This is a genomic window from Micromonospora sp. NPDC005161 (assembly GCF_053599855.1).
The window spans coordinates 55,242-111,506 of sequence record NZ_JBSFYQ010000013.1 but is presented as its reverse complement, the minus strand read 5'-3'; the positions used below and the strand labels follow the sequence as shown (position 1 = coordinate 111,506).

The 56,265-nt window shown below is 72.2% G+C and carries 56 protein-coding genes (1 of these 56 cut by a window edge); 21 read left to right on the top strand and 35 right to left on the bottom strand.

What is annotated here, in order from left to right; genetic code table 11:
* Window positions 1-71: 71 nt before the first annotated feature.
* Both ACWD5O_RS15300 and ACWD5O_RS15295 read left to right on the top strand, forming a co-directional pair.
* Entirely contained in the window at window positions 72-839 is a 768-nt protein-coding gene (locus tag ACWD5O_RS15300; protein WP_354965373.1) for an ABC transporter ATP-binding protein, read from the top strand.
* Window positions 839-3,394, top strand: a complete 2,556-nt coding sequence (locus tag ACWD5O_RS15295) for an ABC transporter permease (RefSeq protein ID WP_354965374.1) — start codon at window positions 839-841, stop codon at window positions 3,392-3,394. The genes ACWD5O_RS15300 and ACWD5O_RS15295 overlap by 1 nt, the downstream gene beginning before the upstream one ends.
* A 62-nt stretch (window positions 3,395-3,456) precedes the next feature.
* On the opposite strand, the gene ACWD5O_RS15290 is transcribed toward ACWD5O_RS15295, so the two are convergent.
* Together ACWD5O_RS15290 and ACWD5O_RS15285 are read right to left on the bottom strand one after the other, a co-directional pair.
* Window positions 3,457-4,113, bottom strand: coding sequence for an HAD family hydrolase (locus ACWD5O_RS15290; RefSeq protein ID WP_354965401.1), 657 nt, complete (start codon window positions 4,111-4,113; stop codon window positions 3,457-3,459).
* A 122-nt stretch (window positions 4,114-4,235) separates the two neighbouring features.
* Window positions 4,236-4,979, bottom strand: coding sequence for a neutral zinc metallopeptidase (locus ACWD5O_RS15285; protein ID WP_387322766.1), 744 nt, complete (start codon window positions 4,977-4,979; stop codon window positions 4,236-4,238).
* A gap of 181 nt (window positions 4,980-5,160) precedes the next feature.
* Here ACWD5O_RS15285 and ACWD5O_RS15280 point away from each other — a divergent pair, with 181 nt between their 5' ends.
* Window positions 5,161-5,523, top strand: a complete 363-nt coding sequence (locus ACWD5O_RS15280) for a hypothetical protein (RefSeq protein ID WP_354965376.1) — start codon at window positions 5,161-5,163, stop codon at window positions 5,521-5,523.
* Between the two features lie 5 nt (window positions 5,524-5,528).
* Here the strand turns inward: ACWD5O_RS15280 and ACWD5O_RS15275 are convergent, their stop codons facing one another.
* Window positions 5,529-5,738: a hypothetical protein gene (locus tag ACWD5O_RS15275; protein WP_354965377.1), complete on the bottom strand. Its 210-nt coding sequence runs from the start codon at window positions 5,736-5,738 to the stop codon at window positions 5,529-5,531.
* A gap of 246 nt (window positions 5,739-5,984) precedes the next feature.
* Here ACWD5O_RS15275 and ACWD5O_RS15270 point away from each other — a divergent pair, with 246 nt between their 5' ends.
* Window positions 5,985-6,377: a YciI family protein gene (locus tag ACWD5O_RS15270; protein WP_354965402.1), complete on the top strand. Its 393-nt coding sequence runs from the start codon at window positions 5,985-5,987 to the stop codon at window positions 6,375-6,377.
* 2 nt (window positions 6,378-6,379) lie between these two features.
* Complete coding sequence (locus ACWD5O_RS15265; RefSeq protein WP_387322770.1) at window positions 6,380-7,621, top strand: RNA polymerase sigma factor; 1,242 nt, start codon at window positions 6,380-6,382, stop codon at window positions 7,619-7,621.
* 10 nt (window positions 7,622-7,631) lie between these two features.
* Here the strand turns inward: ACWD5O_RS15265 and ACWD5O_RS15260 are convergent, their stop codons facing one another.
* Window positions 7,632-8,729, bottom strand: coding sequence for a calcium:proton antiporter (locus ACWD5O_RS15260; protein ID WP_450085666.1), 1,098 nt, complete (start codon window positions 8,727-8,729; stop codon window positions 7,632-7,634).
* A 316-nt stretch (window positions 8,730-9,045) separates the two neighbouring features.
* Between ACWD5O_RS15260 and helR the strand changes: the two genes are divergently transcribed.
* Window positions 9,046-11,190, top strand: a complete 2,145-nt coding sequence (gene helR / locus ACWD5O_RS15255; protein WP_387322837.1) for an RNA polymerase recycling motor ATPase HelR — start codon at window positions 9,046-9,048, stop codon at window positions 11,188-11,190.
* Between the two features lie 6 nt (window positions 11,191-11,196).
* Here helR and mug read toward each other — a convergent pair whose 3' ends face one another.
* On the bottom strand, window positions 11,197-11,772 hold the full coding sequence (gene mug, locus ACWD5O_RS15250) for a G/U mismatch-specific DNA glycosylase (protein ID WP_450085665.1): 576 nt from the start codon (window positions 11,770-11,772) through the stop codon (window positions 11,197-11,199).
* A 100-nt stretch (window positions 11,773-11,872) separates the two neighbouring features.
* On the opposite strand from mug, the gene ACWD5O_RS15245 reads away from it, so the two are divergent.
* Complete coding sequence (locus ACWD5O_RS15245) at window positions 11,873-12,616, top strand: SAM-dependent methyltransferase (protein WP_387322772.1); 744 nt, start codon at window positions 11,873-11,875, stop codon at window positions 12,614-12,616.
* A 37-nt stretch (window positions 12,617-12,653) separates the two neighbouring features.
* A complete protein-coding gene (locus ACWD5O_RS15240) occupies window positions 12,654-13,496 on the top strand; it encodes a CPBP family intramembrane glutamic endopeptidase (protein ID WP_450085664.1) in 843 nt (280 codons plus the stop codon).
* Here the strand turns inward: ACWD5O_RS15240 and ACWD5O_RS15235 are convergent.
* From ACWD5O_RS15235 to ACWD5O_RS15220, 4 genes are all read right to left on the bottom strand, one after another.
* A complete protein-coding gene (locus ACWD5O_RS15235) occupies window positions 13,493-13,756 on the bottom strand; it encodes a hypothetical protein (protein WP_121653307.1) in 264 nt (87 codons plus the stop codon). The two genes, ACWD5O_RS15240 and ACWD5O_RS15235, sit on opposite strands and share 4 nt — an antisense overlap.
* Before the next feature lie 173 nt (window positions 13,757-13,929).
* The gene (locus ACWD5O_RS15230) at window positions 13,930-14,502 is read right to left on the bottom strand and encodes a hypothetical protein (protein ID WP_450085663.1); all 573 of its coding nucleotides are present in this window, start codon (window positions 14,500-14,502) and stop codon (window positions 13,930-13,932) included.
* Between the two features lie 127 nt (window positions 14,503-14,629).
* Complete coding sequence (locus ACWD5O_RS15225; protein ID WP_450085662.1) at window positions 14,630-15,211, bottom strand: hypothetical protein; 582 nt, start codon at window positions 15,209-15,211, stop codon at window positions 14,630-14,632.
* A gap of 24 nt (window positions 15,212-15,235) precedes the next feature.
* Window positions 15,236-15,664: a VOC family protein gene (locus tag ACWD5O_RS15220; protein WP_450085661.1), complete on the bottom strand. Its 429-nt coding sequence runs from the start codon at window positions 15,662-15,664 to the stop codon at window positions 15,236-15,238.
* Window positions 15,665-15,784: 120 nt separating this feature from the next.
* On the opposite strand from ACWD5O_RS15220, the gene ACWD5O_RS15215 reads away from it, so the two are divergent.
* Window positions 15,785-16,705: an NAD-dependent epimerase/dehydratase family protein gene (locus ACWD5O_RS15215; protein WP_450085660.1), complete on the top strand. Its 921-nt coding sequence runs from the start codon at window positions 15,785-15,787 to the stop codon at window positions 16,703-16,705.
* Window positions 16,706-16,714: 9 nt separating this feature from the next.
* On the opposite strand, the gene ACWD5O_RS15210 is transcribed toward ACWD5O_RS15215, so the two are convergent.
* Complete coding sequence (locus ACWD5O_RS15210; RefSeq protein ID WP_450085659.1) at window positions 16,715-17,155, bottom strand: VOC family protein; 441 nt, start codon at window positions 17,153-17,155, stop codon at window positions 16,715-16,717.
* 199 nt (window positions 17,156-17,354) lie between these two features.
* Here ACWD5O_RS15210 and ACWD5O_RS15205 point away from each other — a divergent pair, with 199 nt between their 5' ends.
* From ACWD5O_RS15205 to ACWD5O_RS15195, 3 genes are all read left to right on the top strand, one after another.
* Window positions 17,355-18,089 (top strand): methyltransferase, encoded by a 735-nt coding sequence (locus ACWD5O_RS15205; RefSeq protein ID WP_450085658.1) that lies wholly within the window; start codon window positions 17,355-17,357, stop codon window positions 18,087-18,089.
* Window positions 18,090-18,239: 150 nt separating this feature from the next.
* Window positions 18,240-18,818, top strand: a complete 579-nt coding sequence (locus ACWD5O_RS15200; protein ID WP_450085657.1) for a hypothetical protein — start codon at window positions 18,240-18,242, stop codon at window positions 18,816-18,818.
* A 4-nt stretch (window positions 18,819-18,822) separates the two neighbouring features.
* Complete coding sequence (locus ACWD5O_RS15195) at window positions 18,823-19,263, top strand: hypothetical protein (RefSeq protein ID WP_450085656.1); 441 nt, start codon at window positions 18,823-18,825, stop codon at window positions 19,261-19,263.
* 179 nt (window positions 19,264-19,442) lie between these two features.
* On the opposite strand, the gene ACWD5O_RS15190 is transcribed toward ACWD5O_RS15195, so the two are convergent.
* Complete coding sequence (locus ACWD5O_RS15190; protein WP_450085655.1) at window positions 19,443-20,042, bottom strand: hypothetical protein; 600 nt, start codon at window positions 20,040-20,042, stop codon at window positions 19,443-19,445.
* 263 nt (window positions 20,043-20,305) lie between these two features.
* On the opposite strand from ACWD5O_RS15190, the gene ACWD5O_RS15185 reads away from it, so the two are divergent.
* Window positions 20,306-21,142 (top strand): tyrosine-type recombinase/integrase, encoded by an 837-nt coding sequence (locus ACWD5O_RS15185; RefSeq protein WP_450085654.1) that lies wholly within the window; start codon window positions 20,306-20,308, stop codon window positions 21,140-21,142.
* 57 nt (window positions 21,143-21,199) lie between these two features.
* Here the strand turns inward: ACWD5O_RS15185 and metH are convergent, their stop codons facing one another.
* Window positions 21,200-24,700, bottom strand: coding sequence for a methionine synthase (gene metH, locus ACWD5O_RS15180; RefSeq protein WP_450085713.1), 3,501 nt, complete (start codon window positions 24,698-24,700; stop codon window positions 21,200-21,202).
* A 277-nt stretch (window positions 24,701-24,977) separates the two neighbouring features.
* Here metH and ACWD5O_RS15175 point away from each other — a divergent pair, with 277 nt between their 5' ends.
* Window positions 24,978-25,847 carry a PAC2 family protein gene (locus tag ACWD5O_RS15175; protein WP_450085653.1) on the top strand — a complete coding sequence of 290 codons (870 nt, stop codon included), beginning with the start codon at window positions 24,978-24,980 and terminating at the stop codon, window positions 25,845-25,847.
* Between the two features lie 137 nt (window positions 25,848-25,984).
* Window positions 25,985-26,776, top strand: a complete 792-nt coding sequence (locus ACWD5O_RS15170) for a GntR family transcriptional regulator (protein WP_450085652.1) — start codon at window positions 25,985-25,987, stop codon at window positions 26,774-26,776.
* Between the two features lie 232 nt (window positions 26,777-27,008).
* Here ACWD5O_RS15170 and mshC read toward each other — a convergent pair whose 3' ends face one another.
* From mshC to ACWD5O_RS15135, 7 genes are all read right to left on the bottom strand, one after another.
* Window positions 27,009-28,247, bottom strand: coding sequence for a cysteine--1-D-myo-inosityl 2-amino-2-deoxy-alpha-D-glucopyranoside ligase (mshC, locus tag ACWD5O_RS15165; protein ID WP_450085651.1), 1,239 nt, complete (start codon window positions 28,245-28,247; stop codon window positions 27,009-27,011).
* 66 nt (window positions 28,248-28,313) lie between these two features.
* The gene (locus tag ACWD5O_RS15160) at window positions 28,314-29,132 is read right to left on the bottom strand and encodes an SCO1664 family protein (protein ID WP_450006430.1); all 819 of its coding nucleotides are present in this window, start codon (window positions 29,130-29,132) and stop codon (window positions 28,314-28,316) included.
* Window positions 29,129-29,707 (bottom strand): DUF3090 domain-containing protein, encoded by a 579-nt coding sequence (locus ACWD5O_RS15155; protein ID WP_450085650.1) that lies wholly within the window; start codon window positions 29,705-29,707, stop codon window positions 29,129-29,131. The genes ACWD5O_RS15160 and ACWD5O_RS15155 overlap by 4 nt, the downstream gene beginning before the upstream one ends.
* A gap of 139 nt (window positions 29,708-29,846) precedes the next feature.
* Window positions 29,847-30,551, bottom strand: a complete 705-nt coding sequence (locus ACWD5O_RS15150; protein WP_450085649.1) for an MSMEG_4193 family putative phosphomutase — start codon at window positions 30,549-30,551, stop codon at window positions 29,847-29,849.
* A 422-nt stretch (window positions 30,552-30,973) separates the two neighbouring features.
* Entirely contained in the window at window positions 30,974-31,291 is a 318-nt protein-coding gene (locus ACWD5O_RS15145) for a hypothetical protein (protein ID WP_450085648.1), read from the bottom strand.
* A 332-nt stretch (window positions 31,292-31,623) separates the two neighbouring features.
* Window positions 31,624-33,318: a DUF4012 domain-containing protein gene (locus tag ACWD5O_RS15140; protein WP_450085647.1), complete on the bottom strand. Its 1,695-nt coding sequence runs from the start codon at window positions 33,316-33,318 to the stop codon at window positions 31,624-31,626.
* A 192-nt stretch (window positions 33,319-33,510) separates the two neighbouring features.
* Entirely contained in the window at window positions 33,511-34,755 is a 1,245-nt protein-coding gene (locus tag ACWD5O_RS15135) for a glycosyltransferase family 4 protein (RefSeq protein WP_354962175.1), read from the bottom strand.
* 168 nt (window positions 34,756-34,923) lie between these two features.
* Between ACWD5O_RS15135 and ACWD5O_RS15130 the strand changes: the two genes are divergently transcribed.
* A complete protein-coding gene (locus tag ACWD5O_RS15130) occupies window positions 34,924-35,478 on the top strand; it encodes an arsenate reductase/protein-tyrosine-phosphatase family protein (protein ID WP_450085646.1) in 555 nt (184 codons plus the stop codon).
* Here the strand turns inward: ACWD5O_RS15130 and ACWD5O_RS15125 are convergent.
* Entirely contained in the window at window positions 35,459-36,919 is a 1,461-nt protein-coding gene (locus tag ACWD5O_RS15125) for a polysaccharide biosynthesis tyrosine autokinase (RefSeq protein WP_450085645.1), read from the bottom strand. The two genes, ACWD5O_RS15130 and ACWD5O_RS15125, sit on opposite strands and share 20 nt — an antisense overlap.
* Window positions 36,920-37,255: 336 nt before the next feature.
* On the opposite strand from ACWD5O_RS15125, the gene nhaA reads away from it, so the two are divergent.
* On the top strand, window positions 37,256-38,626 hold the full coding sequence (gene nhaA, locus ACWD5O_RS15120) for a Na+/H+ antiporter NhaA (protein WP_450085644.1): 1,371 nt from the start codon (window positions 37,256-37,258) through the stop codon (window positions 38,624-38,626).
* A gap of 79 nt (window positions 38,627-38,705) precedes the next feature.
* Here nhaA and ACWD5O_RS15115 read toward each other — a convergent pair whose 3' ends face one another.
* The 10 genes from ACWD5O_RS15115 to ACWD5O_RS15070 all read right to left on the bottom strand — a co-directional run bounded on the left by ACWD5O_RS15115 (window position 38,706) and on the right by ACWD5O_RS15070 (window position 46,699).
* A complete protein-coding gene (locus ACWD5O_RS15115; RefSeq protein ID WP_354962179.1) occupies window positions 38,706-38,903 on the bottom strand; it encodes a hypothetical protein in 198 nt (65 codons plus the stop codon).
* Window positions 38,900-39,229: a hypothetical protein gene (locus ACWD5O_RS15110; RefSeq protein ID WP_450085643.1), complete on the bottom strand. Its 330-nt coding sequence runs from the start codon at window positions 39,227-39,229 to the stop codon at window positions 38,900-38,902. The genes ACWD5O_RS15115 and ACWD5O_RS15110 overlap by 4 nt, the downstream gene beginning before the upstream one ends.
* Complete coding sequence (locus ACWD5O_RS15105; protein WP_450085642.1) at window positions 39,229-39,591, bottom strand: DUF1622 domain-containing protein; 363 nt, start codon at window positions 39,589-39,591, stop codon at window positions 39,229-39,231. The genes ACWD5O_RS15110 and ACWD5O_RS15105 overlap by 1 nt, the downstream gene beginning before the upstream one ends.
* Window positions 39,592-39,630: 39 nt before the next feature.
* The gene (locus ACWD5O_RS15100) at window positions 39,631-40,218 is read right to left on the bottom strand and encodes a TMEM165/GDT1 family protein (protein WP_450085641.1); all 588 of its coding nucleotides are present in this window, start codon (window positions 40,216-40,218) and stop codon (window positions 39,631-39,633) included.
* A gap of 215 nt (window positions 40,219-40,433) precedes the next feature.
* The gene (egtD, locus tag ACWD5O_RS15095) at window positions 40,434-41,399 is read right to left on the bottom strand and encodes an L-histidine N(alpha)-methyltransferase (protein ID WP_450085640.1); all 966 of its coding nucleotides are present in this window, start codon (window positions 41,397-41,399) and stop codon (window positions 40,434-40,436) included.
* A 51-nt stretch (window positions 41,400-41,450) separates the two neighbouring features.
* On the bottom strand, window positions 41,451-42,197 hold the full coding sequence (gene egtC / locus ACWD5O_RS15090) for an ergothioneine biosynthesis protein EgtC (protein WP_450085639.1): 747 nt from the start codon (window positions 42,195-42,197) through the stop codon (window positions 41,451-41,453).
* A 40-nt stretch (window positions 42,198-42,237) separates the two neighbouring features.
* Window positions 42,238-43,578: an ergothioneine biosynthesis protein EgtB gene (gene egtB, locus ACWD5O_RS15085; RefSeq protein WP_450085712.1), complete on the bottom strand. Its 1,341-nt coding sequence runs from the start codon at window positions 43,576-43,578 to the stop codon at window positions 42,238-42,240.
* Window positions 43,579-43,718: 140 nt separating this feature from the next.
* Entirely contained in the window at window positions 43,719-44,954 is a 1,236-nt protein-coding gene (egtA, locus tag ACWD5O_RS15080) for an ergothioneine biosynthesis glutamate--cysteine ligase EgtA (protein ID WP_354962187.1), read from the bottom strand.
* A gap of 157 nt (window positions 44,955-45,111) precedes the next feature.
* A complete protein-coding gene (locus tag ACWD5O_RS15075) occupies window positions 45,112-45,930 on the bottom strand; it encodes a hypothetical protein (protein WP_450085638.1) in 819 nt (272 codons plus the stop codon).
* 16 nt (window positions 45,931-45,946) lie between these two features.
* Complete coding sequence (locus ACWD5O_RS15070; protein WP_450085637.1) at window positions 45,947-46,699, bottom strand: RNA polymerase sigma factor; 753 nt, start codon at window positions 46,697-46,699, stop codon at window positions 45,947-45,949.
* Window positions 46,700-47,191: 492 nt separating this feature from the next.
* Between ACWD5O_RS15070 and ACWD5O_RS15065 the strand changes: the two genes are divergently transcribed.
* The 3 genes from ACWD5O_RS15065 (at window position 47,192) to ACWD5O_RS15055 (ending at window position 49,957) form a co-directional block, all read left to right on the top strand.
* A complete protein-coding gene (locus ACWD5O_RS15065; protein ID WP_450085636.1) occupies window positions 47,192-48,550 on the top strand; it encodes a protein kinase domain-containing protein in 1,359 nt (452 codons plus the stop codon).
* A 202-nt stretch (window positions 48,551-48,752) separates the two neighbouring features.
* Complete coding sequence (locus ACWD5O_RS15060) at window positions 48,753-49,310, top strand: hypothetical protein (RefSeq protein ID WP_450085711.1); 558 nt, start codon at window positions 48,753-48,755, stop codon at window positions 49,308-49,310.
* Entirely contained in the window at window positions 49,307-49,957 is a 651-nt protein-coding gene (locus ACWD5O_RS15055) for a nucleotide sugar dehydrogenase (protein WP_450085710.1), read from the top strand. The genes ACWD5O_RS15060 and ACWD5O_RS15055 overlap by 4 nt, the downstream gene beginning before the upstream one ends.
* Before the next feature lie 79 nt (window positions 49,958-50,036).
* Here ACWD5O_RS15055 and ACWD5O_RS15050 read toward each other — a convergent pair whose 3' ends face one another.
* The 5 genes from ACWD5O_RS15050 to ACWD5O_RS15030 all read right to left on the bottom strand — a co-directional run bounded on the left by ACWD5O_RS15050 (window position 50,037) and on the right by ACWD5O_RS15030 (window position 56,124).
* Complete coding sequence (locus ACWD5O_RS15050) at window positions 50,037-52,511, bottom strand: ABC transporter permease (protein WP_450085635.1); 2,475 nt, start codon at window positions 52,509-52,511, stop codon at window positions 50,037-50,039.
* Window positions 52,508-53,299, bottom strand: coding sequence for an ABC transporter ATP-binding protein (locus ACWD5O_RS15045; protein WP_354962191.1), 792 nt, complete (start codon window positions 53,297-53,299; stop codon window positions 52,508-52,510). The genes ACWD5O_RS15050 and ACWD5O_RS15045 overlap by 4 nt, the downstream gene beginning before the upstream one ends.
* A 146-nt stretch (window positions 53,300-53,445) precedes the next feature.
* Window positions 53,446-54,111 (bottom strand): response regulator transcription factor, encoded by a 666-nt coding sequence (locus ACWD5O_RS15040; protein ID WP_354962192.1) that lies wholly within the window; start codon window positions 54,109-54,111, stop codon window positions 53,446-53,448.
* On the bottom strand, window positions 54,108-55,328 hold the full coding sequence (locus tag ACWD5O_RS15035) for a sensor histidine kinase (RefSeq protein ID WP_450085634.1): 1,221 nt from the start codon (window positions 55,326-55,328) through the stop codon (window positions 54,108-54,110). The genes ACWD5O_RS15040 and ACWD5O_RS15035 overlap by 4 nt, the downstream gene beginning before the upstream one ends.
* 94 nt (window positions 55,329-55,422) lie before the next feature.
* The gene (locus ACWD5O_RS15030; protein WP_450085633.1) at window positions 55,423-56,124 is read right to left on the bottom strand and encodes a DUF305 domain-containing protein; all 702 of its coding nucleotides are present in this window, start codon (window positions 56,122-56,124) and stop codon (window positions 55,423-55,425) included.
* Between the two features lie 138 nt (window positions 56,125-56,262).
* Here ACWD5O_RS15030 and ACWD5O_RS15025 point away from each other — a divergent pair, with 138 nt between their 5' ends.
* Window positions 56,263-56,265: the start of an LVIVD repeat-containing protein gene (locus tag ACWD5O_RS15025; RefSeq protein ID WP_450085632.1), read on the top strand. 1,443 nt of this gene lie beyond the right edge of the window; 3 of the gene's 1,446 nt are visible here — the first part of the coding sequence; the start codon lies at window positions 56,263-56,265; its stop codon lies off the right edge, out of view.

Below are 56,265 nucleotides of genomic sequence, written 5' to 3'. Positions count from 1 at the left end.
CGATGATGGAAACGGTCGTGCCGGGCCAGCGGGGGCGGCGCGTATTGGCAGAGACGGAAGAGGTAGATGACGTGACCGCGACGGTAGGCCAGCAGGCGCAGGCCGCGGCCAGGGCGAACGACGTGTGGAAGGTGTACGGCAGCGGCGAGGCGCAGGTCATCGCGCTGCGCGGGGTGAGCGCGGAGTTCGAACGCGGCCGGTTCACCGCGATCATGGGCCCGTCGGGTTCCGGCAAGTCGACTCTGATGCACTGCCTGGCCGGCCTGGACTCGGTGACCCGGGGGACGGTGGCGATCGGTGAGACGACCGTCACAGGGCTGGGCGACTCCGGGCTGACGAAGCTGCGCCGGGACAAGGTGGGCTTCATCTTCCAGCAGTTCAACCTGCTGCCCACGCTGACCGCGAAGGAGAACATCCTGCTGCCGCTGTCGATCGCCGGGCGCAAGCCGGACCCGGCCTGGTACGACACGGTGATCGACACGGTCGGTCTGCGGGACCGGCTGGACCACCGGCCGGCGCAGCTCTCCGGCGGGCAGCAGCAGCGGGTGGCGTGCGCGCGGGCGTTGGTGTCCCGCCCCGAGGTGATCTTCGCGGACGAGCCGACCGGCAACCTGGACTCCCGCTCCGGCGCGGAGGTGCTCAACTTCCTGCGCAACTCGGTGCGTGAGCACGGCCAGACGATCGTGATGGTCACCCACGACCCGACCGCCGCCGCGTACGCCGACCGGGTGGTCTTCCTCGCCGACGGGGAGATCGTCTCGGAGCTGATCGAGCCGACCGCCGACACGGTGCTGGACACCATGAAGAAGCTGGACACCCCGACCGAGGTGGGCAACTGATGTTCCGGGCGACACTGAAGAGTCTGCTGGCCCGCAAGGTCCGGCTGATCCTGTCCGGGCTGGCGGTGGTGCTCGGAGTGATGTTCGTCTCCGGCGCCTTCGTGCTCACCGACACCCTGGGCCGCTCCTTCGACTCGGTCTTCGCCGACGGCTTCTCCGACATCGACGTGAACGTCGCGGCGAAGCCGAAGGTGGAGGTCAGCGAGGTCCAGGGCGAGCAGACCGCCAACCCGGTGCCCGCCGCGGTGGTGGACCGGGTGAAGCAGGTGCCGGGGGTGGCCTCGGCGACCGGCATCGTCAACGCCGACGGCGCCCGCGTGATCGGCAGCAACGGCAAGGTGGTCACCTCGTTCGGTCCGCCGCAGTTGGGCGAGAACTGGACCGGGGAGAGCGAACTGCTGCAACTGCGCGAGGGCCGCGGGCCACAGGCCGAGGACGAGATCGTCATCAACAAGTCGCTCGCCACGGCGGCGAAGCTGCAGGTCGGCCAGAAGGTCGGGGTGCTCACCGCGTTCGAGTCGAAGAAGCGCGACTTCACGCTCGTCGGCATCCTCGGTTACAGCGGCGACCGGGACTCGATCGGTGGGGTCAACGAGGTCTTCTTCACCACCCCGGTGGCGCAGCGGTTGATGCTCGGCGCGCCGGACGCGTTCAGCAGCATCACCGTACGCGCCGCCGACGGAGTCTCCGACGAGGCGCTGCGCGACGACGTGGCCCGCACCCTGGGCGCGCAGTACGAGGTGAAGACCGGTGAGCAGGTGGCCGCGGACGCCGCGGCCAGCCTCAAGGAGGGCCTCTCCTTCTTCAACAAGATCCTGCTCGGCTTCGCCGCGGTGGCGCTGCTGGTGGGCACCTTCCTGATCCTGAACACCTTCTCGATCATCGTCGCCCAGCGCACCCGGGAGTTGGCGCTGATGCGGGCCATCGGGGCCAGCGGCCGGCAGATCATCGGCTCGGTGGTGCTGGAGGCCATCGCGGTGGGGCTGATCGCCTCGGTGCTCGGCCTGGCGGCCGGCATCGGCGTGGGCGCGCTGCTGGCGTTCCTGTTCGGCAAGCTGGCCGGTGGGCTCACCCTGGCCGGGATCGGCGTGCCGGCGGCTGCGGTGATCGGCTCGTTCGCCGTCGGACTGGTGATCACCGTGGTGGCGGCGCTGCTGCCGGCGCTGCGGGCGTCCCGGATCCCGCCGATCGCCGCCATGCAGGACGTGGCCACCCCGGACCGGCCATTGACCAAAATCACGGTCGCCGGGTCGGTGGTCACCGGCATCGGCGCGGTGCTGCTCTTCCTCGGGCTCAGCGGCAACGCCAGCGGCCAGACGCTGCCCACCATCCTCGGTGGGGTGCTGTTCGCCTTCATCGGCGTGGCGCTACTGACGCCACTGATCAGCCGGCCGGTGGTGAGCCTGCTCGGGGCGATCTTCTCCTGGTCGGTGCCGGGCAAGCTGGGCCGGCTGAACTCGGGCCGCAACCCGCGCCGTACCGCGATCACCGCCGCCGCCCTGATGGTCGGCATCGCGTTGGTCACCGGCGTCACGGTGATCCTCGACTCGGCCAAGGGCAGCATCAGCGCTCTCGCCGAGGACACCATCAAGGCCGAGCTGGTGATCTCCGGTGTGCAGGGCGGCCCGCGGCCGCCGAGCTTCGACCCGGGGGTGCTGGACCAGGCCAAGGCCCTGCCCGGCGTGCAGATGGTCGACGGCGAGTACGGCGACATGGCGAAGCTCAACGGCGAGAGCACCTGGGTCGCGGCGAGCAGCGACGTCGCGTCGCTGCGGCAGATCTTCGGTGCCAAGCCCACCGCCGGTGACATCGACCGACTCAGCCCGACCCAGATGCTGGTCAGCTCGGACACCGCCGACTCCCGCGGCCTGTCGGTGGGCTCGACGGTGAACGTGCAGCTGACCCGGGGCGAGGCGCGGACGTACACGGTCAGCGGCATCTACGAGTCGTCCCAGCTGACCAACCCGGTGATGCTGCCGGTGACGGCGGCGAAGGACTTCGCCATCCCGCAGCCCATCCAGGGCTTCATCCAGCTGGCCCCCGGCACTCGGGTCGCCGACGTGCAGCCGCAGGTGGAGACGCTGCTCGCGGACAGCCCCGAGGTGTCGGTGGCCGATCGGCAAGCGTTCATCAAGCAGCAGACCGGTCAGCTCGACGCGCTGCTCACGATGATCCAGATTCTGCTGGCGCTGGCCATCGTGATCGCCGTGCTGGGCATCATCAACACCCTGGCGCTGTCGGTGCTGGAGCGGACCCGCGAGCTGGGTCTGCTGCGGGCGATCGGCCTGCGCCGCGGGCAGACCATGGGCATGATCACCGTGGAGGCCGTGGTGATCTCCGTGTTCGGCGCGCTGCTCGGCGTGGTGGTCGGCAGCGGCCTCGGCGCCGCGGTGGTCGAGGCACTCAAGGACGAGGGAATCACCGACCTGATCCTGCCGTGGGGGCAGATGGGTGTCTTCCTCGGTCTCGCCGCGATCATCGGGGTGGTGGCCGCGGTGCTCCCGGCGGTCCGGGCGGCCCGGATCAACGTCCTGGGCGCGATCGCCCACGACTGACCGCTCACCACGGGACCCCGGCGCCGCTCGCGGCGTCGGGGTTCCGTGCCATCAGCCCCCGGTCAGCCGGTCGCGCCGGCCCGGTCGACCAGCAGCGCGGCAAGCAGATCCAGGTCCGCGCCGGTCAGGCTCTCCAACTGGTGTACGCCGGGCATGCTCGGCAACGGCGCCTCCGCGGGTACGGCCAGCACCGCCGCGCCGGCGGCGAGCGCGCTGGCCACCCCGGTCGGCGAGTCCTCGATCGCCACGCAGCGGCCGATCGGCACATCCAGCAGCCGGGCGGCGGTCAGGTACGGCTCCGGGTGCGGCTTGACCGCGACCACCTCGTCGCCGCAGACGACCACGTCGAAGCTGTCCCGGCCGAGGGTGTCCAGGGCGATCTCGACCAGCGGCCGGCCGCTGGAGGTGACCAGCGCGGTGGGGATGCCCGCCGCCCGGACCGCGCGCAGCAGGGCGAACGCGCCCGGACGCCAGCGCAGCCCGCTGCGGAACAGCTCCAGGATCCGGGCGTTGATCCACGCCGCGCTGGCCCCCGGGTCCCGTTCGGGCTGGCCCAGGTCGTCGTGCAGGATGCGCATCGACTCGGCCATGCTGGTGCCGACGATCGTCTGGCGGGCGGCGACGGAGAGTTCACCGCCGTACTCCCGCGCCAGTTCCTGCAGTGCGACGTCCCACAGCTTCTCGCTGTCGACCAGCGTGCCGTCCATGTCGAAGAGCACGGCGGCGGGGTGATGGCTGCTCAGCGGATCCTCCAGGGTCGTGGCCGACACACCGGCGATCCTGCCAGGGCCTGCCGCCGCAGATGGCGGCGGCGGGCGCCGGGGTGACGCGGGCAACCCGGTCAGCCCAGGTCGCAGGCCTTCAGAGAGCGCTCGTAGCCGCGGAAGAACGACTCGGTGCGCTGCTCGGAGGTGCCGTGCGAACCCTCGGCGAACCACGGCTGGTCCGGGTCGTCGCCTACGGCCGCCACCCCCTCTCGGAACTCCTCCAGGTCACCCTCGGCCAGGTTCAGGTCGCCGGAGCGCACCGAGTCGCCGAGGTACGCCCCGGCCATGCAGTCGGCCTGCAACTCCTGCTGGATGGTGAAGCTGTAGTTGATGCCGAGCCGCACCTGGATGCCGTGGGCGTACTCGTGCCCGAGCAGGTAGAACACGAACGCGTCACCGACCTGCCGGAACGCCGCCACCGACCAGGCGATGTCGTAGGCGATGAAGTCGCCCCGTGAGCAGTAGACCGCGTTGTTGCGTGGCAGCGGCTGGCCGCCGCAGGACACCTCACCCGCCCGCTGGTACGAGGTGATCCGCCGGATGGGCTGGAAGCCCTGCCCGGACGCCTTGAACTGGGCCGCCCAGTACGGCTCGGCGACCGCCTGGGCGTCGGCGACGTCCTGCTTGAACTCGGCGACGCTGGTGGTGCTGTCGGCCCGGGTGGTGCTGGGCCCCGGCGAGGCCGCCGACCGGTCCGGCGTCGGGCGCTCACCCTCGGGCTCGGCCAGCCCGCCGCCGGCGCACGCGGCCGACACCAGCGCGGCGATCAGCAGCCCCACCAGTGGACCCCGGGCGTCGCGCCCCGATCGTGCCCCCACGGTGCCTCCCCTGGCGTCGGTGCTGAGCTACGCAGTACCCCGACGATACGGTCACCACGCCCACCACCTCATTCACGTGCGTGGCCGCCGGGTGGTTCACGGTTCAGGCGCGGTTCACGGCGCCGGCGTTCAACCGCCACAATGGGCCGGGGCGGGCCACCGTCCGGTGAGGAGGGTCGTCGTGCACGTGCTGGGCAGCCGCCGGCGCAGCCAGCCAGCCCCGCCGCACATCGTGTGGCGGTCGCTGCGCGACCCGTACGAGGCCGGCAGCCGGCCCTGGCTGGAGCTTCGCGACGACGAGGTGGCGCCCCGGGTGGTGGCGGGCTACGCGCCGGTGCTGCTGATCTGGTCGTCGCTGTGGCCGCACCGGCCCCTCGACCGGATCCGCTTCGACCTGGCTCCCGAGCCGCCCGGCTCGGACTGCGCGCTGCGCTGGACGCTCACCACCGACGGGGAACTGCCGGGCGAGAGCACCCTCGGATACCTGCGACACCGGCTCAACTACCTGATCAACAACCGGCTGCGGCTCTCCTACGGTCAGTAGACCGGTCAGCCCGTGCCCTCGCGACTCCGCTGCCACGTGTCGCCCTGGTCGCCGTGCCGCTCGGCCTCGTACCGCTGCTGCCTGGCCCGGGCGTCCCGCCCGGCGGCATCGTCGTCGGCGGAGCGCAACCGCGCCCGATCACGCCACGCCACCACCCCGAACGCCCCAGCCGCCACCGCGGCAAAGACCCCGACCACCACCCACACCGTCGTCATCCCGCCACGCTAACCATTTCCCACCACCCACCCGCCCCGGCGCCGCCCCGGCCCCCGCCCGGTGACCATGAAGTTATTGCCGGGTGGCACGGCGTGTCGTGACAACAACTTCATGATCGACGCGCGGTGAGAGGTGGGGGTTGGAAATGGGGGGTCGTAGCGTGTCCGGGTGGGGTGGGTGGCTTCGACGTCTCTGGTGAAGCGGCGCCGTCGCGGCGCCGGAACAGGAGGACCACCGTGAAGTACATGATCCTGCTCTACGGCTCGCAGCAGGACTACGACGTGCTGACCGGCCGGGCGACCGACCGGCCGGCCATGTCGGCCGAGCAGATCGCGGCCATGCACAAGCACATGGAGACGTTCCACCAGGCGCTCGCCGAGTCCGGGGAACTGGTCGACGCCCGGGGGCTCAGCGAACCGGTGCACGCCCGCCGCGTGCAGGTGCGTGACGGCGCGCCGGTGGTCACCGACGGTCCGTACCCGGAGACGCAGGAGGTGCTGGCCGGCTACACGATCGTGGAGTGCGCCAGCTTCGACCGGGCCACGGAGATCGCCGCCGGTCTGGTCGACCCGGACTCCCCCGGCGGGTACGTGGACGTGCGGCCGGTGCTGGACGGCGTCGAGGACCTGGCCGGCTGACGATGCCGAAGCCCGTCGAGGACCTGCTGCGCGAACTGGCGCCGCAGGTCCTCGGCGCGCTGGTGCGTCGCTACGGGCACTTCGACACCGCCGAGGACGCCGTCCAGGAGGCGCTGATCGCCGCAGCGAGCGGTTGGCCGCGCGACGGCGTACCGGAGAATCCCCGGGGCTGGCTGATCACCGTCGCGTCCCGCCGGCTGACCGACCTGCTGCGCGGCGAGCAGGCCCGGATGCGGCGGGAGGACGCCGTGGCGCGGCGGGTGCTCCCCGAGCAGTGGCAGGCGCCCGCCGCCGACCGGCCGCCGGCGGACGCCGACGACACGCTCATCCTGCTGTTCCTGTGCTGCCATCCGGCGCTCTCGCCGGCCTCGCAGATCGCGCTCACGCTGCGCGCGGTGGGCGGGTTGAGCACCGCCGAGGTGGCCAGGGCCTTCCTGGTGCCGGAGGCGACGATGACCCGGCGGATCAGTCGGGGCAAACAGCGGATCCGGGCCAGCGGGCTGCGGTTCGCGCCGCCCACCGGCGCGGAGCGCGCCGACCGGCTCGCCGCCGTGCTGCACGTGCTGTACCTGATCTTCACCGAGGGGTACGCGCGGACCGCCGGGCCGGGGCTGCTGCGCGGCGACCTGACCGCCGAGGCGATCCGGCTGACCCGGCTGGTGCACCGGCTGCTGCCGGACGATCCCGAGGTGACCGGGCTGCTCGCGCTGATGCTGCTCACCGACGCCCGCGCCCCGGCCCGAATCGGTCCACACGGCGAGCTGGTGCCGATGGCCGAGCAGGACCGGGACCGGTGGCGGGCCGACCAGATCACCGAGGGCGTCGCACTGATCACCGCGGCGCTGCCGCGCGGGGTCGTCGGGCCGTACCAGCTCCAGGCAGCCATCGCGGCCGTGCACGACGAGGCGACCAGCGCGGAGGCCACCGACTGGGCCCAGATCACCGCCCTGTACGAGGTGCTGCTGGCCATCTCCGACAACCCGGTCGTGGCGCTCAACCACGCCGTGGCGGTGGCGATGAGCCGGGGCGCGCCGGCCGGGCTGGCGCTGCTCGCCGAGCTGGCCGACGACACCCGGCTGGCCGACGATCCCCGCCTCCCGGCCGCCCGCGCCCACCTGTGGGAGCTGACCGGTGAACGGGTCGCGGCGCGGGAGGCGTACCGAACGGCGGCGGCGCGGTCGACGAACCTGGCCCAGCAGCGCTACCTGAACGCCCGCGCGGACCGGCTGGCAGACGGTCGGTGAAGGCGGCGGGTCAGGGGCTGGCGGCCAGGAAGACGAAGGCGGCCAGCAACACCAGGTGTACGCCGCCCTGAAGCACGTTGGCCCGGCCCGGCACCACCGTCAGGACCGCGGTCACCGCGGTGAGCGCGAGCAGCGCGAGCTGGGTGCCACCGAGGCCGAGCAGCAGCGGGCCGTCCAGCCAGATCGAGGCGATCGCTATGGCCGGGATCGTCAGGCCGATGCTGGCCATGGCTGAGCCGAGCGCGAGGTTCAGGCTGATCTGCACCCGGTCGCGGCGGGCGGCGCGGGCTGCGGCCAGGGTCTCGGGCAGCAGCACCAGCAGCGCGATGATGACACCGACGAACGCGTGGGGCAGGTTCGCCGCCGCCACCCCGGCCTCGATCGTCGGGGAGACGGTCTTGGCGTCGCCGACCACGGCGACCAGCGCCACCAGCAGCAGTCCCAGACTGACCAGCGCCGCTCGCGTCGTCGGCGGCTTCGCGTGCTCCTCGGCGTCGATGACCCGGCCCTCGCTGTCGACCGGCAGGAAGTAGTCGCGGTGCCGGCCGGTCTGCACCAGCACGAACAACCCGTACAGCGCCAGCGACGCGACGGCGGCGAACGTGAGCTGGGCCGGGCTGAACTGCGGGCCGGGCCGGGTCGTGAAGGTCGGGATGACCAGGCTCAGGGTGGCCAGGGTGATCACGGTGGCCAGCGCCCCGCCGGTGCCCTCCGGATTGAACACCGCCACCCGCCGCCGCAGCGCCCCGAGCAGCAGGGACAGGCCGAGGATCCCGTTACAGGTGATCATCACGGCGGCGAAGACCGTGTCCCGGGCGAGCGACTGGGTCTTCTCCGGTCCGCTTATCATCAGCGTGACGATCAGGGCGACCTCGATCACCGTGACCGCGACGGCGAGCACCAGGGAGCCGTACGGCTCGCCCACCCGGTGGGCGACCACCTCGGCGTGGTGCACGGCCGCGAGCACCGCGCCACCGAGCAGCGCCGCGACGACCACGACGACGGGTGCGGGTAGGTCCCGCCCCCACGTCAGGATCAATACCAGCACGGCGAGCACGGGTACGGCGACGGTCCAGTCGGTCATTCGGGATCGAAGCAGGGCGGCCATGCCCTAAAGAGTGCCAGGTCAGGTGATCATGTGCCCACCATCGACGCAGCCGTGCCGCGGTGGGGGCACTCTCCACTACGGTCGAAAACCCTGATTTCCGGCGGGCCATCGCATCGCGCGGAAAGTGTCTGTCACAGCGGACGATCAAGGGAAAGGAGGGCGCACCCACTCCCCGCCACTTCTAACGTATAGCGCACCGGGGGGCTTGCGGCAAGACCCGGGTCGTGCCGCAGAATCGCCGACCGAGGCCAGGACCTGCGGAAATCCGAGCAACGGTTGCCCGCGGCCTCAGATCGGAGCCAATGACGTGAGCCCTCTGACCACCAGTGTGTTCGACCTTCCCGACCACCTCTCCCCCAAGGCCGACCCGGCGCTGGTCGGCCGCGACGAGCGGCACTTCGCGGCCCTCGCGGAGAGCCTCGAGGAGTTGTTCGCCGAGCTGTCCGCCCGGCTTGACGCCGCGCGCAAGGCGCCCGGTGGCAAGGGCCGGCAGGCGGTGGACCGCGACATGGAGGTCCGCCGGTTGACCGCTCGCCTGCGCGCACTGCGCCGCTTCGGTCTGGACCTGTGCATCGGACGCGTGGTCGGCGCGGACGACCCGGAGCCCGTGTACGTCGGACGACGCGGCCTCACCGACAGCACGGGTCGTCGGCTGCTGCTCGACTGGCGCTCCCCCGCGGCTGAGCCGTTCTTCGGCGCGACCCACGGCAACCCGATGGGTCTGGCGAGCCGCCGCAGGTATCGCTGGACCCGCGGCCGGATCAGCGATTACTGGGACGAGGTGTTCACCCCGGACGGGTTGGAGGGGCACGCCGCGCTCGACGACCAGTCCGCCTTCATCGCCAGCCTGGGCAGCAGCCGGTCCAGCCAGATGCGGGACGTGCTCGGCACCATCCAGGCCGACCAGGACGCCATCATCCGCGCCGGGTCCCGCGGCGCTCTCGTCGTCGACGGCGGTCCCGGTACGGGGAAGACCGTCGTCGCGCTGCACCGCACCGCCTATCTCCTCTACTCGGATCCTCGCCTCGGTCACCGTCGGGGCGGCGTGCTGTTCGTCGGGCCGCACCAGCCGTACCTGGCCTACGTCGGCGACGTCCTGCCCAGCCTCGGCGAGGAGGACGTGCAGACCTGCACGCTGCGGGACCTCGTGCCCGAGGGCGCCGCGGCAACCGTCGAGACCGACCCGGACGTGGCCCGCCTGAAGTCGTCCGCGAACCTGGTGCACGCGATCGAGGCGGCCGTCCGGTTCTACGAGGAGCCGCCGGCCGAACCGATGACGGTCACGGCCGGCGACGCCGACATCCGGCTCAGCGCCGACGACTGGGCCGAGGCGTTCAGGGCGCCGGGGCCCGGCACCCCGCACAACGAGGCGCGTGACGAGATCTGGGAGGAACTGCTCACGATCCTGCTGGAAAGGTACGACGGCGACGAGCCGGAGGACCTGGTCCGTGGGTCGCTGCTGCGGAACAGGGAACTGCTCGCGACCGTCAACCGCGCCTGGCCGCTGCTCGAGGCGACCGACCTCGTCGGTGACCTGTGGTCGGTGCCCGCCTATCTGCGCAGGTGCGCGCCCTGGCTCAGCCCCGAGGAGATTCGCAAGCTCCAGCGAGGTGACGCCCAGGCCTGGACGGTGTCCGACCTGCCGTACCTGGACGCGGCACGGCAGCGGCTCGGCGACCCGGAGGCGTCCGGGCGCAAGCGTCGGCAGGAGGCCATCGTCGCCGTCGAACGCGAGCGCATGGCCACGGTCGTCGACGAACTGATCGAGGCCCACGCCTATGACGACGGTGAGGGCGTGCTGTCGAGCCTGCGCCAACTGGATCTCCAGGACGCCCTGGTCGACGAGTCCGCCCTGCCCGGCGCCGACCCGGACCAGCTCGCCGGCCCGTTCGCGCACATCGTCGTGGACGAGGCTCAGGAACTGACCGACGCGGAGTGGCAGATGTTGCTGCTTCGCTGCCCGTCCCGGAGCTTCACCATCGTCGGCGACCGCGCCCAGGCGCGGCACGGGTTCACCGAGTCGTGGCAGGAGCGGCTCGAACGGATCGGGCTCGACCGGGTCGACCTGGCCTCCCTGAGCATCAACTACCGGACGCCGAAGGAGGTCATGGCGGAGGCCGAGCCGGTCATCCGGGCCGTGCTGCCCGACGCCAACGTGCCGACGTCCATCCGCGGCAGCGACGTCCCCGTCGTACACGGATCCGCTTGCGACCTGGGCTCGATCCTCGACACCTGGCTCGCCGCGCACGCCGACGGAATCGCCTGCGTCATCGGTGACCCCACCTTCCCGACGACGTCCCGCGTCCGGTCGCTGACCCCGGAGCTGTCGAAGGGGCTCGAGTTCGACCTGGTCGTCCTGGTCGACCCCGAGGCGTTCGGCACCGGCATCGAGGGAGCGGTCGACCGCTATGTGGCGATGACCCGAGCGACCCAGCAACTCGTCGTCCTCACGAGCTCCTGACGGTTCTCACCGGCGGAGCGTCTCCTCGTGCAGCGCCGCGAACTGGGCGGTCAACGCCGGCAGCGGGAAATGCGCGTTCAGGCCGCTGGGGTTGGGCAACACCCAGACCCGGGCTGGGCCCAGTCGATCCGGCTGCGGGCCCAGCCCGGCTCCGGGCCTGGCAAAGGCGATCCGGTACGCGGTCACCCCGAGGATGGCCACCCACCGCGGCCGATGCCGCTCGGTCTTCACCGCCAGCCCCGCCACCCCGGCCACCAGCTCGGCCGGCGGCAGCTCGTCCGCGCGGGCGGTGGCCCGGTTGCTCAGGCTGGTGATCCCCAGGCCCTGCCGCAACAGCTCGTCGCGTTCCCACGGGCGCAGCTCCCGGTCGGTGAAGCCGGAGCGGTGCAGGGCCGGCCAGAAGCGGCTGCCCCGCCGGGCGAAGTGCTCTCCCACCGCGGCGGAGTAGAGGCCCGGGTTGAAGCCGCAGAACAGCACCCGCAGGCCGGGACCGATCACATCCACCAACCCCCGGCCGGCGGCCGCCGCGACCTCCTGCGGGGTCGGCCGCCGCCGGAAATGCCCCGGCTCGCCGGTGTCCACCCCACCGATCCTGCCGTACGGCCCGCCACCCGATCACGGCTTCCGGCGCACGGGGCGGCCCGGCCGCGCACCGTCGATCATGACTTGACACCCTCAACGGATGCAGTCAATCGACCACCTCGCCTCCAGCCGCTACGCCCGGATGCGCTGGAACACTCCGCTGTCGGAGGAGCACGCGTCCCTGCTGCTCCAGCGGCTCGACGTCCGTCCCGGCTCGCGCGTGCTCGACCTCGGCTGCGGCTGGGGTGAGCTGCTGCTCAGGGCGGTCGCCGCGGGCGGTGTCGGCGGCCCGGTCGCGACGAGGGGCGTCGGCGTCGACACCGACGATGCCGCACTGGCCCGAGGGCGGAGGCAGGCCGCCGGCCGGTCACTGAACCGGCATGTCGCGTTCGTGATGGGAGAGGCGGCGGCCTGGCAGGAGCCGGCCGACCGGGTCCTGTGCGTCGGTTCCGCCCACGCCTTCGGCGGCACCGGCGCCGCCCTCGACGCGCTCGCCGCGGTGGTCCGGCCCGGTGGACGGCTGCTGTTCGGCGAGGGGTACTGGGACCGTCCCCCCGGCAGGGAGGCCGAGCAGATCTTCGGGACGGAGGTCACCGACCTGCCAGGCCTCGTCGAGGCCGCACGCGAACGCGGCTGGCGGGTCCTGCACCTGAGCACCGCCGACCAGCGCGAGTGGGACGACTTCGAGTCCACCTGGCTCGCCGGCCGGCAGGAGTGGCTGCTGACGTACCCGGAGGATCCGCGCGCGGCGGAGGTCCGCGCCGAACTCGACGAGCGGCTGCGCCAGTACGTCTCGGTCTATCGCGGAATCCTCGGCCTCGCGTATCTCGTCCTGGGTCGCTGACGGCCCGTCCTTGACCTCGGGGCCTACGGTGAGCGCGGTGAGCGGTCGACCTCGCGAGCCCCGGGCAACCCGCGACGCTCGCCTCGCCCCGCACTGGCGAATCCTCATCGTGTTCGCCGGCACCGTGGCGGTGTGGCTGTTCGTCTACCACGGTGCCCTGCTCGGCCGTGACTACGACCGCCCTACCCATGTCGCCAGGGCCGTCCTCACGACGCTGCTCGTCGTACCCCTGGTGGTTGTCGCCCGCCGCCTGCTGGACCGGCGAGCCTGGACCGGCCTCGGGTTGCCCACGCTGCGCGTCGGCTGGCGGAATCTGCTGCTCGGCATGGCCTGCTGGCTCGTGCCCGCCGCCCTGGGGTTCGCGCTCTGCCTCGGCTTCGGCTGGGTCGAGATCAGCCTGCGCACCTCCGCCGCCGACGCCCTACGGGTGGCGGCGCTCCTGGTCGTGCTCGTCTTGCTCTACGAGGCGCTGCCCGAGGAACTCGTCTTCCGCGGCTACCTGCAACGCAACCTCGCCACCCGGTTGCCGGCCTGGCAGGCCGTCATCGGCCAGGCCGTGTTGTTCACCCTGTTCGGGTTCCTCGTCGGCGCCGCCACCTCCCCCGACCGACTCCTCCTCTTCGTCGTCTTCGCGCTCCTGCTCGGCGCCTTCCGCGTCGCCACCGGTGACATCTGGGCGGGCATCGGTTTCCACCTCGCCTTCCAGACCGTCGCCCAGTTGTTCGGGGAGATCGGAGGCGTCTTCGACGTCACCGGAGCGAACGTCCTGAGTCTCGTCGCCCTGGGTGGCCTGCCGTTCTCGCTCGGCTGGATCGCCATGCGACGGCTCCACCGGGACCGCCTGCGGTGGCAGGCCGTCGACCCGGACCACGCTTCCTAGACGGCCGGATTGCCCGGCGGGGTCCGCTGCAGGCGCATGACGTAGGAGATGACGGCGATGGCGAGCGTCTTCAGCACCGAGATGCCGACGACCGTCCAGTACTCGCTGGTGAACGCGCCATCCCAGCCGGACACCGCCTCGTAGAGGACCGGCAGCACGGCGATCAGCACGTCGGTGATGAGCCCCTGCACGACGGTACGCACGGCCCGGTTGCGGGCGTCGGCCTTCGCGGGCAGGGGTGTGGTGGGGGTGATGGTCATGGGGTGCCTCCTCGGACTTTCCGGAGCCGATGCCCGATGCCGCCGTCATTGGCGTGTCCAGCGTTCCTCGGCGGAGGAAAGGACCGCCACCGCGCAGACGGGACAGGTCGGGCGTCCATGCCAAAAGGAACAAACCTGGCAGGCCTTGGGCCCGCGGTCCGCAGCGGCGCTGGTCAGGAGTCCGCCGGCACCCCGGCTTCGAGTTGGCCGATCATCGGGGCCAGGAGGTCGTTGAGTTCCCGAGCCAGCACCGTGACGGCTCTGCGCGCCGCTGGCGCCACGGAATCGTCCGGCCCGTCCGGGGCCGGCGGCAGATCACCGAGCGGGACCGGCGCGTCCACCTGAAGCACCGCGCGCAGGTGCGGGCTGCGTGTCCGATCCTGCTCCGACGGCGTCGTGTACTGGCCGAACAACTGCGGCCAGTCCCGCCAGCCACGGTCACGCTGCCACTGCTTCGTCCAGGTCAGCTCCGCCGGCCACCGCGAGACGACCGTCACCGCGCAGAGCATGCTCCCGTCCCACGGGCTTCGCGAGCAGGTCGCCGAGATGATCCGCCGGTGCCAGCGGACGAAGCCCGGGGACAGCTCGGCGGCCAACCGCCACGCCGTGGCCGCGAACGCCACCGGCGCGATGTCACCCCAGGTGTCGGCGAACTCGTCGATCCGACCCAGCACCTCAGCCTCGTAGCGGCCGCCGTGCTCGCGGTCGAACTGCTCGTCGAGCCAGAAGGCGCGCGGTTCAGGCATCCCCATCACCACCCAACGTCGTGGCATCCATCAGGTCATCCGCACCCAAGCCGTCGAGCACACCATGACACAGGAGCGCGGTCGGCGTGGGAGTGGCAGCAGAGCCGGGGGCCTGCTGGGGTCGCGTCTAGACGCCCGAACCCGATGCGACAGCTTCCGTGTACGACATCATTAGCGGAGCGCAATCGAGATTCAGCGCGTGCAGGATCGCATGATGCTGCTCCTCTGCCCTGAGCTCGGAACGACTGAGCGCGACGCCCAGCTCCGCCTCGTCGACCGGCGCTACGCCGAGCGCCGCGAACGCAGCCGGATCGGCCCCGTAAGCGCCCGAGGGTGGGGTCGCGTCCGGCGGATAGGGCCGGCCGAGCATGTCGAACAGGATCTCGTTGTCGTCGTCGTCCCAGGTCTCGACAAGATAGGCCTGATCAGAGAGGTACTCGTGGTAGCTGCTGCCGTCGCGGAACAGCATGGCCACCAGCACGTCGGAGTCGAACACGTCGAACGAGGCGGCCACGCTGCCCTGGGCCAGGCTCAGCAGCTGCGCCAGCTTCTCGGTCTCGGCGTGGATGCCGTCCACCTGTGACGGCACCACCGCCCACCGAGACTCGGCGACCGGGATGATCACGGCCATCTGCTGCGACGCGGACACCGCGGCACGGACGTCGGCGAGACTGCCCGTGGCGAGAACGGTCCGATAGCTGCTGCCCACGAGCGGAGATCGTACCGGCAGTGGCTAGCCGACGAAGATGCAGAAGGGATGGCCGGCCAGGTCGGCGTACACGCGCAGTGGCTCGTCCGGGTCGTCGATGCGGTCGTACAACAGCCGGCCACCGAGACGGAGGACGCGTTCGTGCTGGACCTGCAACTCCTCAACCGACTCCACGGTCAGGTCCAGATGCAGCTGCTGGGGCACCTCATGCTTCGGCCACGTCGCTTCCGGCAGGTGCTCCACCTGCTGAAACGCCAACTGGGGTACGCCCTCGGGGCTCCTCAGCACCAGCCAGTCACGACCGCGCTCGTCCGCCTGCCCCGCCGCCGGCGGCTCGTCGCCGGATCGGTAGACCAGGCCCAGCAGGCGTCGATAGAACTCCGCCAGGGCTCGCGCGTCGGTACAGTCGAGCACCACCGAACACAGCCTGGGCACGCTCTCCGGGTCGACCACGCGTGATCACCTCCACCAGCCATTCTGGTCGTACGACAGGGCCAGCGCATCCGGAGCGGGCCCACGCACTCGTCATGCGGGGTCTTGACAACCACCGGGATCCACCGTGGACGATTCAGCGTGCGAATTCTCGTGGTCGGTGGCAGTGGCCTGATCGGTTCCCATGTCGTGGATGTGCTGCGCGAGCGGGGCCATGCGGCGACCACGGTGGCGCGCACGGCCCGCCCGGGCGTCGATCACGCGGTCGATGTCGGCTCCGCGTCGACCGATGACCTACGGCCGCTGCTCGCCGGTCACGACGGCGTCGTGTACGCCACCCGCACGGACGAGCAGCGACCACTGCCCAAGCCGATCTACCCGGTGTTCCGCCGGGACAACGTCGAGCCGGTGGTGCGCCTGTTCACTGCCGCCCGCCAGGAGGGTCTGACCCGCGGCGTCATCATGGGCTCGTACTACACCTACTTTGATCGGCTGCACCCGCAGTTGCGGCTCGCGGCCCACCACACGTACATCCGGTGCCGGGTGGAGCAGGCCCGGGAGGGACGGGCGGCCGCCGGCCCGGATCTACCGGTCGCCGTGCTCGAGTTGCCGTTCGTCTTCGGCCGGGCCGGCGACCGGCTGCCGAACTGGTCCGCTCCGCTGGACCGTTGGGCACGGTCACGCACACCCCTGGCCGTCCCCGTCGGCGGGACCGCCGCGGCCTCGGCGCGCAGCGTGGGCGAGGTGGCGGTGGACGCTCTTGAGCAGTCCCGCGGTGAGGACATTCCGGTCGCTGACGAGAACCTCACGTGGAACGACATGCTCGCGCGCATCGCCGAGGCGGTCGGGCGACGTCGCCGGGTCGCTCGCCTGCCCGCCAGCGTGGTCAAGGCCTCCCTACGGCTCGGCGGCGCGCTGCAGGCCCTGAGCCGCAAGGAGTCGGGCGTCAACCCGACCCACCTCACCGACCTCCTGCTCGCCGAGCTGTTCATCGAGCCGACGACCGGCCGGTCGCTGGATCCGGCGCTCCGCGAAACCTTCGCCGACACGGCGACCGCATAGCATCGGCCGTCAGCTGAGCTGTTGGGCCAGTCCGACGATGATGCCCTCGGGGCCGCGGACGTAGCAGAGTCGATAGCTGTCCTCGTACTGCGCCAGCTCGCCGACGAGTTCGGCGCCGTGGGTGCGCAGGCGGGCAACGACGTCCTCGATGTCGTCGACGGCGAACATGATGCGACGAATGCCCAGCGTGTTCGCCGGCGCGTCCTTCGGCTCGGCGCTGATCGCCTTCGGCGTGTGGAACATCGCCAGCTCGATTCGACCGTGGCCGTCCGGGGTCCGCAGCATGGCGACCTCCTGTCGGACGTCGTCGATCCCGATGACACGCTCCACCCAACGCCCCTCGATCGGCGCCCTGCCCTCCAGCTCCATGCCAAGTTCGACGAAGAACGAAATCGTCGCGTCAAGGTCATCGACAACGATGAGAACGTTGTCCATCCGCTGGATCGTCATGCTGAGTCTCCCTGGTGTGGTACGACCACGGTGGCCGCATCCACCCCTGAGACGGAGCCGCCGTGCCGTTCTCGACATCCTCTGCAGCATCCTGTTCCGGACCTGCCCTCTCGATGATCCAACGGTGGCGGCCCAGTCGGGTGGCGCGAAGGGAAGGAATCGACTATCGGGTCAGGTCGGCGGTGGCTACGGTATCCGGATGACCGACACCAGCCGGCCATCGGCGACCGCTGAGGCGGGCTACCAGCCGACGGTCACCGCAGCACATGCCAAGCAGATCCACCGGTGGCACGAGGACGCCTATCAATCGCTGCGAGCGGAGGCCGGGGCGGGGCAGACGTTCGACTACCTGGGGTTGACACTGCACGTGCCACCGGAGGTTATGCCGATCACCCCGGTGTCCGATCTCCTCGGTGAAGCCGTGCTGGCCGAGGTAGAGACCGGTGACCGGGTGTTGGACATGGGCACGGGCAGCGGCGTGAACGCCATCCTCGCGGCGTCCAGGGCGACCGATGTGGTCGCGGTCGACATCAACCCGCGAGCCGTCGAGGCCGCCCGACACAACGCGGCACGCAATGGCGTGTCGGAGCGAATCGACGTACGACAGAGCGATGTGTTCAGCGCGGTCGACGGTGACTTTGATCTGATCATCTTCGATCCACCGTTCCGGTGGTTCGCCCCGCGTGACCTGTTGGAGATGGCTGCCACCGACGCCAACTACGGCGCGCTGACCACGTTCGTCCGCGCTGCCGGCCGGCATCTCCGCGCCAACGGCCGCATGCTGATCTTCTTCGGCACCTCAGGTGACCTCGGTTATCTGCGGCAGTTGCTCGCCGAGGAGGGCTTTACGCCCGAGGTTGTCGCGACCCGGGACGTGGTGAAGGACGGGATGCGGGTGGACTACTACACGTACCGAGTGACCCGAACCGCCTAAACGTCTCACCGGAAAGCTGTGTTGCTGCGCCCTCGTGCACGCCTGTTCTCACTCAGCCGGGCTCGCCTGGCCGCCCCGGTCAGACGGCCTTGGCGCAGGTGCCGGAATCGGGTCCAGGGTACTGGCAGCCACTGGACCCAGGATCCGGAAGTGGGGCCACCCCCTCTGCTCGCCGACGACGGCCAACCGGCCGGACCACCACCGATCACCACAGGCACCATCCAGGCCGGCGCCCCGATCGAGGTCGAACGGCTCGTCAACGCCACCGGTCTGATCGGCCTCGCCGGCCGGCAACACCCCATCGGCTACCACTTCGCCGGCAGGCGCGTCACCGTCCGACTCGACCGCGGCCTCATGCAGATCACCGCCGACGGCGTCCTGCTGCGCAGCCTGCCCAACCCGCTGACACCGGCCGAAGTCGCCCGCATCCGCGACGCCCGCCCCGCCGGACCACCACCAACACCGGCACCCGAACCCGTGCGGGTCGAACGCCGCGTCAGCTGCCGAGGATCCCTGGTCATCGCCGGTCAACGCATCCACGTCGGCATCGCCCACGCCGGAGCAACCCTCACCGTCGAAGCCGCCGACACCACCTTCCGCGTCCACGACGGCGACCAACTCCTCACCGAAGTCCCCCGCACCACCACCAAGCCCATCGCCCGGTTCAAGGCCCGCAAGCCAGAACCAGCCCGACGCACCCCTACAGCACAACCCCCTGTGGAAGTCTGAGCCCATGCAGGCCCCCTCCCCACCTCAGGAAACAATCACGGCCGCCAACAGCCCGGACTGGTCAACCCGGGCCGTCGCAGGACAACAACTCGCCGCCTGGGCCCACCAAGACGCCATCGCCGACATCCTCCAGCGGCTCCTCCTCGACCGCGGCGACACCGCCGTCGTCGAAGCGACCTGCCTGACCCTGCTACGCCGCAACGACATTCACGGCACCAGACTCGTCGCACGAGCAACCACCACAGCTACGGATCTCCTGACCACCGGCCTCGACCACCTCGACCACCTCCACGCCGCCGTCGTGAACTACCTCCTCCCCGACTGGCTCGGCCAGCTCACCGGCACCGTGGACGACTTCCTCATCCTCTGCAACGCCCTAGCCCAAGACCCCGAGCCCACCACAGCAACCGGGGCCAGAGAACTCGCCAGCTGGGCCCGCCCGTAGTCCCGACGACCGAGCAGTACCGCCACCCTGTCCAGTAACAAGATCGTCTAGCCGGACGTGTCACCCACCTCCCGAGACTGATCTGTCACGGACGTCATGAGACCCGACAACTGTCCGGTCTCGGGACCTGCGTGACACATCGTTATCAGGACCTGCGTGACAGCCAGTCGTGGCAACGGTCAGGCGGTCTCCCGAAGCGCTTGGGGGAACGTGGCCTCGGTGATGGTCGCTGTACCGGCCATTGGCATCTGCTCGTGCATCGTGATCACATCGCCGGCTGTCAGACGTCGCCACCGTTCCGGGCTCAACGGTGCTAGACGAACAGCACCGCGCTCGCCGGGTTTGAGGTCCGGCTCGCGCTCGACCCAGATCCGCGCGACGTACAGATCCGGGTTGCCCGCAGCTGTCACGTCCCCGATGTCCCACAGCGGTCGAAGGCGCCCATCGCCTGGTATGGGCATGTGCCGGCCACCTGAAGCAGTGGACTCGACGAGCTGAAGGTCCGCGCGGATAACGCCGTGAAGCACTTCAAACCGACGCCAGTGACACCATCGCTCGGCTCTGTCGAGCTGCATCCAATGAGCGGCCTGGGCGCAGAGGTCCCAGAACGAGGTTTCGGCGGGGTGGACATCGCCAAGCTCCATGAGGATGTCCAGTGCCGCTTCCCAGTCATGGTGTCCGAGGTACTCATTCGCATCGGCCACCGTCCAGCCAGTGCCGCTCGTTGCTGACGCAGGGACGCGAGAGGCGGCCTGGCGAAGAAGGTCGGGGACATCCATGCCGTGATTCTCCAGCAAGGCCCGACGGTCCTGTCTCCGCGCAAGAAGCGGCCCGGTTCGAGATCGTCTAGCCGGATGTGTCACTCACGTCCCGAGACTGATCTGTCACGCAGGTTCTGAGACCCGACAACTTCGCCGCAGCCCGGCCGTTCTCGCCCGGTCGGCCCACTGTCCACGGGATGGCGAGCAGGCTGGTTCGCTCCGTACCCTGGCGACATGGCCGCCCTCGTCGACACCGCTCGGGAAGTTGCGCGGCGCGCGGGTTGCAGGAGAAGGGACTGTCTGCCGGCTACCGCCGGGTCCTGTTCAGCGACGTGTCGATGATCCTGAACGCCGCCGTGGACGACAAAAAGATCGTCAGCAATCCGTTCTCAGCCAACAGCATCCAACGCCCCAGGCACGTCGCCACCAAGGTCCAGCCTTGGTCAGTCGACCGGCTCACCGCGTTTCCCGCGAAGTTGCCAGACCGTTACCGAGTCGCCGTCGACCTAGGCGCGGGCTGCGGACTGCGGCAGGGCGAAATTTTCGCCGTAAGCCCAGACGACCTGGACCCGACCCGGCCAACCCTCCGAGTCGTCCGTCAGGTCAAGCTCGTGCGCGGCGCGCTCATCTTCGCCCCGCCCAAAGGCGGCAAGACGCGAGAGGTACCCGTCCCCTCCTCAGTAGCTCGCCGCCTGGTCGACCACGCCAAGCAGTACGCGCCCGTAGAGGTCACCTTGCCTTGGGGAACCCTGACCGGCGAGCCCACGACTGCCACGCTCTACTTGACGACCGCTGACGGCCTGCCACTCAGCCGCTCGAAGTTCAACCCCGGCATCTGGAAGCCGGCGATCCGCGCGACGGGCATCCCCGACGACCGCCGCAACGGGATGCACGTCCTTCGGCACACCTACGCCTCGGTTCTCCTGGACGCCGGGGAGAGCATCAAGGCGCTCTCGACCTACCTCGGCCACGCCGACCCGGGATTCACCCTGCGGACCTACACGCATCTCCTGCCGACCAGCGAGGACCGCACGCGCCGAGCCATCGACACCGCGTTCGGCGAGGACCAGGCCGCCGGCGATGGGCCGGGAGCCGTTGACGGCCCGAACACGGCATGATCAAGGTTCAACGGCCCTTTGGACTACCCGAAGTGCAGGTCAGGGCACCTGCACTCGTTACTTGGCGTTGAAGTAGCTCGCCTCCGGGTGGTGGACCACGATGGCGTCGGTGGCCTGCTCGGGCATCAGCTGGAACTCCTCGGACAGCTCCACGCCGATCCGCTCCGACCCGAGCAGCTGCACGATCTTCGCCCGGTCCTCCAGGTCGGGGCAGGCCGGGTAGCCGAACGCGTACCGGCAGCCCCGGTAGTCGTTGCGCAGCAGGCCGGCCAGGTCCGCCGGGTCGTCGGCGGCGAGCGGGCGGCCGTCGGGCAGGGTCAGCTCGGCGCGGATGCGCCGGTGCCAGTACTCGGCGAGGGCCTCGGTGAGCTGCACCGAGAGGCCGTGCACCTCCAGGTAGTCGCGGTACTCGTTGCGGGCGAACAGCTTCGCCGCGTACTCGCTGACCGGCTGGCCGACCGTGACCAGCTGCAACGCGACCACATCGAGCTGGTCGCCCTTGGGCCGGAAGAAGTCCGCGAGGCAGAGCCGTCGCTCCTGCCGCTGCCGGGGGAAGGAGAACCGGGCGCGCTCCGCGTGCCCGTTCTCGTCGAGCACCACCAGGTCATTGCCTTCGGAGTACGCGGGGAAGTAGCCGTACACGACGGCTGCCTCCAGCACCTGGTCGGCGATCAGCCGGTCCAGCCAGTAGCGCAGGCGTGGCCTGCCCTCGGTCTCCACCAGCTCCTCGTAGGACGGTCCGCTGCCGCCCCGGGCGCCGTTCAGCCCCCACTGCCCGCGGAAGGTGGCCCGCTCGTCGAGCAGCGCCGCGTAGTCGGCCATCGGCACACCCTTGACCACCCGGGTGCCGAAGAACGGCGGGGTGGGCACCGCCACGTCCGCGGCCACGTCGGAGCGGACCGAGGAGTCGTGCAGCTCCGGCAGCGACTCGCTGACCATCGACCGCTGCCGTTCGCGGCGGGCTCGACGGGCCGCGAGAGCCGCCTCCCGCTCCGGGTCGATCACCGGCGCGCCGCCGCGCTTGGCGGTCATCACCCGGTCCATCAGGGACAGCCCCTCGAACGCGTCCCGCGCGTAGTGCACCTGCCCGGGGAACGTCGACCGCAGGTCGTCCTCGACGTAGGCCCGGGTGAGCGCCGCCCCGCCCAGCAGCACCGGCCAGCGCTCCGCGACCCCGCGGGTGGCCATCTCGGCGAGGTTTTCCTTCATGATCACGGTGCTCTTGACCAGCAGCCCGGACATGCCGATCGCGTCGGCCCGATGCTGCTCGGCGGCGTCCAGGATGGCGCTGATCGGCTGCTTGATGCCGATGTTGACCACCTCGTAGCCGTTGTTGGACAGGATGATGTCGACCAGGTTCTTGCCGATGTCGTGCACGTCGCCGCGCACGGTGGCCAGCACGATCCGGCCCTTGCCGCCGTCCTCGGTGGTCTCCATGTGCGGCTCCAGGTAGGCCACCGCGGTCTTCATCACCTCGGCGGACTGGAGCACGAACGGCAGCTGCATCTGCCCGGAGCCGAACAGCTCGCCGACCACCTTCATCCCGTCCAGCAGGATGTCGTTGATGATCGACAGCGGGGCCCGGCCGCCGGCCATCGCGGCGTCCAGGTCCGCCTCCAAGCCGTTGCGCTCGCCGTCGATGATCCGCCGCTTGAGCCGCTCGTCGAGCGGCAGCGCCGCCAACTCCTGCGCCCGGCTGGCCCGCGCGCTGGTCACGTCGACCCCCTCGAAGAGCTCGAGGAAGCGCTGCACCGGGTCGTACCCCTCGCGGCGCCGGTCGTAGACCAGGTCCAGTGCGACCTCGCGCTGCGCCTCGGGGATCTTCGACATCGGCAGGATCTTGCTGGCGTGCACGATCGCCGAGGTCAGGCCGGCCTGCACGCACTCGTGCAGGAACACCGAGTTGAGCACCTGCCGGGCCGCCGGGTTGAGCCCGAAGGAGATGTTCGAGATACCCAGCGTGAAATTGACCCCCGGATAGCGGCGGGCGATCTCCCGGATCGCCTCGATCGTCTCGATGCCGTCGCGGCGCGTCTCCTCCTGCCCGGTGGCGATCGGGAAGGTCAGCGCGTCGATCAGGATGTCGCCGCGGTCCATCCCCCAGCGGCCGGTCAGGTCGTCGATCAGCCGCCCCGCGACCCGGACCTTCCAGTCCCGGGTACGCGCCTGCCCCTCCTCGTCGATGAGCAGCGCGACCACCGCCGCGCCGTGCTCCCGCACGACCGGCATCACCCGCGCGTACCGGGAGTCGGGGCCGTCACCGTCCTCGAAGTTCACCGAGTTGACCACGCACCGGCCGCCGAGCATCTCCAGCCCGGCCTCGACGACGGCCGGCTCGGTGGAGTCCAGCATGATCGGCAGCGTCGACGCGGTGGCGAACCGACCGGCCAACTCCCGCATGTCCTGGGTGCCGTCGCGGCCGACGTAGTCCACGCAGAGGTCGAGCAGGTGCGAGCCGTCGCGCGCCTGACTGCGGGCGATCTCCACACAGGCCCGCCAGTCGCCGGCCAGCATCGCCTCCCGGAACGCCTTGGAGCCGTTGGCGTTGGTCCGCTCCCCCACCATCAGCACCGAGGCGTCCTGGGCGAACGGCACCGGGTGGTACACCGACGAGACGCCGGCTTCGTGCCGCGGCTCACGCGACGCGGCCGTGACGCCGTGCAGCCGCTCGGCCAGCACCCGGATGTGCTCCGGCGTGGTGCCGCAACAGCCGCCGACCAGGCCCACGCCGTACTCGGTGCTGAACCGCTCCAGCGCGTCGGCCAGCTCCACGGGAGTGAGCGGGAAGTACGCGCCGTCGGCGGTCAGCACCGGCAGGCCGGCGTTCGGCATCACCGACAGGGGGATGCGGGAGTGCTGCGACAGGTACCGCAGGTGCTCGCTCATCTCCGCCGGGCCGGTGGAACAGTTCAACCCGATCAGGTCCACCCCGAGCGGCTCGATCGCCGCCAGCGCCGCGCCGATCTCACTGCCCACCAGCATCGTGCCGGTGGTCTCCACGGCGACGTGGCAGATGATCGGCACCGGCTGGCCCAGCTCGGCCATCGCCCGCTTCGACCCGACCACCGCCGCCTTGACCTGGAGCAGGTCCTGGCAGGTCTCGATGATCAGCGCGTCCGCCCTGCCGACGATCAGCCCGGCGGCGTTCTCCTGGTACGCGTCGCGCAGGGTGGCGTAGTCGGCGTGCCCGAGGGTGGGCAGCTTGGTGCCCGGCCCGATCGAGCCGAGCACGAACCGGGGCCGCTGCGGGGTGCTGGCCGCGTCGGCGGCCTCCCGGGCGATCCGGGCCCCCGCCTCGGACAGCTCCCGGATGCGGTGCGGGATGTCGTACTCGCCGAGGTTGGCCAGGTTGGCGCCGAACGTGTTGGTCTCCACGCAGTCCGCGCCGGCGGCCAGGTAGGCGTCGTGCACTCCGCGCACCACGTCCGGCCGGGTGACGTTGAGGATCTCGTTGCATCCCTCCAGCCCGTCGAAGTCGTCGAGCGTGAGGTCCGCGGCCTGCAGCATCGTGCCCATCGCCCCGTCGGCGATGAGGATCCGGTCGGCCAGCACATCCATCAACGAAGTCCGCACCCGTTCAGGTTAGTGCGGTCGCCATCGCACCCCACCGCCGTCCGCGCCCGATCCCATATTGTGTCAGCGGGATCACCCTGTCCGGTTCGTCATTGTATGCCTGGTCGTGGGTCCGGCCGACCGGCGCGGCCGACGGGCCGCACCCCGGCCCGGCACGTAGGCTGACGGACGTGAAGGACAACAGGGACGCCACCGTGCCCCACGGCCCGACGACCGGGCACGGTCCCGGCGTCGGCCGCGACAAGCAGGGTGAGGTGACGGCGTGACCGAGTTCGACGGACTGCCGGTGCTGCGGTCCCCGGTGGCCATCGCCGCGTTCGAGGGCTGGAACGACGCGGCCGACGCGTCCACCGCCGCGGTCGAGCACCTGGAGCAGGTGTGGAACGCCCGGCCGGTCACCGAGCTGGATCCGGAGGACTTCTACGACTTCCAGGTCAGCCGGCCGACCATCACGATGGCCGACGGGGAGACCCGCCGGGTGGAGTGGCCGACGACCCGCTTCATGGTGGCCAGCCCGGAGGGTACCGATCGGGACGTGGTGCTGATCCGGGGCATCGAGCCGAGCATGCGCTGGCGGACGTTCTGCGAGCAGGTGCTGGAGATCTGCCACAGCCTCGAGGTGGAGCGGGTGGTGCTTCTCGGCGCGTTGCTCGCCGACGTGCCGTACACCCGGCCGCTGCCGATCAGCGGCAGCGCCTCCGACGCGCAGGCCGCCGAGCGCTACCAGCTCACCCCCACCCGGTACGACGGGCCGACCGGCATCGTGGGCGTGCTGCACGACGCGTGCAGCCGTGCCGAGGTGGACGCCGTGTCGTTCTGGGTGCACGTGCCGCACTACGCCAACAACCCGCCCTGCCCGAAGGCCACCCTCGCCCTGCTGCACCGGGTCGAGGAGGTCGTCGACCTGCCGGTGCCGATGGCCGACCTGGCCGAGGAGTCCGCCGAGTGGGAGCAGCGTGTGCGCAGCGCCGCCGAGCAGGACGCCGAGCTCGGCGAGTACGTCCGCGAGCTGGAGGAGCGGGTCGGCGACGAGGGGATCACCCCGTTGACCGGTGACGAGATCGCTCAGGAGTTCGAGAAGTACCTGCGGCGTCGGGGCGGTTCGGCGGGCCCCACCGCCGGCTCCTGGTAACGCCTCTCCCCCGTTCACGTTCGGGCCCTGGACCTTCTGGTCCGGGGCCCGTTTTCGTCTTCTCCCGGGTGTGCGGGGTGGCGAGGTCACACCCTCTAGGGCATCCTAGGAACCTAGCTGTGATCAAGGAGGCGGGTATGCAGATCAACCCCGGGGCCGCGGAGTTCCCGCACCGGCAGATCGCCGCGCAGCTCAAGGCCCAGGTCCGCCGCGGTGACTGGGCGCCGGGCGAGCGGCTGCCGTCCATCCCGGCCATCGCCGAGATGTTCGGCGTCGCCAAGCAGACCGTGCAACGCGCCGTCGACCAGCTGCGGGTCGAGGGCATTCTGATCACCAAACCCGGCTCCGGTACGTACGTCCGGGGCACCCGCCGCCGGCTCAACCGGCTCTCCCGCGGCCGGTACGGCGGCTTCCGCGGCTACCACACCGACCTGGCCGCCCGGTACCGGCAACAGCTCGTCTCGGTCGGCCGCTCCCCCGCCCCGGCCGAGGTCGCCGACGCGTTCGGGGTGCCCGACGGCACCGACCTGCTCTGCCGCCGGCACCTCGTGCGCACCGACGACTCCCCCGTCGAGGTGGGCGCCTCCTGGTTCCTGCCCGCCGACACCGCCGGCACCTCGCTGGAGCGCGCCGAGGCGTTCGGCCGGCCGCTCTACCAGGAGGCCGAGGAGGCCACCGGACGGCGGTACGTCTCAGCCACCGACACGATCAGCGCGCGCCAGCCCAGCCGGGACGAGGCCGAGACCCTTCAGATCCGGCCCGACACGCCGGTGCTGCACCTGCTGCACGTCGCGTACGACGCCCACCACAAGCCGATCGAGGTGGCCCAGGCCACCTGGCCCGGCCCAATGACCACCCTCACCGAGGAGTACAAGATCCCCGCCCCAACCCCAGACCCAACCCCCGACTCGGGCCTGGTCCTGGGCTGAACCGGACCCCCAGCTCAGCGCCTGCCCCCTGCTCACTCCTGTCGACCATGAGGTTGACGGGTCCAGCAGAGATCGAATCGCCCGCCAACGTCATGATCGACTCGACGTTGCGCGGTGATCGACTCGGCTTCCTGGAAATCGGTGCGTCGCACCGGCCCGGACACCGCGCCTTCATGGAAACCGAGTCGATCACGACGCGACGCAGCGCAGCGCAGCGCGGCGGCGCTGGTGGTTAGAGGTGGATGCCGAGGAGGGCGTCCACCGTCTTGGCGAAAAGGGCTGGGGCCTCCGGGTCGTCCTTCGCGCCGGCGAGGGTTGCGTCGGCCCAGTTGTCGGCGACGGCCAGGGCACCGGGGCTGTCGAGGTCGTCGGCCAGGCGTTCGCGTACCCCGGCCAGCAGCTCGGCCCCGGACGGCCCGGCGGGCGCGGCGGCGGCCCGGCGCCAGCGCGCCAGCCGCTCCTGAGCGGCGGTCAGCAGCTCGTCGGTCCACGTGCGGTCGCTGCGGTAATGCCCGGACATCAGGGCCAGCCGGACCGCCATCGGGTCGACCTTGTCGGCGCGCAGCCGGGAGACGAAGACCAGGTTGCCGCGGGACTTGGACATCTTCTCGCCGTCCAGGCCGATCATTCCGGCGTGCACGTAGTGCTCCGCGAACGGCGCCTGACCGGTGAGCCGCTCGGCGTGCGCGGCGGACGCCTCGTGGTGCGGAAACAGCAGGTCGTTGCCGCCGCCCTGCACGTCGATCCGGTCGCCGAGCAGGTTCAGCGCGATCACCGCGCACTCGATGTGCCAACCGGGGCGGCCCGGGCCCAGCTCCCCGCCCGGCCAGGACGGCTCGCCCTCGCGGGCGCCACGCCACAGCAGCGGGTCCAGCGGGTCGCGTTTGCCGGCCCGGTCCGGGTCACCGCCGCGCTCCGGGAAGATCTCCAGCATCTGCTCCCGGGTCAGGTTGGACTCGTAGCCGTACCGGCCGGTGGCGGAGACGTCGAAGTAGACGTCGCCGGTGCCGTCGTCGAGCTGGTACGCGGCCCCGTCCTTGAGCAGCACCTCGACCTTGTCGGCGATGTCCGGGATCGACTCGACCGCGCCCACGTAGTGCTCCGGCGGGATGATCCGCAGCGCCTCCATGTCCTCCCGGAACAGCGCCGTCTCGCGCATCGCCAGGACCACCCAGTCCTCGCCGTCACGGGCGGCCCGCTCCAGCAGCGGGTCGTCGATGTCGGTGACGTTCTGCACGTACCGCACCGGACGGCCGGCGTCGCGCCACACCCGCTGCACCAGGTCGAAGGTGATCATGGTGGCGGCGTGACCCAGGTGCGTGGCGTCGTACGGGGTGATGCCGCAGACGTACATGCTCCCCGCGTCGGCCGGCTCACTCGGGTGGACACCCTGCCGTGCCGAGTCGTACAACGCCAACGGCTCGCCCCTGCCCGGCAGCCGTGGCACCTCGTGTCCCGCCCAAGACTCCATGGCCTCAGCCTAGCCAGCCCCACGACCGCCCCGGGCCGCCCCACGGGTGATCAAAATGACAGTGGATCACATGGGCGGCCAGGGCACCGCCGGCCAGTCCTCGGACGGCTGCGGGAAACGGCCGGTCTGCCGCAACACGTCGATCCGGGCGGCCAACTCGGCGATCTCGCTGATCGTCAGGTGGTCGGCCAGCTCCGCGCCGAGCGCCCCGGAGACCTGGCCGGCGAGCCCGTCGAGCATCTCCACGGCGTCCGGTGGCAGCTGCTTCCCGGACCAGCCCCAGAGGACCGTACGCAGCTTGTCCTCGACGTGGAAGCTCACCCCGTGGTCCACGCCGTAGATCCGGTCGTCGGCGCCGACCAGCACGTGGCCACCCTTACGGTCGGCATTGTTGATCACCGCGTCGAGCACCGCGAGCCGGGCCAGCCGCGGGTCGTCGGCATGTGCCAGCGCGTACGCGGCGCCGTCGTCGTCACGGGCGGCGGCGATCGGGAACCAGCGCGGCGGCAGCTCCTCGGCGGGCACGAACCCGACCAGCGGCTCGGCGTCCTCCGGCTCGTCGATCCAGAGCTGGCAGGAGCCTGGCCCGAACGGGCCGTCCCGGAGCACGGTGGGCGGCACCAGGTCCCAGCCGCTGTCCCGGGAGACCAGGTACGCGGAGACCTCCCGGCCCGCGAGGGTGCCGTCGGGGAAGTCCCAGAGGGGGCGCTCGCCACGGACCGGCTTGTAGACACAGCGCGCAGAGAGGTCGTCCAGCGTCAGGATGCCGCGCAGGGTGGTGTTCGACGCGTCGACCAGCCGCCCCTCCAGGTCGAGCGCGCCGTCACGCAACAGCCGCAGCGCGGCGTCGCCGTCCTGGCGGGGCTGGAGGCCGGACGACGTCACCGGTGGTAACCGTTGTGCCGCGGGCAGAGGTGCCCGGCGGGGTCCAACGGCTGGCCGCACAGCGGGCACGGCGGCCGGCCCGCGTTCACCACTCGCCGGGCCCGCTCGATGAACTGGCGGGTTGCCTGCGGGGTGAGCCGGACCCGGAGCCGGTCCAGGTCCTCGTCCGGCTCGTCGTCCTCGTCGTCGTCCTCGTCGTCCTCGTCGTCCAGCTCGACCTCGGCTTCCACCTCGCCGGCGGCGATCGCTTCGATCACCACGGTCGCGGTGTCCACGTCGAAGGCCAGCCCGAGGGTCCCGACCCGGAACTCCTCGTCGACCGGAGTGTCCAGCGGCTCGTTGTCGCCCACCACCGGCGCCAGCTCGGGCAGGTCCACGCCGAAGCGCCGCTGCGCCTCGGTGAGCAGCTCTTCCAGCTTCTCGGCGAGCAGGGACACCTGGACCTTCTCCAGCGCGACGCTGACCAGCCGGCCGCCGCCGCGAGCCTGCAGGAAGAACGCGCGCTCCCCCGGCGGGCCGACGGTCCCGGCGACGAACCGCTCCGGCGGCTCGAAGACGTGCACCTGGTGGGTCATACCCACGACCCTATCCGGCCCGCCATGGCATCGCGCACCCCACCGACCCGAATCGCCCTGGCGGCGGCGCGCCCGGCGTACCGGTGGCTGTACCCGGGCGTGGCGACCTCTCGGCCGCCTGCCGGCACCCGAGACGGCGTCATCGCGGCGCACCAGCCCCACCGCCGACGGCCGCGTCGGAATCACCCGCGCGGGTCGCCCGCCGACGCCGCTTGCGCGGCGGCGGCACCAGGGCGGCGAGATCGCCGCCGGTGTCGTTGAGCCGGACCAGAAAGGGCCGCAGCGGCGTGAACCGGATCGCGGTCACCGACGCCGGGTCGGCCACGATCCGCTGAAAAAGATCCAGGTGTACGCCGAGCGCGTCCGCCACGATGGCCTTGATCACATCACCGTGGCTGCACGCCAGCCAGACCGCCTCAGGCCCGTGCTCGGCGCTCACCCGGGCGTCCCACGAGCGCACCGCCGCCACCGCACGCGCCGCCATCGCGGCCATCGCCTCCCCGTCCGGGAAGACCACCGCGCTGGGGTGCTGCTGGACCACCGGCCAGAGCGACTCCTTGGCGAGCTTCTTCAGTGGCTGTCCCTCCCAGCTGCCGTAGTCACACTCGATCAACCCCTCCTCAACCACCGGAGCGGCCTGCGGAAGCGCCAGTTCCAGGGTCTGCCGGCAGCGGATCAGCGGACTGGTCACCACCGCCGCGAGCGGCACCTCCCGCAGCCGCTCGCCCACCGCGGTCGCCTGGGCCCGGCCCGTCTCGTCCAACTCGACGGGCTGGCGGCCGGCCAGCCCACCGTCCGCGTTCGCGGTGGTCCGGCCGTGTCGCAGAAGCAGAAGGGTCGCCACGGGACCACCCTATGACCTGTTCCAGGCCTTCGACCGTCGCGGGGTTCCTGGGTGGGGCGTGGTCGGATGTCGTATTTGCCTCGGGGTTGCATTGCGGGATCCGCCACCGCCCATCCTGGGTCCGGCGCACCGAGGTGCGTGTAACTCTGGCTTTGGCCGGTGTGCCGGGTTGGTGCGGGGTGGGGCCCGCCGTGCCCGGCGCAGGGATCAAGCCTGACCGCCCGGAGCCGGGCACGGCGGGCCCCACCCCGCACCAACCCGGCACACCGGCCAACCGACCCCGCAGAACGGCAGGCCCAGCAGAGAGGCACGCCGCGGAAGGCGCACCGGCGTCAAGGCACAGGCAGGCTGGCGCCCGTCGGATACTCCGACGGACGCCAGCCTGAGGTGCTACCGGGCCCTGCCCGGGTTCGCGGTGCCGATCAGTGCGCGGCCCCACCAAAGCGCTGGCGACGACGCCACGCGAGGGTCAGCAGCAGCATGACCGCGCCGGCGCCGACCAGGCCGCCGCCGAGCTTCATGGGCGTGCTGAGGCTGCTACCAGTGACGGGCAGCGGCTGCTTCTTGTGCAGCACCCGAAGCTCCGTGCTGGCGCTCCGGTCGGACTCCCGACCGGCGGTGAAGGTCAGCAGACCCGTCACCGACGGCCGGTAGCTCTTGCTGAACCGGCCCTGGTAGTTGGTACGCGCCGTGAAGTTCAGCGGCGCGCTCGCCTGGTACGCCACCGGGGCCATCGCCACGGTGCTGCCGTCGCTGCGCCGGCGCCTGACCGGCGGCCGGGGCCGCCAGCGGCGTGACCGACACGACGATGTTGACGGTCTCGTTCCGACCGAAGCCGGTGCCGGTCAGCACGACCGTCTCGCCGAGGTAGATCGTCGGCCGGTTGACGGTCAGCAATGGGGGTGCGGGCACGTACGGCGGTGGCTGTGGCGTGTCCGTGATCGACGGCGACGGCTGCGGCTGCGGCTGCGGCTGCGGCTGTGCCGCCCCCGCCGCGGTCGGCACGGCCACCACGGCCAGGCCGACCGTGAGCGCCATGATGATGCGGGATAGCCGCATGATTGGTTCCCTCCTACTGGTCACAGCTTGGTGCGGAGTGAACTCGGGTGGTCCAAGGGCTGGCGGTGGGGGTCAGCCACAGCTCGGCCTGTCCGACGCCGGTCTTCGCGGTCAACACGGTGACCTCTAAGACCCGTTCGGCGCCGGGGCTCGCCTCGACGTTGGCCGTGGCGACCTGCCGGCGTCGTTCGGTGCCGCTGCCCATGGCGATCTCCGTGCCGTCGAGGCGCGCGTCGAGCACACTTCCGCCCGCCGGACTGAAGATCGACACCAGCGTGCGGATGGTGTACGGGTCCCCTGCCATGCCGAGGCCGAGGACCGACTCACTGAGTCCGGACTTCGGCGCCGTCGAGCGCAGGGTCACCCGCAGCCGGAGCTCACGGCGGCCGTCGGGCCGGCATTCACCGACCGTGAGGTTCGCCGTCGGCCGCAGGTAGTAGCCGAGCTTCGCGCCGCTGCCGTCGTTGAGGAACACGCCGACCGTCGGCACGGTGTCCTGTTCCGGAAGCGTCCCGGCCATCCGGCTGTCGCCGAACGTCCGCTGTTCCTCCGGTCGGGCACTCCAGAACAATATCCGGCGTTCGGTGATAGCACGGTCGAAAGCGGACAACAACACCCGAGGGTTGACATTCTTCTTAAAAAAGGCGTCAAACACCGCCGCGGCGGACGCCGTGAAGAACGCGTCCTGCTCCTTGATGTCCAACCGCTGGTAGGTGTCGCTGAGCAGGGTCTGCACGACCTTTTCGCTGGCCAGCGGGACGCCGCCGGGCACCAGGACCGGGCCGGTCGCCTTGAGCAGGTAGGACAGCACCACCGGGTCGACGGCGAGCACGCCGTCGACCGTGGTGCCGGTCTTGCGGCGGATCATCTCCCGGTACAGCGCGGCGGCGGTCGGGAAGTGCGGGGTCAGATTGACGTCGGCGGGATAGATGCCGGGCAGATCGGTCCAGACCGCCTTGACCTCGGCGGGCAGCTTCAGTGCGGGGCTGAACCGGCCGAGGGAGGCGCTGCTGCCCTGCTGGCCCATCTTGACCTGGCCGTTCTCGGCCTCGATCATCGCGTACGCGCCGAACATGCCGCCGGTGGCGCGCAACTCGGCCAGGTTCTGCGAGACCAGCAGGTACCGACGCGGGCCGTTCGCGCCGAGTAGCGGCGGCAGCAGTCGTGCGCCCTGGTCGGCGGCCGTGGTGAGGCCGGCCAGCCGGTCGATCTCGCCGCGCAGGTCGGTCAACGCCTGCCGGATCTGGCTGACCAGCCGGTCGGCGGGCACCGCGGCCAGGTCGCGACGGGTGCGCTGCACCGCGCCGTCCACCCGGGACAGCTCGGCGGACGCCCCGCTGAGCCGTGCCAGATCCAGCCGACCCTCGGTCGGCACCAGGCTGGTCAGGTCCATCCGGAGCAGCGTCGGGATCTCCTGCCGGGCCAGTTCGTCGATGGCCACGGCGATCTGTCGGACCGCGCCGAGATCATCACCGGCGATCGGGGTACGTCGACCGAGCTTCCAGGCAGGGTCGGCGGTCGCGGCCCGGGCCGCGCCGGACTGCTCCTGGAGGGCGGCGAGGGTCCGCAGGGCACGATCGGTGTCCCCACCGACCACCTGGGCGCTCAGCTCGCGGGCCAAGCCAGCGGCGTTGAGCAGGTGGGCCCGGGCCTGCCAGCCGCGGAAGCCGATCCACCCGCCGGTCGCGAGCAGCAACGAGCCGACCACCAGGGCACCCAGGAGGGCCCGTCGCAGTCGGGCACGCCGGCGACGCCTGGACCGGCTTCGCCGCCGGCTCGGTCGTTCGCTCTCCTCCGTCACACCACACTCCCATTTGGTGGAATCGGACAGAAGGTCCGATATCCCTGACGTTCTTAGCATGCGTCGAGGGACTACGTACCGTTTAGCGATTCTCGTCCTTTACGCGAGGTTCCCTCGCGGGTCGACGCGCTCGGTGACCCGGCCGGCCGCCTCGTGCAGCAGCCGCTCGATCCGGTCCACTCCGGCCGGCAACGACATCTCCCGCAGGTACGCCTCCCGGCCCCGGCGGCCCATCTCCGCGCGCGCGGACGGGGGGATGGTGGCGGCAAGCCAGAACCGGTCGGCCAGCGCGGCCCAGTCCTCCGGCGGGCAGGACAACCCGGCCCGGACGCGTTCCACCAGGTCGGCGGTGTCCCCGCCGGCCGACGCGACCACCGGCGCGGCGCAGGAGAGCGCGGCCTGCAGCTTGCCGGGCACCATGCCCCGCAGCTCCGGCAGGTCGCGCAGCATGACGAGCTGGTAGTCGGCGGCGGCGTACAGCTCGGGCATGTCCACCGGGGAGCGTCGCTCCACGAAGCGGACGTTCTCCGCGCCCAGGTCGGCGGCGAGCCCCCGCACCCGCCGCTCGTCGCTGCCCGAGCCGACCAGGACCAGCTCCATCGTGCGGTCCAGCGCCGCGGCGGCCCGTACCGCGGTCTCCAGCCCCTGCCGGGCACCGATGGTCCCGGCGTGCATCACCACGCACCGACCGTCGCGCCCGACCAGCTGGCGGGCCGCCGGCCCGGGCGTCGCCGGGTGGAAGATCCGCTCGTCGGTCCAGTTCAGCACCAGCCGGACCCGGGCCGGGTCCGCGCCGGCGGCGACCACCAGGTCCCGCATCGACGGCGCGGCCACGGCGACCCGCGCGGCGGCCCGGTAGACGCGGGCCATCGCGGCGCCCATCCGTGCCGCCCAGCGTCCGTCGCCGGCCTCGTCACCGCCGTCGCGCGCCCAGACGTCCTGCACGTGCACCACCGCCGGCACCCGGCCGAGCAGCCGGAGCACTCCGGCGGCGGCGAATGTGGTGGCCGGCAGCTGAAAGACGTAGAGCGCGTCCACGCCGCCGAGGAACCGGCGTGCGGTCAGCGTCGCGCTGCCGGCGAAGGAGAGATAGCTGGCCATCCTGCCGCCGGTGGACGCGCCGCCACCAGAGTACCGGGGCACTCGACGCACGGACAGCCGCTCGCTGTGCGTCTCGTGGTGCCAGTGCTGGCGCCAGCCCGGGTAGACGTGCCCACCCGGGTAGTCCGGGAACCCGGTGAGCACCCGAACCTCGTGCCCCCGTGCGGCCAACTCCTCGGCGAGGCTGCCGGGGATGAACGCCGGCTCGGGCGGAAAGTGGTACGACAGGATGCCGATCTTCATCGGGCCACCGCCGTCCACGATGGATCCGCCTCGGTCGGCGCGGCACCGCGACCGGCGGGGGCCCGGTCCGCGTACGATGCCGACAACCCCTCCCCGCGCGGCCACCGGCGTCGACGCACCGCGCCAGCGGTGCGTCGGCCCGCGTCCGTACCGATGAAAGGGGCACCAATGGTCGACCGCGTGCTGTTCGTCTGCCACGCCAACCTGTGCCGGTCGCCGATGGCCGAGTACCTGGCCCGCCGACTGCTCGCCGACCGGCCGGTCACCGTGGCCAGCGCCGGCACCGACGCGATGGACGGACTCGCCATGCACCCGTACGCCATGGAGATCGCCGCCGAGGCCGGCGCGAACCCGGCGCCGTTCCGCAGCCGGGCGCTGCGCGCCGAGCATCTGGCGGACGCGACGCTGGTGCTGACCGCGACCCGGCGCCAGCGGTCGGTCTGCACCGCGCTGGCGCCGGCCGCGCTGCACCGGACGTTCACCCTGCGCCAGTTCGGCCGGTTGGCCGCGGCGGCTGAGCCGCAGGCCGAGTCGGCCGACGACTCGCTGCGGGCCGCGATCGCCGCCGCCGCCCACGCCAGGGGGCGGCTGCAACCCGCCGCCCCCGACGCGGACGACCTACGGGACCCGATCGGCGGCACCGCCGCCGACTTCCGACGCTGCGCCGAGGAGATCGAACGATCGCTACGACCCCTCGCCGCGCTCATCGGGGCAGCCGGGTGAGTTCCTGGGTGCGGTCGCTGACGCCGTTGACCCCGGTGCTCTCGCTGTGCTGGGCGGGCGTCGCCCGGTCGGTCGGGACCGACGGCGTGGCCGTGGAGGCGACCACCCGGTAGGCCTCGTACTGGTACGCCTCGGCCTTGGCCACCTTGGCCATGTTCAGCACGCAGCCGAGCAGCCGTACCGAGACCGAGTGCAGGGAGCGGGCCGCCGCGGCCACCTGGGTCCGGGAGGTCCGACCCTGCTGGGTCACCAGCAGCGCGCCGTCGGCCTGCACGGCCACCACCACACCGTCGGTCACCGCGAGCAGCGGCGCGGTGTCGATGATCACGATGTCCGCCGACTCGCGCAGTGCCAGCAGCAGGTCCGCCATCGCCTTGGAGCCGAGCAGCTCACTCGGGTTTGGCGGGGCGGAACCGCTGGGCAGCACGAGCAGGGACTTGTCGCCCCAGCGCTGCACCACGTCGCCGACCTGGACGTCACCGACCAGTACGTCGGTGAGGCCGACCCCGGCGTCCAGGCCCAGGTACTCATCGACCTTGGGGCGGCGCAGGTCCGCGTCGACCAGCAGCACCCGCCAACCCGCCTCGGCCAACGCGATGGCCAGGTTGCAGGAGAGCGTGGTCTTGCCCTCGCCCTGCAGAGCGCTGGTCACGGCGATGACCCGGGCCGGCTCGTGCACGTCCACGAAGCGCAGGTTGGTGCGCAGCTTGCGGACCGCCTCGGCCCGCGCCGAGGTCGCGGCGTCGCCGACGATCAGCGGTGCGGAGCGCGCGCCGCTCTCGAACGGGATCTCACCGAGCAGCGGGCTCCCGGTGGCACGTTGCAGACCGGCGGCGTCGCGCAGCCGCACGTCGGCCACGCCGCGCATGATCGCCAGGCCGACGCCGAGCAGCAGACCGGCCAGCCCGCCGAGGGTCATGTTCCGTACCGGCTGCGGCGAGACCGGGCTGGCGCTGACCCGGGGACCGCTGACCACCTCGATCTTGATCGGGGCCTTGCCCTCGGGTGGCGTCTCGACCCGCTGCACGAGCTCGACGAACTTCGCGGCGAGGGTCTCTGTCACCCGCAGCGCCCGACTCTGGTCGGTATCGGTGATCGACGCGCGCAGCAGCACGGTGCCGGCCTCGGTGGAGGTGCTCACCCGGCGCTGCACCTCGTCCGCGGTGAGCCCGACCGGGTTCTCGGCCACCACGCTCTGCGCGAGTCGGTCGCTGCTGAGCAGGTCGGCGTACGACTTGACGCGCTGCTGAAGGAAGAGCCCACCCTGATAGGCGTCGGCGACGCCCTGGTTGGGGGTGGTGACGAAGAACGTCACCGAGGCGACGTACCGGGGTTGGGCCCGTACGGTCACGAACGCCGAGACGCCCAGGGCCACCATGACGGTGACCAGCACGACCCACCAGTGCCGACGCACGTGGCGCAGTTGGCGGAGCAGGTCCATCAGGCGCGCCTCCGTGCCGGTCCGGTTACGCCAAAGAACTTCACGAAAACCCCCAAGGTCGTTTGTAAACTCGTGAAACCATTAAAGCCGCTCATACGCCTTATGTCCGGAGTTATGCGTTTTCAGCGGTGACAGTGCGCCCGCATGCCCAACCCGAGAAACGTCCATTCGGCAGCGGTGACATCGGGGAAAAGTCGACAGCCGATCGGCCGGCACCGGATCGCCCCTGCGGTCGCCGGCACGGACGAGCCCGGATAGGGTCGACAGCGGTGTGCCGGGAAGCCTGGTCGGCGAATGGATTCCTGCCGTCCCGACATCCCGAGGTGAGCGCCGCCGATGATCGACCGCACCCCACCGTCCGACCGGTCCCGGCCGCCACGGCTGTTCTCCCGATCGTCCTGGCCTGAGGCCCGGCACCTGGCCGACGTGCTGCGCACCGAGACCGTCGGCGGCGCGCTGCTGCTGCTCGGCGCCGTGCTCGCGCTGCTCTGGGCGAACTCCCCGTGGGCCGACTCGTACGCGCGGCTGAGCCACTGGGCGCCCTGGCCCGGCGGCGCACGCTGGCACCTCGACCTGGACCTGGCCACCTGGGCCGCGGACGGCCTGCTGGCCATCTTCTTCTTCGTGGTGGGCCTGGAGCTCAAGCGGGAGTTCGTCGCCGGTGAACTGCGCGACCCACGCCGCGCCGCGCTGCCGGTGGTGGCCGCGCTCGGCGGAATGCTGCTGCCCGCGCTGATCTACCTGGCGGTCGTCCTGACCGCGGGCGGGGAGGGGCTGCGCGGCTGGGCGATCCCGACCGCCACCGACATCGCCTTCGCGCTGGCCGTGCTCGCCGTGGTCAGCTCACACCTGCCCCAGGGCCTCCGCGCCTTCCTGCTCACCCTCGCGGTGGTCGACGACCTGTTCGCGATCACCATCATCGCGATCTTCTACACCGCCGACTTCCATCCGGCACCGCTGCTCGCCGCGCTGGCGCCGATCGCGCTCTTCGCCCTGCTGGTGCGGCGCGGGCGCACCTGGTGGTGGGCGCTGATCCCGCTCGCGGTGGCCACCTGGGCCCTGGTGCACGCCTCCGGGGTGCACGCCACGGTGGCCGGTGTCCTGCTCGGATTCACCGTGCCGGTGCTGGCCACCCGCAGCCGGGCGGGCGGCGCGCAGGCCGCCGACCGGCCGGCGGTCGGTGCGAGCGGGGATGCCGGCGGGCTCGCCGCGCACCTGGAACACCGCTGGCGACCGGTGTCGGCCGGCTTCGCGGTGCCGGTCTTCGCCCTGTTCGCCGCCGGCGTGACGCTGCGCGGCACCGACCTGGGCGCCCTGGTGACCGACCCGGTGGTGATCGCCATCGTCGCCGGCCTGGTATTCGGCAAGAGCATCGGAATCTTCGGGGCGACCTACCTGCTGGCTCGGTTCACCCGCGCCGAACTGGACGAGGACATCACCTGGTCCGACCTGCTCGGGATCGCGATGCTGGCCGGCGTCGGGTTCACCGTGTCGCTGCTCATTGGCGACCTGGCGTTCGGCGCCGGCAGCACGGCCGACGACCGGGTCAAGGCGGCCGTGCTGACCGGGTCGTTGATCTCCGCCGGGTTGGCCGCCATCGTGCTGGTACGTCGCAACGCCGTGTACCGGCGGGTGGCGGAGCGGGAGCGGCTGGACGCCGACGGCGACGGCGTGCCCGACGTCTATCAGCGCAACGGCGACCGCTGACCGGGACGCCCAGCCCGGCGGCCGACCGCAGCGCTTTCCCGGCGGCCGCCGTCGACCGGGGCCCGCCGCCACCGTCCGGTCAGCGGCCGCGTTCGGCGGGCCGGCGCTCCTCGGTCTCCTCGGACAGCGCCTCGGCCGCCGGCTCGGTCAGGTCGTCGCCGGGCACCGCCACCTCCTCGGCGAGGTCCTGTTCGTCCGGCTTCCCGCCGGGCGGCGGCTCGGGAGCGGTGGCATCGCCGGCGAAGCCGTACTCGTTCGGTTCGTCGTGCCTGCTCATGTGGTCGTCCTTCCACGTGCGCCGGTTTCGCCTCGTACCGCCAACGGTAGGTGGTGATCGTCCGCGGCGCAGGGCCGCCGGAATTGTCGACGCGACCGCGGCGGGAAGGCGCCCAGCGCCACCCCGAGCAACTGGCGCAGCGCGACGATCGCCGCCGAGCCGACCAGGGAAGCCCAGCTCGGATCGCCGGCCAGCCGGAGCAGACCGGCCGCGGTCAGCAGGTCCAACAGCACCCGGACGGCGCTCCGGCCGGCCCCGGTGCTGAGCAGGGTCACCACCGCGGCGACCACGGCCAAGGCGGTCACCACGGTGACCAGCGCGCCCATCACGTGGAGCGCTCCCCCTCGGTCACCTGCCGCTGCTCCTGACGGATCTCCCGACCCAGGAAGTAGTTCAGCGCCGTCCGGATCGTGGCGATCGCGGCGAGCTGACCGATCTGGGTGAACGACGGGGACACCGCGGTGCGCAGCACGTCGGCCGCCAGCTGGAACTCCAGACCGAGGGTCAGAAACCGGCCCAGGGTGAGCCGGATCGGCGTGAAGACAGCGGCGGTGCGGTGTCGCAGCCCCTCGACCACGAACCGCACCGCCGCCCAGACCGCGCCGACGAAGATCACCAGAGCGCCCGCGACCTCCACCACGGCGACCAGTACCGCGTCGCCCTGGCGCAGGAGCTCCGCCGTATCCACCCCGGGCCGTTACCCGCCACCGGCGCGGGTAGTCGGCGCTCAGGTCAGCTGGCTCACCGCCTCCAGGATCAGCCAGAGGCCGCAGATGGCGAAGAGCACCGCGGCGCCGTACTTGATGGCCTTCTCCGGCAGGCGGCGGCCGAGCATGCGGCCGACCAGGATGGCCAGCGCGTCCGCGGCCACCATGCCGATGGTCGAGCCCAGCCAGGTGCCGAACCAGCCGTACTTGGTGGCCAGCGTGATCGTGGCGAGCATCGTCTTGTCGCCCAGTTCGGCCAGGAAGAACGCCACCGAGACCGCGATGATCGCGGACTTGCTGGTCTTCTCGGCCTTGCGCTTCTCCTCGTCGGTCAGGCTGTCCCCGCGCAGGGTCCACGCGCCGAAAGCGAGGAACGCCAGGCCGGCCACCAGGGTGATCCACTCGGTGGGCAGCACGGCGCCGAGACCCGAGCCGATGGCGACCGACGCCAGGTGCACCACCGCCGTGGCGACGGTGATGCCGATCAGCACCGGAACCGGCCGGAACCGCGTGGCGAAGGTCAGCGCCATCAACTGGGACTTGTCCCCCAGCTCGGCGACGAAGATGACGCCGAAGCTGATGAACAGCGCGGCGAAGAATCCCTCCATGGCACCCTTCCCGTTCACGCCGGGAGGAGGTGCAGGGGCGCCCTCGACCCGGCTCCAAGAGCCTGAGTCGAAGGTCTCGCCCGCCCCGGAGACCGGGGCCGCGTGGCCGGATGCGGAACGCACCAGTATGTCGACCACGACATTGGGGGCTACTCCCCTTCGCGCGACCAGCGTAGCCGATCACCATTCGGACCGGCGGGGGCGGGTGAACCAGCTCACCGCGCCCGGGCCAGGGTCACCCCGAAAAGCCCATCCGGGTCGGTCCAGAACTCCGCCGCGACAAAACCCGCCGCGGCCAGCTCGGCGGCGACCCCCGCCGGGTGGAACTTCGCCGAGACCTCCGTGCGCAGCTCCTCCCCCGCGGCGAACTCCACGGTCAGGTCCAGCACCCGGACCCGCATCGGCCGGGTCGCCCGCAGCCGCATCTCGATCCACTCATGGTCCGGATCCCAGCGGGCGACGTGCTCGAACGCCTCCGGATCGAAGTCGGCGCCCAGTTCCCGGTTGATCACGTGCAGCACGTTCCGGTTGAACTCGGCCGTCACCCCGGCCGCGTCGTCGTACGCGGGCACGATCACCGACGGGTCCTTCACCAGGTCGGTGCCGAGCAGCAGCCAGTCGCCGACCTCCAGCGCGGCGCGCATCGCGGCCAGGAACTCCGCCCGCTCGGCCGGCAAGAGGTTGCCGATGGTGCCGCCGAGGAACACCACCAACCGCCGGCCGCCGGTGGGCATCCGGTCCAACTGCCGGGTGAAGTCCCCGACGATGCCGCGGACCCGCAGCCCCGGATAGTCGGCGGCGATCTCGGCGGTGGACCCGCGCAGCGCGCTGACCGACACGTCGAGCGGGACGAACGTGCCCAGACCGCCCTGGCGGGTGAAGGCGTCCAGCAGCAGCCGGGTCTTCTCGGACGAGCCGGAGCCCAGCTCGATCAGTGTCTTGGCCTCGGTCAGCGCCACGATGTCGGGAGCTCGCTCGGCCAGCACCGCCCGCTCGGCCCGGGTCGGGTAGTACTCGGGCAAGCGGGTGATCTCCTCGAACAGCTCGCTGCCCCGGGCGTCGTAGAACCACTTCGGCGGCAGCCACTTCTGCTCGGCGCTCAGCCCGGCGCGGACGTCCTGGCGCAGCCCCCGCTCCAGGTCCTGCTGTTCGAGGTAGATCTCCAGCGGTTCCGCCGTCATCACATCGCCTCTCTCGGATCGGTCAACCGTTGCGTGCCCCGCCGGTGCGGCTCACCGGGTCGGCAGTGGGCTCACCCGCACCTCGCTCGCAGTGGCGGTCACCAGGTGCCCCTCCGGCACCGGCCGCCAGCCGGGGTCGTCGTCGTGCGGCTCGGAGACGAGCAGCATCGAGCCGGCCCCCGCGCGTACCGACAGCGCGTGCCCGGCCACGCTGGCCACCGCCCGGCGCCCGTCGGTGAGCAGCAGGTTGAGCCGTGACCCCGGCGCCGCCGCGGCGACGTCGGCCACCGTCCGACCGACCGCCTCCACCGGATCGGCGCCGGCGCGCAGCCGCTGCCGGACCAGCGCCCAGAGCAGCGCCGAGTCGGTGGCGGCGTCCAGCGTGAGCAGGTCGCGCACCGGCAGGCCGGCGGCGAGCGGCACCACGGCGTCGGGCCAGCCGCGCACCACCCCGTTGTGGCTGAACAGCCACCGCCCCTCGGCGAACGGCGCGGCGGCGCCGTCGAGCACCGCCATACCGACGGTGGCCGAGCGGACCGCGGCGAGCACCGCACCGGCGCGGGTCACCGCCGCGAGCTGGGCGATGGTCGGGTCGCTCCAGATCGGCTGGGCACGCCGGTAGCGCACCGGGTCGCCGTCACCCGGGTACCAGCCGACGCCGAACCCGTCGGCGTTGATCGTGCCGCCGCCGCGCATGTCGCGGGGCGCCCACGACTGCCGCACCAACGAGTACGGAGGATCGAACAGCAACTCGGCCAGGGTGACCGGTGGCCCCAGGTAGGCCAGGTGGCGACACATCAGCGCCCCCGGCCGGCCGGCGTGCCGATCGCGCGGTGAATCACCGGTGCGACTCGTCCGGATGCGCGTCGCGGGCGCAGCGGAAGCCGCTGAAGATCTGCCGCCGGATCGGATAGTCCCAGTTGCGGAAGGTGCCCCGGCAGGCGGACCGGTCGGTGCCGAACGATCCGCCGCGCAGCACCCGGTAGTCGTCGCCGAAGAAGGCCTCCGAGTATTCGCGGTACGGGAACGCGGTGAAGCCGGGATGCCCCCGGAATGCGGTCGAGGTCCACTCCCAGACGTCACCGATGAGCTGGTGCACACCCAACGGTGAGACGCCAGCCGGGTACGCGCCCACCGGCGCCGGCTGCAGGTGACGTTGGCCGAGGTTCGCGTGGGCGTCGGTCGGGTCGCCGTCGCCCCACGGGTAGCGGCGGGACCGCCCGGTCGCCGGGTCCCAACGGGCCGCCTTCTCCCACTCCGCCTCGGTCGGCAGCCGCCTGCCGGCCCACGCCGCGTACGCCTGGGCCTCGTACCAGCACACGTGCACCACCGGCTCGTCGGCGCGGACCCGGTCCCACCGGCCGAAGCGCTGGTAGGACCAGTTGTCGCCGTCGCGGCGCCAGTGCATCGGCGCGCTGAGCTCCTCCCGGAGCCGGTGGGCCCAACCCGCCGGGCTCCACCAGCGCGGATCGGTGTAGCCACCGTCGGCGATGAAGGCCTCGTACTGGCCGTTGGTGACGGGGGCGGCGTCGATGACGTACGCGGGCAGGTCGACGCGGTGCGCGGGGCGCTCGTTGTCCAGGGCCCACGGGTCGGTGTCGGTGCCCATGGTGAACGGGCCGGCCGGGACCAGCACCTCCCCGGCGACCCCGGCGGGCGGCTCCGGCGGAGGCGGGGCGTGCAGCACCGCCGGCCCCGAGCGCAGCTGGTGGGTGGCGAGCATCGTCTCGTCGTGCTGCTGCTCGTGCTGGACGATCATGCCGAAGGCGAACCCCTCGGCGACCAGCGGCCGCTCGGTGAAGGTCACCGCGTCGAGCAGGTCGTGCACCTTGTCCCGGACCGTGCCCAGGTAGGCGCGCGCCTCGGCGGGTGGCAGCAGGGGCAGCGCCGGGCGGTCCCGGCGGGGCTGCTTGAACGCGTCGTACAGCTCGTCGATGTCGCACCGGACCGGCTCGCGGCCCCCGACGTCGCGGACCAGCCAGAGCTCCTCCTGGTTGCCGACGTGTGCCAGGTCCCACACCAGCGGCGACATCAGCGGCGAGTGCTGGCGCATCAGGTCGGCGTCGTCGACCACCTCGGTCAGCAGCGTGGTGCGGGACCGGGCCCGCGCCAGCTCCGCCGCGATCCGGACGCGCAACTGCTCCCCGTCGCCGTTCGCTCCCGACTGCGGGGCTCGCAACCCCGGCTCACTCCTCGCGCTCACCGCGTCGCCGTTCGCTCCCGACTGCGTGGCTCGCAACCCCGGCTCACTCCTCGCGCTCACCGCGTCGCCGTTCGCTCCCGACTGCGTGGCTCGCAACCCCGGCTCACTCCTCGCGCTCACCGGTCTCCCCTTTCTGCGGCGGACAGCCGCCGCCGTACGTCACGCTGGATCTCGTCGTGGGCGCCGGCCGGCAGGTCGAGCCGGGGCAGCGTGGTCAGGGCCAGGTCGAGAAGCGCCGCCGACGCGGCGGCCAGGGCGGGGTCGGCCAGGCCGTGCCGGGCGGCGGCCGACCAACGGTGCGCCACCGGCGTGCCGATCGCGTACGCCGCGCGCACGGTGCCCGGGTCGGCGAACAGGGCGGTCAGCACCGCCGTCGGGAGCCGCCAGTCCCGGCCGGGCTGGGCGTCCAGGTAACGCAGCTCCAGGTAGCCGCGTGGACGCACCGGCGGAAAGAGGGTGCTGACGTGGTAGTCGAGGTCGTCGGTGGTGGGTGGGTGGGGCAGCGCGCCGTCGAGCCAGTCGGCGAAGGTCACACCGGGTGGCGGGGTCCAGTCCGGGCCGTGCCGGCGCAGGCAGAGCAACGGCGCGGCGAGCACGTACCGGATCCAGGTGGCGGTCGGGTCCTCGCCGGCGCGGCCCGGCGCCCAGACCGGGCGGGTGCGGGCCGGGTCGATGGCCAGCCACGCGGCCATCCGGGCGGAGGCCCAGCCGGTGCGCCGCCCGGCGTGCCGACTGGCGGAGGCGAACGCCGCGAGCAGCGGCGGGCCGACCGCGTGGGCTGCGGACCACCGCGCGGCGACCTGGTCCGGTTCGCCGGCGTCGAGGCAGACCTGCAGGCCGGCGGTGCTGTACATCATTGTCCGGCCGGCCGGACCGCGCCGGTCGAAGGCGCCACGCATGGCGCGGTAGCGGGGAGTTTCGAGCACCGGGCGGGGCCGGCGGTGCGGGTCGATGCCGCTGCGGCCGAGGATCAGCCCGGCGGCGGCCAGCAGGTCGGTGACCTGGGCGATGTCGGCCTCAGTGGCCTGGATCAACGCGGCGATCGAGGAGCGCGGCGGGGTGGAGATCTCCAGCTGACCGCCCGGCTCAACGGTCACCGTGCCGCCGTGCCGCAGCGGTTCGGCGGGGCTGGTGGCGTCCAGTGTGACGGGGCTGTGCGGCCCCAGCGCCGCCCGCAGCCGCACCGGATCGACGGGACGGGCGGGGTCGGCGGCGTCGTGCACGGTCCATTCCAGTTCGACGCCGGTGTGGGTGGGTGGGCCGGTCTTGAAGCAGATCCGGGCGAGGTGCCGGCCTGCGGCACCGGACTCGCGCAGGATCGCGCTGCGGTCCAGCTCGGGCGACGTCACCACCGGTCGGGCTCCTCTCCCTGCGTCGGCGCCGGGACATCGTGCCACCGTAAACCCAGCCACCGACACCGTCGGGGGCCGTCCACGGCGCCACCAACCTCTGTCTAACAGACGAATTTCCCGGTGCAGGGCGGAACGAGCGGCCCCGGCCGTCGCTCGCTCACTCCGGGGCTGGCCGGCCGGTCGCCGGGTGTGACGGCTTGACCTTCGCCGATGTGGACGGCTTCGCTTCGGGCACCAGCCGCTGGCAGTACGCCTCGACCTCGCCGGCGCCGCCGGCGGCGGCCACCAGCATCTGGAAGGCCGGCGTCCGCAGCGCCTTGTCCCGCTGCTCGGGCTCCTTGGCCTGCCAGGCCTGGCACAGTCCGCGCAACTGCCCGGCGGGCGCCGCCCCTGCGGAGGGTGTGCCGATGGCGGACGGCGCGCTGGTGGCGGACGGCGTGGGAGACGTCGACCGGCTGGGCGCGGCGGTCCGCTCGACGGACGGGGTCGTGTCGACGTCGCCGGAGGTCGGTGACGGGCTGCTGCTGGGTGGCCACGGCACCGGGTCCGGCGCCCGGTCCAGGGTGACCGCCGCGAACGCGGCGCCGGCGGTGGCGGTGGCGGCCAGCGCGCCCATCCAGGCCACCGCGCTGGTGGTCAGCCGGCGGCGGTGCGGCCGGCGGACGGTCGGGGCCGGGTTGGCCCGAGCTGCCCGGAACGCGGCCAGTGCGGCATCCTCACCGGCCAGCTCGCGGGGGCGGGGCGGGGCGGCGGCCGCGGCGAGCAGCCGAGCCAGCGGGTCCGCCGCGTGCACGTGGGGATTGGCGGGGGTGGACGCGCGGATCTGGGCCGCCGCGGCGTCCGGGGCGGCGGGGCTGGAGGCATGGTCCCCGTCCGGCGCGGCTTCGGGGGTGGCCGGAGCGCCGGCGCGGGTCGCGTCGAGCAGCCGTTCGGTCTCGGCGAGCTCGGCCCGCCGGTTCGGCCGGTTCGGGTTCATCCGGAATCCCCTCACGTCAGCCGTCCGCCGGTTCAGCGTGCGACGTCCGCGGGGACCGGCCGGTGCGCGGACGGGGCGGTGGCACGCCCTCGGTGTCCACGGACGGCGCGACGCCGTCGGTGCCCACGGACGGCGCGACGCCGTCGGCGGCCAGGGACGGCGTGATGCCGGCGGCGTCCGGCGGTGTGGCCGGCTCCTGCCGTTCCATCAGGGTGGCGAGCCGCCGTAGGCCTCGGTGGGCGGCGGTCCGGACGGCGCCGGCCCGGCGGCCCAGCACACGGCCGGCGGACTCGGCGTCCAAGCCGATCACGGCCCGCAACAGGACCGCCTCGGCCTCGCGGGGCGGCAGGGTGGCGATCAGGGCCAGCGCAGCCTCGGTGCCGATCGTCTCGCCCGCCCGCTCGGCGGTGTCCGCGTCGCTGGCCAGGTCGGCGAGCGCCTGCACCGGAACGGGCAGCGACGGTCGGCGCCGCAGGCGGCGCAGGTGGTCCATCGCCCGGTTGCGGGCGATGGTGACGGTCCAGGCGCGGAACTCGCCGCCGGTGAAGCTGGGCAGGTCGCGGGATATCTGCAGCCAGGTCTCCGAGGCGACGTCCTCGGCGTCCGCGCCCACCAGGGCGGTCAGATAGCGCAGCAGGCCGGGTTGGAGGCTGCGGTAGAGAAAGCGGAAGGCGTCCTCGTCCCCGTCCTGCGCTGCGGTGACCGCCTCCGACAGCTCGCCGGTCATCCGCGGGCCACGGATCGTCCGGGACGCCCCGGCCTGATCCACCGCACCGGAGCATTCCGGGCGGCGTGGACCGTCGGCCAGACCAGCTCCCGCACCGCACCGCCCCTCCGCCGAACGTGATCGCGCCCGCGCCCTCGTTGGTCGGGGGCGGGAGGTCTGGACCAGCGCCACGGCGGTCTCTTCTCGACGCACTGCCCCCCGGCCGGCCCGAGCCGGGCTAACGCTAGGAGGGAACCGAAGGGGGCGACAAGTCAGCACCACGTCACGGAAGAGTGACAATTATCTAGTCCCGTCGCACGGCGCGTCGTCGTAACGCCCGGCGACCAACGGACGCTTCGCACGCCAGGAAGCGTCTCCGCGCCGCCGCCGGGCAAGCGTACGCCGCCGTGTGTCGGATTTCGTCACAGGGTGTCGTCGAAGCGTCACAGACCGGCCCGGGTCCACACAGGTCAGACCGGATGGACCGGTGAGTACGGCCACCCGGCCGACCAGCCGCGGCGCGACGTTCCGCGCCTCTCTGGGTACGGTAATGCCGTGTTGTCATCGGAGGTCGTGCTCAGCGGTCGCTACCGCCTGGACGAACGTGTCGCCACTGGCGGCATGGGCGACGTTTGGCGCGCCTCTGACCTGGTCCTCGGTCGGCAGGTCGCGGTCAAGGTCCTGCTGCCAGCGCTGGTCTCCGACCCCGATTTCATCGCCCGGTTCCGGGCCGAGGCGCGGATCATGGCGGCGCTGCGGCACCCGGGCATCGTGCAGGTCTACGACTGCGGCGAGGACGACCTGCCCGACGGCGGCCGGGCCGACTACCTGGTCATGGAGTTCGTCGACGGCGAGCCGTTGTCCAGGCGGATCGAGGCGGCTGGCCGGCTCGACGTGGCCGAGACCATGTCGATCGTGGCCCAGGCGGCCCAGGCGCTGAACGCGGCACACCGCGGCGGCATCGTGCACCGCGACGTCAAGCCCAGCAACCTGCTGGTGCACGAGGACGGCACGGTCGTCCTGGTCGACTTCGGCGTGGCCCGTTCCACCAACGTCACCAGCATCACCAGCACCAACGCGGTACCAGGCACGGCTCTCTACATGGCACCCGAGCAGGCCGCCGGCCGGCCGGTCAGCGGCGCCACCGACATCTACGCCCTGGGCGCGGTCGCGTACTGCTGCCTCACCGGCGGGCCGCCGTTCACCGGCGACAACCCGCTCCAGGTCGCCGTCCGGCACCTGGACGACGAGCCGCCGGAGCTGCCGCACGACATTCCTGAGTCGGTCCGCGCGCTGGTGTCCCAGGCACTGGCCAAGGATCCGCTCGATCGGTTCAGCAGCGGCGCGGCGATGGCCGAGGCGGCTCGGTTGGCGGTGACCGGCGGCGAGCCACCCACCGCGATGGTGACGGCGGCTACCCCGCTGCGCGACGCCGGACCGGGCACCCGCACCGACGTGCCGCTCGGCGCGGCGGTGGCCGGTCGTCGGCGCCGCCGTGGTCCGCTGGTCGGCGCGGCCGCGGCCGCTCTGGTCGCGCTTGTCGGCCTGGGCGCCGCCCTGGGCGCGGCGCGAAACGCCGGCGAAGACCCGGCGATCACCGTGCCGACGACCGCGCCTGCGGTGGTGCCGACCGAGCAGGTCGATCTGCCGGTGGCGAACGACGAGGTCACCGTGGGTCCGGTCCGGCCGAACAGGCCGAACGTCCCCGCCAACAGGCCGTCGGCCTCCGTGACCGCGACGCCGAACGCCCAGCCCAGCGAGTCGGCCAGCCCACCGGCGCCGACCCCGAGCGCCACCACCGCGTCACCGACCGATCCGGCGACCACCCCGACCAGCGATCCACCGCCACCCTCGGCCGAGCCGTCCACCACCACGAGCCCGCCGCCGGCCAACCCGGAGGATCCGACCGGCTGAGCCGGCCGGCGCGGAGGGCTCGGCGAACCTCACCAGCACCGATATCCCCAAAACGGACTTACGTCGCCGAAGACCCCTCTAGGCTCTCAGCAGGTCATTTCCACCATCTGCCGCGGGAGCCCGGGTGAGCGCTGAGAAGCCCGGGTGAGCGCTGAGAAGTTGGTCGTGATCGGCCAGGGGGTACGTGGGACTGCCGTTGGCCATGCGAGCCGTCGAGGCGGGGCTGGACGTGGTCGGGCTCGACGTCGACGCCGACCGGGTGAAGCGGCTCGCCTCCGGCGAATCGTTCGTCGAGGACATCCCGACCGACCGGCTGGGCCGGGCGCTGGGCAGCGGCCGCTACCACCCGAGCACCGAGTACACCGACGCCGAGGGCTTCGACATCTGCGTCATCACCGTGCCCACCCCGCTGCGGGACGGCACCCCCGACCTGAGCTTCGTCGAGCAGGCCGGCATCGCAATCGGCCCGTACGTGCGGCCGGGCAGCACCGTGATCCTGGAGTCCACCACCTATCCGGGCACCACCGAGGAGCTGCTGCGACCCCTGCTGGAGTCGGCCAGCGGCCTGCACAGCCCCGGCGACTTCCACCTCGGCTACAGCCCCGAGTGGATCGACCCGGGCAACCCGACCTGGCGACTGGAGAACACCCCGAAGGTGGTCTCCGGCGTGGACCAGGCGTCGTTGGACCGGGTGGACGGCTTCTACCGGCGCCTCGTGGACCACACCGTGCCGGTGGACTCCACCCGGTCGCCGAGCTGACCAAGCTGATCGAGAACACCTTCCGCCAGGTCAACATCGCGCTGATCAACGAGCTGACGATGCTCTCGCACCACCTGGACATCGACGTCTGGCAGGCCATCGACGCGGCGGAGACCAAGCCGTTCGGCTTCCTGCCGTTCCGGCCCGGCCCCGGCGTCGGCGGGCACTGCCTGCCGATCGACCCGTGCTACCTGTCCTGGCAGGTCAAGCGTCGCCTCGGTCGACAGTTCCGCTTCATCGAGCTGGCCAACGACGTCAACCACGAGATGCCCGAGCACGTCGCGCAGCGGATCATGGCGGGGCTGAACCGGAGTGGCCGCGCGGTCGGCGGCGCCCGGCTGCTGCTGCTCGGGCTGGCGTACAAGAAGAACACCGGCGACATGCGGGACTCCCCCGCGGTCGACGTGGCCCGGCGGTTGCAGGCCCTCGGCGCGGAGGTCCACGCGGTCGAGCCGTACGCCGAGGCGCACCACATCCCGGCCGGGGTGACCGTGGTCGGGCTGACCGAGCGTGAGGTGCGGGCGGCCGACGGGGTGGTGGTGGTCACCGACCACGATTGCTTCGACTACGACCTCGTGGTCCAGCACGCCCGCTACGTCTTCGACACCCGCAACCGGTGCGCCGGCCCGGTGGTCGAGCGCCTGTAGACCCGGCACCGCTGGTCGGTCCCGCCGCCGGGGAAGACGGCGGGGCCGGCCGGCGGATGTCCGTCCGCGTCGCCGCCGGTCACTGGTCGCCGAGCGCCTCGACGACCGGCCGGGACAACGCCCGGCGAGCCGGCAACACCGAGGCGAGCAGGGCGGCCAGCACCGCGACGCCGAGGATCAGCCCGAGCTGACCGAGCGGCAGCACCACGTGGAACTCCCCGCCGAGGCGGGCCAGCAGGGCCATCGCGGCGGCGCTGACCCCGGTGCCCAGCCCGACCCCGAGCACCGCGCCGACCAGCGCCGTCAGCACCGCCTCCAGGGCGAGCATGGCCCGCATGCGCCCCCGGGTGAGCCCGACCGCCCGCAGCACGGCGTTCTCCCGAGTGCGCTCCACCACCGAGAGGCTCAGCGTGTTCGCCACACCGACCAGGGCGATCACCACGGCCAGGCCGAGCATCGCGGTGACGAAGGCCAGCACCATGTCCACCGTGCCAGTGAGCATCTTCTTGTAGGCGCCCTGGTCCAACAGGTTCACCGTCGGGTAGCGGCCCAGCACCGCCTCGATCGCGTCCCGGGCCTGCTCGAGGTCCACCCCGGCGGCGGGATCGATCTCGGCGAGGAAACCCCGCTTGTCGGGAAAGAGCGCGGCGAAGTCCGCGTCGGCCATGTCGATGACGTGACCGGCGGGCACGCCGCTGGCGGGCGCGTCGTCGGTGACCACCGCGGCCACCCGGAACGGTCGTCCCCGGACGGTGACCGGGGAGCCAACCCGCCAGCCGCGCGCCTGCGCCAGCTCGCGACGCACCAGCACCTGCCCCGGTCCGAGCCGACCGACGTCACCGGCGAGCACACCGGTCAACGTCCGGCCGACCAGGGCCGGGTGGGCGGCGCGGACCTCGACGCCGGCGGTGACCGTGCTGCGCTGCTCGTGCACGACGCCCAGCTCGGGGCGGGCCGCCAGCTCACCGGCGAGCGGAGCGGGCAGTTCCTGGCCGATGCCACTGACCACGAAGTCGGTTCCGATCTGCGCGTCGACGCTGCGCTCGATGCCGTCCTTGGTGCTGCGCGCACCGACCACGAACGCCGACACCAGTCCGATCCCGATCACCAGGGCGGTGGCGGTCGCGGCGACCCTGCGCGGGTTGCGGACCGCGTTGGCCACCGCCAGCCCGGCGGTCGCCCCGGCCAGGCGGCGGGCCGGCCAGCCGAAGGTTCGGACCAGCGCCGGCACGAGCACCGGCCCGAACAGCACGATCCCGAAGAAGGCCAGTACGCCGCCGACGGCCACCAGCAGCAGCTGACCGACGCTGGCGGCGCCGGCGAGCGCGGCGACTCCGGTGGCCAGCACCACCGCGCCGAGGGTCAGCCGGAGCCGACCGGCGCCCCGGCTGGGCTGCACCGCGGCGTCGGTGAGTGCCGCCACCGGGGCGACCCGGGTGCCGCGCCAGGCCGGCAGCATCGCGGCGCCGACGGTGAGCACGGTGCCGAGCAGCAGGCTGGTCAGCACGGTCGAACCGGCCACGGTGAAGCCGCCGGAGACGGGCACGTCCAGCCGGGACATCAGCAGTCGCATCCCGCCAGCGAGGGCCAACCCGAGCAGCACCCCGAGCGCGGAGGCCACCATCCCGACCACCGCCGACTCCAGCAGGGTGGACCGGAAGACCTGCCCCCGGGTGGCGCCGACCAGCCGGAGCAGCGCGGTCCGCCGGGTGCGTTGCGCCAGCACGATCGCGAAGGTGTTGGCGATCACGAAGCCGGCCACCACCACGGCGACGCCCACGAAGATCATCAGCAACATGGTGAACTGGTCCAGGTCGCGGACCGCGTCGTCGACGGCCTCGTCGAGGATCTGCGTTCTGCTCTTCACGCTGGTGTCCGCGCCCACGATGGCGCGCACCCGGTCGACCACCGCCGTGGCGGAGGTTCCCGGCCGGGCCGCCACCATGATCCGGCCGTACCCGCGCTCGCCGGTGACCGCGAGCGCGTCCGGGCCGACCAGGCCGATGAACGGCCCACCGATGTCGCGTGCGGTGTCGGCCACGTCGACGGTGCCGACGAGGGTGTACGGGCGGGCCGCGCCCCCGGTGCCGCCGATCCGGACCGGGGCGCCGAGGGTGAAGCGCTCCTCGGCGACCGTCGGCGCGTCGAGCACCACCTCCCCGGCGCGGTCGGGCAGCCGGCCGGCGACCACGTCGTACGAGCGCAGGGCGTCCTCGGTGGGGATGGCGGCGAGCACGGCGTAGCCGAGTACCGGCCGGCCGTCGGTGCCGACGACCCCGCCGGTGCCGATCAGTTCGCCGGCGGCGGCGGCCACCCCGTCCACCGTCCGGACCCGGTCGACCAGGCCGGCGGGCAGCGGCCGGTCGCCGGTCGGGTAGACGCCCAGGTCGGTGTGCCGGTCGAAGGTGCCGGCCCGGTCGTACGCGCCGGCACGCATCCCGTCGACGAGGATCAGGGTGCCGGCGATGAACGCGACACCGAGCACGACGGCCAGCGCGGAGAGCAGCATCCGCAGGGCCTCGGCGCGCAGTGAACGCAGGGTCAGGCGGATCATCGCGGCACCGCCCCCGTGCCGGCGTGGGGACGGGCCGGGTCGAGACCGGCGAGGGTGTCCAGCACCTGCTCGGCGGTGGGCGTGGCGAGGTCGCCGACCAGCCGCCCGTCGGCCAGGAAGACCGCCCGGTCGGCGTGCCCGGCGGCCACCGGGTCGTGGGTCACCATGATCACGGTCTGGCCCAGGGTGTCGACGGCCTCCCGCAGCAGCCGCAGTACCTCCGCCCCGGAGCGGGAGTCCAGGTTCCCGGTCGGCTCGTCGGCGAAGATCACCCACGGCTTGGTGATCAGGGCCCGAGCCACCGCGACCCGCTGCTGCTGGCCACCGGAGAGTTCCGCGGGTCGGTGCCGCAGACGGTCGGCCAGCCCCACCGCCGCCACCACCTGGCGCAGCCAGGCCGGGTCGGGCCGCCGGCCGGCGATGGCCAGCGGCAGCACGATGTTCTCCTCGGCGGTCAGCGCCGGCAGCAGGTTGAACTTCTGGAAGACGAAGCCGACCCGGTCACGGCGCAGCAGGGTGAGCCGCCGGTCGTCGAGCCGGCCGAGGTCGGCCGCACCGATGCCGACCGTGCCGGCGCTCGGCCGGTCCAGCCCCGCCAGGCAGTGCATCAGCGTCGACTTGCCGGAGCCGGACGGACCCATGATGGCGGTGAACCGGCCGGCGGCGACATCGAGGTCGACCCCGTCGAGCGCGACGACCGCGGCGGGGCCACTGCCGTAGCGTTTTTCCAGGCCACGGGCGGTGACCGCGACGCCGTTGCCGGCGTGGGTGGGAGGTGCGAGGGACATGGGGGCTCCCCGGTCAGGGTGCGGATCGGACCCCTCCGACGCTGTGGCCGGCGCGGGTCAGTCGATCTCCACCTGCGCGCTCGACCTGTGTGCGTCCCGGGTCGCGGTGCGCCCGCCGTCGCGTACGACCCAGGTCGTACGCCGGGTCATCCGCCGGGCGTGACCAGCCCGCTCTCGTACGCCAGCACCACCGCCTGGACCCGGTCGCGCAGCTGGAGCTTGGCCAGGATCCGCCCGACGTGGGTCTTCACCGTCGCTTCGGCCACGTGCACCTGGGCGGCGATCTCCGCGTTGGACAGCCCCTGCGCGACCAGCAGCAGCACCTCCCGCTCCCGCTCGGTGAGTTGCGCCAGCCGGGGGTCGGCCGTGGGGCCGGCGCCGAGCTGCCCGGCGAACCGGTCCAGCAGCCGCCGGGTGATCGACGGCGCGACCACCGAGTCGCCCTCGGCGACCACCCGGATCGCGGCCAGCAGTTCCTCCGGCGGGACGTTCTTGAGCAGGAAGCCGCTCGCCCCGGCCTGCAACGCGGCGAACGCGTCCGCCTCGGTGTCGAAGGTGGTCAGCACCAGCACCCGGGGAGGGCCGGCGGGCCGGTCCGCGCAGAGTCGCCGGGTCGCCTCCACCCCGTCCATGGTCGGCATCCGGACGTCCATCACCACCACGTCGGCCTCGGTGCGGGCGAGCACCCGAAGCGCGTCCGCGCCGTCGATGGCCTCGCCCACCACCTCCAGGTCGGGCTGGGAGTCCAGCACCATCCGGAACCCGGCGCGCACCAGCGCCTGGTCGTCCACGATCACCACCCGGACCGTCATGCCGCGATCACCTCCGTTGCGGGTTCCGACGGTAGCGGCAGCCGGACCTCGAGCTGCCAGCCCCCGGCCAGCCGGGCGCCGGCGGTGAGGGTGCCGTCGTACACCGTCACCCGCTCGCGCATGCCGAGCAGGCCGTGACCGCCGGACGGCGCCGGGCTGACCACCGGCCGGCCCCGACCGTCGTCGACCACCCGGACCACGACGGCGTCGGCGCTGTACGCGAGGGTCAGCTCCACGCCGGCGCCGACGCCGGAGTGCTTGAGCGCGTTGGTCAGCGCCTCCTGCACCACGCGGTAGATGGTCAACTCCAACCCGGGTGGGAGCGGCGGCGGCTCGCCGTCGACGGTGTGCCGGATGCGCAGCCCGGCGTCGTGGAACCGGGCCAGCAGGTCGGGCAGCTCGGCCAGGGCCAGGCGGCGGTGTTCCGGGTCGGCGGCCACCACGGGCCCGTCCGGGCCACCCGCGCCGGTCGGGCCGGCGTCCCGCAGGACGCCGACCAGCCGGCGCATCTCCTCCAGCGCCTGCCGGCCGGTGTCGGCGACGACCTTGACGGCGGTACGCGCCTGCTCCGGGTCGCGGTCCAGCATGAACCGCGCGCCGTCCGCCTGGACGATCATCACCGCCATGCTGTGCGCCACCACGTCGTGCAGCTCGCGGGCGATCCGGGTGCGCTCCTCGGCGACGGCCGCCCGGGACTCGGCTTCCCGCCCGCGTTCCAGGGTGCTGGCCCGCTCCTCAAGACTGAGCACGTAGAGGCGGCGGGTCCGCACGTTCAGCGCGGCCAGCCAGACGGCGCCGGTGACCAGCGCGTACCACAGCGCGGTCGTCCACCAGCTCATGACGCCCCGGGTCTGCGCGGCGGCGAGCAGCACGCCCACGGCGGCGACGGCGCCCGCGAGCACGCCGTCGCGCAGCCGCTCGCCGTACTTCACCACGCTGTAGAGGGCGATCAGGACGGCGACGTCGAAGGCGAGCGGACCCCACTGGGCGATCACCTGGACCAGGGCGAGCACCGCGACGGCCACGGTCACCGCGCCCGGGTGCGAGCGGCGGAACAGCAGGGCCACCGCCATCCCCACGCCGACCAGGGTGGCGGCCCAGCCGCCCGGCTGGTTCGCCGCCCCGGCCAGGCCGAAGAGGACCACCAGGCCGGAGACGGCCACGTCGAAGGCGACGCCGCGCAGCGGGCGACCGAACATCGTGCGTCTCACGGTCACCCAGCGTACGTGCCGGGTGTCGGATCCCCTCCGCCGTCCCGGTCGGGCTGCCCCAGCTCCGGGGCGCGGTGCGGACGGGGCCGGGCGGGCCGGCTCAGCGACCGAGGACCTCGCGCATGCGGTCGATCTCGACGGTCTGCTCGGTGGCGACCGAGTTGGCGAACTCGCTGAGCGTCAGGTCGGAACCGACCGTGAGCAGGTCGGTGGCCATCTCGATGGCGCCCTGGTGGTGTTCGGTCATCATCCGGACGAAGAGGCGGTCGAAGTCGGCGCCGCGGGCGGCGGCCAACTGGCGCATCGCCTCCGGTGACTGCATGCCGCGCATGGTGCCGTGATCGTGCCCCGGGGCCTCGGGCGAGAGACCGCGGGTCTGCAGCCAGCCGCGCATCATGCCCATCTCCGGCCCCTGGCTGGCCCGGATCCGGTCGGCGAGGGCGCGGATGCCGGGGTCGGCGGCCCGGTCTGGGGCGAGTTCCGCCATCTCCAGGGCCTGCGCGTGGTGCGGAATCATCATCCGTACGAACATGGCGTCCAACGCGTTGTGCGGGGCCGGGCCCGCGTCGCGGACCTCGTGGGCCGGGCGGGTGGCCGCCGACTCGCCCGGACGGCCCGGCACGATGACGGTCAGGTCGGTGGGAACGGGGCTGGCCGCCGGTGTCGAGGTGGCGGGCGCGGAGACCGGCTGCGCGGCGCTTGTCCCGGGGTCTCCGCCCGCGCGGACCAGGACGAAGGCCACCAGCGCCAGCACGATCGCCAGTGTGACGGCCGCCAGTGTCCGTGCGCGCCGACTGGTCATGGGCCACTCCCTGGGGTCGAGGTCATCGCGATGTTATCCATTGAGGAGAACGATGTGATGTGACCCAGATCACATCGATGCTCGTCATCCGGCGGTAAGGTGTCGACCATCGTCTCCCCCTTGCGAAGGGCCTCGCCGATG

Bases quoted from the DNA above. Each gene is read 5' to 3' on its own strand.
- ACWD5O_RS15295 (WP_354965374.1), top strand. From the start codon at position 839: ATGTTCCGGGCGACACTGAAGAGTCTGCTGGCCCGCAAGGTCCGGCTG.
- ACWD5O_RS15275 (WP_354965377.1), bottom strand. From the start codon at position 5,738: ATGACGACGGTGTGGGTGGTGGTCGGGGTCTTTGCCGCGGTGGCGGCT.
- ACWD5O_RS15270 (WP_354965402.1), top strand. From the start codon at position 5,985: ATGATCCTGCTCTACGGCTCGCAGCAGGACTACGACGTGCTGACCGGC.
- ACWD5O_RS15265 (WP_387322770.1), top strand. From the start codon at position 6,380: ATGCCGAAGCCCGTCGAGGACCTGCTGCGCGAACTGGCGCCGCAGGTC.
- ACWD5O_RS15260 (WP_450085666.1), bottom strand. From the start codon at position 8,729: ATGGCCGCCCTGCTTCGATCCCGAATGACCGACTGGACCGTCGCCGTA.
- ACWD5O_RS15245 (WP_387322772.1), top strand. From the start codon at position 11,873: ATGCAGTCAATCGACCACCTCGCCTCCAGCCGCTACGCCCGGATGCGC.
- ACWD5O_RS15235 (WP_121653307.1), bottom strand. From the start codon at position 13,756: ATGACCATCACCCCCACCACACCCCTGCCCGCGAAGGCCGACGCCCGC.
- ACWD5O_RS15230 (WP_450085663.1), bottom strand. From the start codon at position 14,502: ATGCCTGAACCGCGCGCCTTCTGGCTCGACGAGCAGTTCGACCGCGAG.
- ACWD5O_RS15210 (WP_450085659.1), bottom strand. From the start codon at position 17,155: ATGACGATCCAGCGGATGGACAACGTTCTCATCGTTGTCGATGACCTT.
- ACWD5O_RS15205 (WP_450085658.1), top strand. From the start codon at position 17,355: ATGACCGACACCAGCCGGCCATCGGCGACCGCTGAGGCGGGCTACCAG.
- ACWD5O_RS15195 (WP_450085656.1), top strand. From the start codon at position 18,823: ATGCAGGCCCCCTCCCCACCTCAGGAAACAATCACGGCCGCCAACAGC.
- ACWD5O_RS15190 (WP_450085655.1), bottom strand. From the start codon at position 20,042: ATGGATGTCCCCGACCTTCTTCGCCAGGCCGCCTCTCGCGTCCCTGCG.
- metH (WP_450085713.1), bottom strand. From the start codon at position 24,700: ATGGATGTGCTGGCCGACCGGATCCTCATCGCCGACGGGGCGATGGGC.
- ACWD5O_RS15170 (WP_450085652.1), top strand. From the start codon at position 25,985: ATGCAGATCAACCCCGGGGCCGCGGAGTTCCCGCACCGGCAGATCGCC.
- mshC (WP_450085651.1), bottom strand. From the start codon at position 28,247: ATGGAGTCTTGGGCGGGACACGAGGTGCCACGGCTGCCGGGCAGGGGC.
- ACWD5O_RS15155 (WP_450085650.1), bottom strand. From the start codon at position 29,707: ATGACCCACCAGGTGCACGTCTTCGAGCCGCCGGAGCGGTTCGTCGCC.
- ACWD5O_RS15135 (WP_354962175.1), bottom strand. From the start codon at position 34,755: ATGAAGATCGGCATCCTGTCGTACCACTTTCCGCCCGAGCCGGCGTTC.
- ACWD5O_RS15130 (WP_450085646.1), top strand. From the start codon at position 34,924: ATGGTCGACCGCGTGCTGTTCGTCTGCCACGCCAACCTGTGCCGGTCG.
- ACWD5O_RS15125 (WP_450085645.1), bottom strand. From the start codon at position 36,919: ATGGACCTGCTCCGCCAACTGCGCCACGTGCGTCGGCACTGGTGGGTC.
- nhaA (WP_450085644.1), top strand. From the start codon at position 37,256: ATGATCGACCGCACCCCACCGTCCGACCGGTCCCGGCCGCCACGGCTG.
- ACWD5O_RS15115 (WP_354962179.1), bottom strand. From the start codon at position 38,903: ATGAGCAGGCACGACGAACCGAACGAGTACGGCTTCGCCGGCGATGCC.
- ACWD5O_RS15110 (WP_450085643.1), bottom strand. From the start codon at position 39,229: ATGGGCGCGCTGGTCACCGTGGTGACCGCCTTGGCCGTGGTCGCCGCG.
- ACWD5O_RS15100 (WP_450085641.1), bottom strand. From the start codon at position 40,218: ATGGAGGGATTCTTCGCCGCGCTGTTCATCAGCTTCGGCGTCATCTTC.
- egtD (WP_450085640.1), bottom strand. From the start codon at position 41,399: ATGACGGCGGAACCGCTGGAGATCTACCTCGAACAGCAGGACCTGGAG.
- egtC (WP_450085639.1), bottom strand. From the start codon at position 42,197: ATGTGTCGCCACCTGGCCTACCTGGGGCCACCGGTCACCCTGGCCGAG.
- ACWD5O_RS15075 (WP_450085638.1), bottom strand. From the start codon at position 45,930: ATGAACCCGAACCGGCCGAACCGGCGGGCCGAGCTCGCCGAGACCGAA.
- ACWD5O_RS15060 (WP_450085711.1), top strand. From the start codon at position 48,753: ATGCGAGCCGTCGAGGCGGGGCTGGACGTGGTCGGGCTCGACGTCGAC.
- ACWD5O_RS15050 (WP_450085635.1), bottom strand. From the start codon at position 52,511: ATGATCCGCCTGACCCTGCGTTCACTGCGCGCCGAGGCCCTGCGGATG.
- ACWD5O_RS15045 (WP_354962191.1), bottom strand. From the start codon at position 53,299: ATGTCCCTCGCACCTCCCACCCACGCCGGCAACGGCGTCGCGGTCACC.
- ACWD5O_RS15040 (WP_354962192.1), bottom strand. From the start codon at position 54,111: ATGACGGTCCGGGTGGTGATCGTGGACGACCAGGCGCTGGTGCGCGCC.
- ACWD5O_RS15030 (WP_450085633.1), bottom strand. From the start codon at position 56,124: ATGACCAGTCGGCGCGCACGGACACTGGCGGCCGTCACACTGGCGATC.